29 protein-coding genes and 4 pseudogenes (2 of these 33 cut by a window edge) are annotated in these 57,671 nt (G+C 68.5%); 11 read left to right on the forward strand and 22 right to left on the reverse strand.

What is annotated here, in order from left to right; translation table 11 throughout:
• The 5 genes and pseudogenes from EDD90_RS57140 to EDD90_RS10775 form a co-directional block, all read right to left on the reverse strand.
• A protein-coding gene (locus tag EDD90_RS57140; RefSeq protein WP_260328712.1) for a group II intron maturase-specific domain-containing protein crosses the window boundary here: on the reverse strand, positions 1-202 show its 5' portion. The gene continues 89 nt to the left of window position 1, outside the view; 202 of the gene's 291 nt are visible here — the first part of the coding sequence; it begins with the start codon at positions 200-202; its stop codon lies off the left edge, out of view.
• 93 nt (positions 203-295) lie between these two features.
• Positions 296-466: pseudogene (locus tag EDD90_RS57145) on the reverse strand (group II intron reverse transcriptase/maturase); the annotation flags it as partial.
• 156 nt (positions 467-622) lie between these two features.
• On the reverse strand, positions 623-1,987 hold the full coding sequence (ltrA, locus tag EDD90_RS10765; RefSeq protein ID WP_123972815.1) for a group II intron reverse transcriptase/maturase: 1,365 nt from the start codon (positions 1,985-1,987) through the stop codon (positions 623-625).
• Between the two features lie 528 nt (positions 1,988-2,515).
• Positions 2,516-4,162: a recombinase family protein gene (locus EDD90_RS10770; RefSeq protein WP_123972816.1), complete on the reverse strand. Its 1,647-nt coding sequence runs from the start codon at positions 4,160-4,162 to the stop codon at positions 2,516-2,518.
• 278 nt (positions 4,163-4,440) lie between these two features.
• The gene (locus EDD90_RS10775) at positions 4,441-4,926 is read right to left on the reverse strand and encodes a hypothetical protein (protein ID WP_123972817.1); all 486 of its coding nucleotides are present in this window, start codon (positions 4,924-4,926) and stop codon (positions 4,441-4,443) included.
• Here EDD90_RS10775 and EDD90_RS10780 point away from each other — a divergent pair.
• Both EDD90_RS10780 and EDD90_RS10785 read left to right on the forward strand, forming a co-directional pair.
• Positions 4,844-5,146: pseudogene (locus EDD90_RS10780) on the forward strand (IS30 family transposase); the annotation flags it as partial. The gene EDD90_RS10775 and the pseudogene EDD90_RS10780 sit on opposite strands and share 83 nt — an antisense overlap.
• Before the next feature lie 4 nt (positions 5,147-5,150).
• Positions 5,151-5,471, forward strand: a complete 321-nt coding sequence (locus tag EDD90_RS10785; protein WP_123972818.1) for an integrase core domain-containing protein — start codon at positions 5,151-5,153, stop codon at positions 5,469-5,471.
• Positions 5,472-5,642: 171 nt separating this feature from the next.
• Here EDD90_RS10785 and EDD90_RS10790 read toward each other — a convergent pair whose 3' ends face one another.
• Both EDD90_RS10790 and EDD90_RS10795 read right to left on the reverse strand, forming a co-directional pair.
• Entirely contained in the window at positions 5,643-6,209 is a 567-nt protein-coding gene (locus EDD90_RS10790) for a transposase (RefSeq protein ID WP_123981126.1), read from the reverse strand.
• Positions 6,125-6,628 (reverse strand): winged helix-turn-helix domain-containing protein, encoded by a 504-nt coding sequence (locus EDD90_RS10795; RefSeq protein ID WP_260328714.1) that lies wholly within the window; start codon positions 6,626-6,628, stop codon positions 6,125-6,127. The genes EDD90_RS10790 and EDD90_RS10795 overlap by 85 nt, the downstream gene beginning before the upstream one ends.
• A gap of 580 nt (positions 6,629-7,208) precedes the next feature.
• Between EDD90_RS10795 and EDD90_RS55280 the strand changes: the two genes are divergently transcribed.
• Positions 7,209-7,412, forward strand: coding sequence for a hypothetical protein (locus tag EDD90_RS55280; RefSeq protein WP_185149033.1), 204 nt, complete (start codon positions 7,209-7,211; stop codon positions 7,410-7,412).
• Here the strand turns inward: EDD90_RS55280 and EDD90_RS10805 are convergent.
• The 7 genes from EDD90_RS10805 to EDD90_RS10840 all read right to left on the reverse strand — a co-directional run bounded on the left by EDD90_RS10805 (position 7,399) and on the right by EDD90_RS10840 (position 15,058).
• Complete coding sequence (locus EDD90_RS10805; protein WP_185149034.1) at positions 7,399-8,970, reverse strand: ISL3 family transposase; 1,572 nt, start codon at positions 8,968-8,970, stop codon at positions 7,399-7,401. The genes EDD90_RS55280 and EDD90_RS10805 overlap by 14 nt on opposite strands.
• A gap of 495 nt (positions 8,971-9,465) precedes the next feature.
• Positions 9,466-10,458: a LuxR C-terminal-related transcriptional regulator gene (locus tag EDD90_RS10810; protein ID WP_123972820.1), complete on the reverse strand. Its 993-nt coding sequence runs from the start codon at positions 10,456-10,458 to the stop codon at positions 9,466-9,468.
• Positions 10,451-11,527, reverse strand: a complete 1,077-nt coding sequence (locus EDD90_RS10815) for a hypothetical protein (RefSeq protein ID WP_123972821.1) — start codon at positions 11,525-11,527, stop codon at positions 10,451-10,453. Before EDD90_RS10815 ends, EDD90_RS10810 begins: the two co-directional genes overlap by 8 nt.
• A gap of 357 nt (positions 11,528-11,884) precedes the next feature.
• Positions 11,885-13,096, reverse strand: a complete 1,212-nt coding sequence (locus EDD90_RS10825) for a beta-ketoacyl synthase (protein ID WP_123972822.1) — start codon at positions 13,094-13,096, stop codon at positions 11,885-11,887.
• Positions 13,096-13,326, reverse strand: coding sequence for an acyl carrier protein (locus EDD90_RS10830; RefSeq protein ID WP_123972823.1), 231 nt, complete (start codon positions 13,324-13,326; stop codon positions 13,096-13,098). Before EDD90_RS10830 ends, EDD90_RS10825 begins: the two co-directional genes overlap by 1 nt.
• A gap of 44 nt (positions 13,327-13,370) precedes the next feature.
• Complete coding sequence (locus EDD90_RS10835) at positions 13,371-14,387, reverse strand: beta-ketoacyl-ACP synthase III (RefSeq protein ID WP_123972824.1); 1,017 nt, start codon at positions 14,385-14,387, stop codon at positions 13,371-13,373.
• A gap of 356 nt (positions 14,388-14,743) precedes the next feature.
• Complete coding sequence (locus EDD90_RS10840) at positions 14,744-15,058, reverse strand: hypothetical protein (RefSeq protein ID WP_123972825.1); 315 nt, start codon at positions 15,056-15,058, stop codon at positions 14,744-14,746.
• Positions 15,059-15,791: 733 nt separating this feature from the next.
• Here EDD90_RS10840 and EDD90_RS10845 point away from each other — a divergent pair.
• From EDD90_RS10845 to EDD90_RS57155, 6 genes and pseudogenes are all read left to right on the forward strand, one after another.
• A protein-coding gene (locus EDD90_RS10845; protein ID WP_260328716.1) for an IS5 family transposase occupies positions 15,792-16,597 on the forward strand; the annotation gives its coding sequence in 2 pieces (ribosomal slippage) (positions 15,792-16,122 and positions 16,122-16,597; 807 coding nt in all).
• Positions 16,598-16,629: 32 nt separating this feature from the next.
• A complete protein-coding gene (locus EDD90_RS10850; RefSeq protein ID WP_123972827.1) occupies positions 16,630-16,851 on the forward strand; it encodes an MbtH family NRPS accessory protein in 222 nt (73 codons plus the stop codon).
• 199 nt (positions 16,852-17,050) lie between these two features.
• A pseudogene (locus EDD90_RS10855) lies at positions 17,051-17,774 on the forward strand (transposase family protein).
• A 435-nt stretch (positions 17,775-18,209) separates the two neighbouring features.
• Positions 18,210-34,529: a non-ribosomal peptide synthetase gene (locus EDD90_RS10860; protein ID WP_185149035.1), complete on the forward strand. Its 16,320-nt coding sequence runs from the start codon at positions 18,210-18,212 to the stop codon at positions 34,527-34,529.
• A 10-nt stretch (positions 34,530-34,539) separates the two neighbouring features.
• Entirely contained in the window at positions 34,540-44,259 is a 9,720-nt protein-coding gene (locus EDD90_RS10865) for a non-ribosomal peptide synthetase (RefSeq protein WP_185149036.1), read from the forward strand.
• Positions 44,260-44,568: 309 nt separating this feature from the next.
• Positions 44,569-44,928, forward strand: coding sequence for a transposase (locus tag EDD90_RS57155; protein WP_260328717.1), 360 nt, complete (start codon positions 44,569-44,571; stop codon positions 44,926-44,928).
• 982 nt (positions 44,929-45,910) lie between these two features.
• Here the strand turns inward: EDD90_RS57155 and EDD90_RS10875 are convergent.
• Positions 45,911-47,146 carry an IS701 family transposase gene (locus tag EDD90_RS10875; protein WP_221305094.1) on the reverse strand — a complete coding sequence of 412 codons (1,236 nt, stop codon included), beginning with the start codon at positions 47,144-47,146 and terminating at the stop codon, positions 45,911-45,913.
• Positions 47,147-47,229: 83 nt separating this feature from the next.
• Here EDD90_RS10875 and EDD90_RS58545 point away from each other — a divergent pair.
• Positions 47,230-47,295: pseudogene (locus tag EDD90_RS58545) on the forward strand (hypothetical protein); the annotation flags it as partial.
• 61 nt (positions 47,296-47,356) lie between these two features.
• Positions 47,357-47,488: a hypothetical protein gene (locus tag EDD90_RS58550; protein WP_311737284.1), complete on the forward strand. Its 132-nt coding sequence runs from the start codon at positions 47,357-47,359 to the stop codon at positions 47,486-47,488.
• Positions 47,489-48,063: 575 nt separating this feature from the next.
• On the opposite strand, the gene EDD90_RS10885 is transcribed toward EDD90_RS58550, so the two are convergent.
• From EDD90_RS10885 to EDD90_RS10915, 7 genes are all read right to left on the reverse strand, one after another.
• A complete protein-coding gene (locus EDD90_RS10885; RefSeq protein ID WP_123972830.1) occupies positions 48,064-49,707 on the reverse strand; it encodes a CdaR family transcriptional regulator in 1,644 nt (547 codons plus the stop codon).
• 120 nt (positions 49,708-49,827) lie between these two features.
• Positions 49,828-50,934 carry an o-succinylbenzoate synthase gene (gene menC / locus EDD90_RS10890; RefSeq protein ID WP_123972831.1) on the reverse strand — a complete coding sequence of 369 codons (1,107 nt, stop codon included), beginning with the start codon at positions 50,932-50,934 and terminating at the stop codon, positions 49,828-49,830.
• Complete coding sequence (locus tag EDD90_RS10895) at positions 50,931-51,842, reverse strand: GNAT family N-acetyltransferase (RefSeq protein WP_260327792.1); 912 nt, start codon at positions 51,840-51,842, stop codon at positions 50,931-50,933. Before EDD90_RS10895 ends, menC begins: the two co-directional genes overlap by 4 nt.
• 62 nt (positions 51,843-51,904) lie before the next feature.
• Positions 51,905-53,068 (reverse strand): M20 family metallopeptidase, encoded by a 1,164-nt coding sequence (locus tag EDD90_RS10900; protein WP_123972832.1) that lies wholly within the window; start codon positions 53,066-53,068, stop codon positions 51,905-51,907.
• A gap of 1 nt (position 53,069) precedes the next feature.
• Positions 53,070-55,046: a S9 family peptidase gene (locus EDD90_RS10905; protein ID WP_123972833.1), complete on the reverse strand. Its 1,977-nt coding sequence runs from the start codon at positions 55,044-55,046 to the stop codon at positions 53,070-53,072.
• Positions 55,043-56,071, reverse strand: a complete 1,029-nt coding sequence (locus EDD90_RS10910; RefSeq protein WP_123972834.1) for an ABC transporter ATP-binding protein — start codon at positions 56,069-56,071, stop codon at positions 55,043-55,045. The genes EDD90_RS10905 and EDD90_RS10910 overlap by 4 nt, the downstream gene beginning before the upstream one ends.
• Positions 56,068-57,671, reverse strand: partial view of a dipeptide/oligopeptide/nickel ABC transporter permease/ATP-binding protein gene (locus EDD90_RS10915; RefSeq protein ID WP_123972835.1) — the 3' portion only. 430 nt of this gene lie beyond the right edge of the window; the window shows 1,604 of its 2,034 coding nt (coding positions 431-2,034); its start codon lies off the right edge, out of view; the stop codon is at positions 56,068-56,070. The genes EDD90_RS10910 and EDD90_RS10915 overlap by 4 nt, the downstream gene beginning before the upstream one ends.

Here is a 57,671-nt window from a genome sequence, read left to right on the forward strand (position 1 = left end):
TCCTCAGCCGTCTGTACTTCTTCCTCATCCAGCGCACCAGGTAGACGTTGATGCGCCTGAGCAGCGGATACAGCTCCGACCGGTAGAAACGGCCGTAGTAGTTCATCCATCCCGACACGATCGGGTTGAGCCATCGTGCGAGTTCTTGCTCGGAGAGGGAGGTGTGGCGGTGCAGCCTCCAGGACCACACCGTCTGGCTCATCCTCCGGATGGCGGTCTTGGAGACCGCCGGACCGAAGCCCGTGAACACGGTCCCCTGCCTGTTGCGGACCGCCCGAGCCCGGAACGTGAACCCCAAGAAGTCGAACGCCGTGTGCCCGAAGGAGCCTTGACGCTTCCCGTCCTTGCAGTACACGATCCGGGTCTTGTCCCGGTGGAGCCGCAGCCCGACCTGCTCCATCCGCGCGCCGATCGCCGACACCAGCATCTGGGCCTGGCGCTCACTGCGGCAGTGCACCACCGCATCATCGACGTACCGCTAGAACGGCACCGCCGGGAATCGCCGGGCCATCCACTCGTCGAGTAGGGTCGGGGACTGGCGCGGTGGATGAGTCTCCGTTTCCAGTCCCCGCCGCTTCAAACCGGACATGCGGTTCTCCCGCATCCGGCTTTCCGACATCGTTCACCGCTGGGCATGCACGGTCGCCCCGTGCCACTTTCCGGACAGACGGAAGACCCCGAGCCGACTGATCCACCCGTAGTTGTAGCGGGCGGCCCAATTCCGGCCTGAGAGGCCATGTTTGCTGCTGGTGAAAATCGCCAGCCGCTCGTGGACGTACTGGTCTACCGCTACGAACTTCCGCGCAGAGTTTCCCTTACGGAAGTACCCGGCCCATCCCCGGAGTACGGGGTTGAGCTCGGCCACCACGGCAGCCACCGGCCGCTCGGTCCGAGAGCGCAAGGTAGCCACGCGGACCTTATCCCGCAGCACCTTCAACGCCCGTCGCGAGGGCCACCGGTACAGGTAGAACCTGCCCCGCCACTTCCACGACTCCACTTTCCGGTGGTGGAAGCCGAGGAACTCGAAGCCCTGCCCACCTCGGGTGAGGCAGGTGATGCCGGACTTCTCGGGGTGCAGTCGCATCCCGAGCTGCCCCAGCACTCTCGCCGCCAACTGCTGGGCCTGCTCGGCCCGTTGTCTGGTCGGCGACAGGACCACGAAGTCATCGCAGTACCTCACCAGCACTCCCAGCCGGCGGCCCTCGCCCTGCCACGCCTCATCGAGGACGTGCAAAGCGACATTCGCCAGCAACGGGGAGATCGGTGAGCCCTGCGGAGTTCCCGCCCCGGTCGGGGAAGTCACCCCGCCCTCCAGTACTCCCATCCGCAGCCACGACCGGACCAGCTTCAGCATCGACCGGTCCGCCACGCGCCTCGCCAACTGAGCGACGAGTGCGTCGTGCCCGATCGTCCCGAAACAGTCCCGGATATCGGCCTCGAACACCCACTCCCGACCTTTGTTCGCCGCAACGCGCACGGCATCGCACGCGTCGATCGCGGACCGTTTCGGCCGGAATCCGTAGCTCGCCTCGGTGAACCCGGCCTCGAAGACCGGTTCGAGAACCATCTTCGCGGCCGTCATCACCACCCGGTCCGCCACGGTGGGAATCGACAGAGGCCGGAACTCCCCCGGCCGCCCTGGCTTGGGAATCTGGACCCGCCGCAGCACCGACGGACGATACGTATACGTCCGCAGTCGTTCCGCCAGGTCCTGGAGGAATACATCCACCCCCGAGGCCGCCACCGCGTCGACGGTTACGCCGTCCACGCCAGGGGCTCCCCGGTTCGTGCACACGACCGACCATGCCCGCCACAAGACGTCCATGCGGTGGACGTGGCCATACAGGGCATGGAACTGCCGTTCGGGTTCTTGCTTGGCACAGCGGTAAAGCGTCCACTGCAAGGCTCGGACCTTGTCCAGAGGGCGGCCGTCCAGTCGTGCGACGCCTTCCTCCCGACGGATGGAACTAGCCGAAACGGCACTCATCCGGGCCCCTCCCTGTTCGCGAATCGCATCGATGAAGCAGGGGCCCTTCGCTCCCGGCGGGTTATGTTGTCCCGCCGATCAGCACTACTACGACCCCCTCCGACTGCCTCTCGACAACCCGCCACTTCCCGGTTCCGCCGGTTATAGGCGAGCCACGCTCCCGAGCCGCACACCCGGGGCCGAGTAGGCCCTCTCCAGTTCCCAGGACACCCTTCCGACCGTTCCACGCCCCTTACGCCGGGAGGTTCTTCAGCGCCCGCTCCAGGTTCCCGGACGCCTTCCATGGCCTTCGCCCTACGCATACGGGCTCGGCACCTCCTTGGCCCACCCCACCGGGCGGGGTCTACATGACGACGCTGCAGGCTTCACTTGATGTTGCGGACCGGTCGGTCGCACGCCCCCGAAGGACGCTTGTCACTCCGCTTCGACGCCGTCCTCTCGAACGACGCCGGGAGTCAGCTACCGGGGACCCTGGCGTCTCCCCGGACCGGACTTGCACCGGCTGGCTGCCCTGAGCTTGACGTCCGGTTACATCCCCTCCACCTCTTTCAAGTTGAGACGACGCCCGAACTCCTGGACGTACACGCGTAGTGCAAGAACAGGTTGGCCAGCACGGGCGAGCCCACGCCCCCAACACAATGGATAACTCGGGCGCATGTCACCCTCGGTGTCGGCGGCGTCGTAGTTCTGGTCACTCTGGGTGGTCTTCTTCCTGACCGGGATGCGGTGCCGGATGGTGATCTTTTCGGGGCCGATGAGGATGTCCTGGACCAGCAGGCGCAGCACGCGTTGGCGCTGGGACACCTCGGCCACGGCGGCGTTCCTGCGGAGCTGGGCGAGGAAGTCTTTGAGGCTCGGGGCGAGTTGGAGGTAGGCGTCGCGGTCGGCAAGCTGGGAGTCGAGTGCGTCGAGCTGGCCGCGCAGGCCGGCCTCGCGGGCGCGCAGGTCGGGCATCCGCGCACGGAGTTCGTCGATGGTGATCAGCTGTTCCTGGAAGGCTTCGATCATCCTGGTGATCGCCATGTTCGCCTTTGCCAGGGCGAGTTCGGTCCGGGCGCGTTGGCGGGTGGCCGGGTCCGAGGTACGGGCGCGTTCGAGGCGCTGGTCGATCTCGGTCCGGATCAGGTGCGGGTCGGCGAGCAGGGCGGTGATGTGGTCCCAGACGAGGGCGTCGAGGTAGTCGGCGCGGACCGGCTTGCTGGCGCAGATGCGGCCGCCTTCGTAGCGGTAATCGTCGGAGCCCAGGCACCGGTAGTAGTAGATCTTGTTGTTGGCACTCGTCGTGGTGTGGCTGCGGTAGTAGCCGTATCCGCAGGTCGTGCAGGCGATGATGCCCTGCAGCAGGGAGGGGACCTTGCTGTTGCGGGAGGCGAACTTCTTGTTGTCCGCCAGGCGCTGGGCGACGCGCTCGAAGGTGGCCTGGTCGATGATCGCGGGGATGGGGATGGTGATCCACTCCTCGCGGGGGCGGTCGACGGCCTTGACAGGGCGCGGGGTGGTGCGGCCCTGCAGACGCGCGACGCGGTTGAGGGCCGGGGGCTCGTGGACGAGTTGGGTCTTGCCGAAGACGGCGTGGCCCGCGTAGGCGGGGTTGCGGAGCATGCCCCAGACGACGCTGCGGTCCCAGCGCGTCTTGCCGGTACGGGTCAAGGTGCCGGACTCGCTCAGCCAGCGGGTCAGGTCGGCGAGGGAGGCGCCCTCGTCGGCGTAGCGGCGAAACGGCTCGGCCACCAGCGCGGCTTCGTGCTCGACGATCTCGTAAGCGGCTCCGCACTCGGGAGATTTGCGCAGGTAGCGGTAGCCGAACGGGGCGCCGGCCAGGACGTTGACGGACCCGGCCTTGGCCCGGTAGGTCTTGCCGCGCCGGTAGCGTTCCATGAGCTGGGCCTTCTCGTACTCGGCGAACATGCCCTGGAACTGGACGAGCAGCTGGTCCTCGGGGCTGTCGCCACGCGGCCCGCGGACGAACTCCACACGGGTGCCCGCGCGGGCGAACTCCTCGATCAGCAGGGCCTGGTAGGCGAACTTGCGGGCCAGCCGGTCCGGCGCGTAGCACAGCACCACATCCACGCCGACCTGCGCGACGAGGTCCCGCAGCCGCTCCAGACCAGGACGGATCAGGGTGGCGCCGGAGTGCCCTTCGTCCTCGATTGATATGAAGTGTCTACCACATATAACGAATACAGTTCAGGCAGGTCGACTTTCACCCAAACGGCACCGAACAGAGCTCAAGCACCTGCTGTTTCATGAATTGTGCGTGGATGGCGTGAACCGGCAGAAATCTCAGCGGATGAACTGCGCCCGCCCACGGGGGCACTTCGCCGCCTCGGCGAACTGCACGATGACTTCGGAACGCTCCAGACTGACACGTGATGGAACGGTTGGAGTGGTCGTCACGCCCCGGGGAGTCTCAATGCGTGAAGTCAAGCAGTGCGTTCCTGGAACGCTGTTTCTTATGGTGCTTCTGCACACGCACGCTGGAAGGAAGTAAAGGCCGCATCAGCGGAGCCAGCAGGGAACACCAGCGAGACGGTGACCCGGTTCGCCGTCGTGATGACGTAGTGCTGTGCCAGGTAGGAGAGATCACCCCAGCTTTCTCGGGCATGGGCTCGCATCAGGATCTGGCCGCATCTCGTGCAGGCTATCCAGGGAACGAGAACGAGACCGGCCAGATCTTGTTCGGCTACACCCGTTGCCTCGGGAACGATGGTTTCGTCGCCTTCGATCAGCTTCAGGGAGCCTGGTTTGCCTTCATCACGGCACTGAAGGATCTGGCGCGTGAGGGCCTCCCGCGCTGGGCAGCGAGGCGGTTCAGCCCCGATCAGCGCGCCAGGCGGCTGACCGCCCAGCTCGAAGCCCGAGCAACTATGGCGATCGCTCACCTGGGACCGCGGCAAGGAGCTGTCGGCGCACGCCCAGTTCACGATCGAGACCGGCATCCCGGTCTACGTCGCCGATCCGCACAGCCCCTGGCAGCGCGGCACCAACGAGAACACGAACGGCCTCCGCCAATACTTCCCGAAGGGAACTGACCTTTCTCGATGGGCGGCTGAGGATATCGAGGCGGTCGCTGCCACGCTCAACAGCCGGCCCCGGAAGAGTCTCGGTTGGAAGACGCCAGCCGAAGCCCTCAACGACCATCTACTATCGATCACATAAGCCGGTGTTGCATCCACTGGTTGAACCTGGTGAGTACACGAGTGACGAATTCCGCAGCGAAATAGGCAAGTTGCGCATGAGGCAGTCGATGGGGCGCGTCGGCTCTTGCTACGATAATGCCGCCGCGGAAAGCTGGTTCGCCATCCTGAAAGCAGAGATCGGGACGACCATGTGGGAGACCCGCGAGGCCGCCCGGGCCGACGTTTTCCGTTACGTCGAGGTCGAGTACAACCGCAGCCGGCTCCGTCGGCACCCCGACTACGGGTACGTCACCCCGCTCGAAACGAGATCCTTGCTCAGGCAGAACCTCGTCCCGGCAGCGTAAACACCCGCTGTCCACTTCGCGGGGGGAACTTCATTGTTCCTGTCGCTTAGCTGCATCTTGGCTCTGGATCGCCTGCTGTCACGTCCAACGTTCGGCTCGTCCTGAGTTGCCCGAAAGTCGTACGGGACTGCCTGGGAGTGCGGGCGCGGGTGCTCTACTGACTTCGGCTCGTCAGGGTGACTTTGGATCGTCGAGGGCCAGGCTGGTGCCGGCTATGAAGCCGTCGAGGGTTTCTAGCCGGTACTGGAGGCGCTTGAGCCGGTTGCGTACGAAGGTTTCGAGTCGGTCCAGGGCGACGGCGGCGAGGTTGGCCAGACTGCGCTTGACGTGCGCCCATACCCACTCGACGGGGTTGAGGTCGGGTGAGTAGGCGGGCAGCAGGAACACCGTCAGCCATGCACGCTCAGCGATCAGCTCGCCCATGGTGCGGGAGAGGTGGGTGTTCAGCCGGTCCCACACCAGCACGATCGGTGCCTTGACGAGGTGGTGGACGCCGTCGATCAGGGCGATGAAGTCCCGCTCGCCCATGCTGCGGCGCTTGTCCTTGCCCGCTCGGTGGGTGCGCAGGCGGTGGCACAGCCGGGTGCGGGAGCCGGGCCGCATGGCGATCAGTCCGGCCACCGACAGGCGCCCCGAACGGCGGCCGCTGACCGTCACGATCGGGGTGCGGCCGCGCCGGCCCCAGGTTCGTCCTTTGGGCGGCCGTCGGGTGAACCCGGCTTCGTCCTCGAAGCAGATGTAGCCTCCGCAGGCCGCCCGGGCTCTTTTACCTCGGCCCAGGTCGCCTCCTTCCACGCAGTCACGGCCTGCTCGTCGCGTTCGGCGACCCGCCGCGCGGGCACCTGCGGGCTGAAACCGAGGCGGTGCATCAGCCTCGTGGCCCCCGAGACGCTGTAGGAGATGTGGAACTTCCTGCCGATCAGCGTGGCCACCCTCGCCGCGGTCCACACCTGGTCCTCCACCCAGCCGTGCGCGGCAGGCCCCTGCTCGAGATACACGGCGAGTTTCTCCCGACAGCGCGGTGACAGACGGCATCGCGACCCGGCCGAGCCACGGGAGGCCAGAGCCTCACGACCGCCGTCCCGCCACAACTTGTGCCACTGGTAGGCCGTTTTCAGGCTCACCCGCAGGTGTCTTGCGACCTCCGACGGCTTGATCTCCTACTCGAACAGCTCGGCCGCCTGCATCCGTACCGTCTCCCGGCGTTGCCGCCCCGCAGCGGTCAGCCCGCCCCCATCCGCATACCTCACACACCACGGGATACAGCCACCGCTTCGAGCCCATCAGGGACTTCGCGAAGATTCACCCTGACGAGCCGAAGTCAGTAAATGTGGCGAAGTGCGCGCCCTCGATGGGGAATTGCTGACGACGGCGAGCTGTCACCTGGGGAAGGCCCGTGCCCCTTGGCCTCTGTGGACGGTCAGCGATTTTGGCTCTGTCCGCAGTTCCGTGAATGATCTTGCGGGTGCGGCTTCTGGTCGTGTGCAGGGTTTGTAGCGGCGTGTCAGGTCATGCGGGCGTCTGCGGATCTTCGCGTCCGAGCATGTCGGCGAGAGGAGTCCCGATTCGTGCTGCTGCGATTCGACGTGCTCGCAACTGGGCTCGGGTACGGGGGCGGAACTTGGGTTCCTTGCCGCAGCCGCAGGATTCGCGGCCCTCGTAACGCAGTCCGGCGTCCAGCACGGCAGCCACGACGGTCCACGCTTTGGTGTCTCGGCGCCGCGGTGCCGCAAAGTCATGGCCAGCACAGAGCATTGGCTCGGCGCATCGGGGACATCGGTGTCCGCCGGGCCCTGGGTGCTGCTTGAACGCGACGCGGCAGGGCACGCACACGTAATGCAGCTTGTAGGGCTTCTCGGCGTAGTAACACACGAGACGAACGTACCCGGCATGGTGGCGGCTGACGAGGCGTTTTTCATGGTGCAGTTCATGGCCGGGTGAGGATGCGGGTTCGCAGGAGTTCGAACGAGGCCCGGCCATACATTGCTCTCTTGAGTGTTTTGACCCGGTTCACGTTTCCTTCGACAGCACCGGAACTCCACGGCAGCGTGAGTCCGGCGGTGACAGCGTCGAGGTCCTGGCGGAGGAAGCCGGCGAAGCCCTGCATCGGCTTCGGTGCGTTTTGTTCGGCCTGGCGGATCCACTCCAGCAGCAGGAATCCGCGCCGGTGACGCACCAGATCTGCGAAGGCCCGGGCGAGGTCGCAGGCCCGGGTGATGTCCGGGCAGGCGAGCCGGACCTGAAGGAGGCGCTCGTCCTGGCTTTCGGTGAGCGTCTCCCGGGGCCGCATGATCCACGAGGTGATCTTGCGAGGGCTCGGGATGTCGGCCCGGATCGGTTCGGCGGTGCCCGTGCGGAGGGCGGCGAGGTGTTTGCGGACGACCTGGCGGCTGCCTCGGTAGCCGCGATCCTGGATCTCCAGGAACAGCTGTGTGCCGCTGACCTGGCCCTGCGCCTCGGTGAAGCGAGCGTTGAGGTATGCCTTGAAGGGCTCCAGGACGCCGTTGGGGCGGCGGTCGCGGGCGGAGGCCAGCAACTCGTCGAGGTCGGTGTCGCGAAAGCGGCGCACGGTCTTGCGGTCGAGGTTCAGCCGGCGGGCGATGGCGCTGATCGTCCAGCGTTTCTCCAGCAGGCGGTGGATGTCCTCGTGGCGGTGGCGGGTGCGTTCGATGATCTGGGTGCGGGGCAGTTCCGCGGGCGGTAACAGCATCGGCTCCACTTCGGGTACTTCGGTCGCCGTCTTCTCCTCGGCACGTTTGCGCAGGCAGTCGCGATGCTGGTGGCAGGTCTTCTCCACCGCGGCGGACAGGTTCTGAAGCAAATGCCAGCGATCGGCGACTTCCAGGGCATTGGGGGCGGCTTCCTTGACCGCCTTGGTGTAGGCGGTGGCGCGGTCCCGGCAGATGATCTCGGCTCCGGGATGCTCGGTGAGCCAGGCCGCGAACGTTTCGGAGGTGCGGTCGGGCAGTACGTCCACGACGTGGCCGGCCTCGACGTCGATCAGCACGGTGCCGTAGGTGCAGCCCTTGCGGAAGGCGAACTCGTCCACCCCCAGCACCCGCGGCGCACGGTCCGGCACCGCCGGCGCCGTCAGCAGCCTGAGCAGCCGGGTTCGGCCCGCGGTGAGCCGCAGGCGTCGGCACAGCCGTGCGGCGGGACGGCCGCCGAGCTCGATCGCGATCGACCGCAGCCAGCCCGCCAGCCCGGTACTGGAACGGCGGTAGCGCGTGGACAGACCCGGCACCTGCTCGACGAACGTCGCACGGGAACAGCTCCTGCGGTCGCAGAAGTACCGGCGCACCCGCAGCCGGACGACGACTCGGCGTGACCCCAACGGCCGCTCATCCAGGGTGCGTTGATACGTGCTGTGTACGCGGCGGGCCTGTTTACGGCAGTTCGGGCACCGGCCTGGACGGGCCGTCGACACCGCCTCCACCACCAGGATGCCGGAGGAGTCGCACACCCCCTCCACCCGCACATCGATCCCGGGAAACAGCACATCCTCAATCGTCTTGCTCGCCACAGCAGGAAATACGTTGCCGAAACGATCCCGCGTTCCTGCCGCTGACCTGGGGATTCACGGAACTGCGGACAGAGCCGCGATTTTTCCCCAGCTTCCGAGACTTCGTGGTCACCGATTGGGCCAGGCCGGCGGGTCGCGAGTCTCCAAGGGGAGGTTGACCGTGACGAGAGTCCCGCCCATCCCTGTATCAGGTGGTTTGGGCGATTGGTAGTCGTTCCATCTGAATCGTTTGGGTTCTCCTTGGGCATGTCCGTGCCGGGTTGAGGGGCCTGGCCGTCTCGGAGTCGCCGTCCCTCGACCGACGGGCCGAGGGGTCGATTGACACTCTGGATGGCAGGCGCGCCTGGACCCAAGCCCACGTCGAGGCCTTCCGCTTCAAGCGCTGATCGTTCACATCCGACTCTCCATCGGTCGCCGTAGCTCACACCACATCAGTTACACCAGTGGCTTTGCAGGCCCGGAAAGGGGTGGTCAGTCGTGGTCGATCGGTAGTAGGCCGAGCTGGACTGCCCGCTTGCCCGCTTCGAAGCGGCTCCGTGCCTGGAGCTTATCCAGGAGATCCGCCACGGTGCGCCGGATGGTCCGTGCGGAGAGTCCCATGCGTTTGGCGATGGCTTCGTCCGTCATCCCCTGGGCGAGTAGTTCGAGGGTCTGGGTGTGCTGCCGGCTCAGCTCCTCCACGGATCCGCGGGTAGGCTGGCCGAACGGGGTTGCGGCAGTCCACATGGCCTCGAAAAGTCCGCACAGAGCTGTGAGGATGCTGTCGCGTCTGACAATGAGGGCTCCCTGCCGGGCATCGTTGATGGTGGTGGGCAGGACTGCTATCTGGCGATCGGCGATGATCATGCGAATAGGGAGCGTGGGGATGGTTCGCACCGACGCGCCTTGTTCGGTGAGCCAGGTCAGGTGACTGCGAGTGCAGGCGTCATGCTTGATGCTGTCGAGGTAGATGGTCCGCATGCGGACGCCTTTGTCGAGGATGGTCTGATTGGCCGCGCGGCCGGCCGCCAGGTCCACTGCGGAGTGAGCACCACCTGGGGCGAACGTCATCACCTCGCTATGAGCCTGCTCACCGAGTTCCATCAGGAAGGAGTGGATTCCCTCGGCCGGGATAACTTCCTCGCCCGGTGCGTTGCCGGGCGCGAGGTGGGCGCATTCCGCGATCAGCTGGGCGGCTGCTGCTCTGGCCGCCTCAATGCGCTGATGATGGGCTGCCAGATCGGCCTGGTGCCGTTGGAGCAGCAGCGTCATGGCGCGTTCGGGGCTCACCGGGAAGAAACCGCTTACGCCCTGCGGATACGGACGGATGACTGTCAGCTTGGCGAGGTGGTCCAGGCATGTACGCACCTGCGCGGTCGGCACTCCCAGGCGATTGGCTATGTGATCGACGCCATCGCCTGGGTGGACCAGCATGATGCGGTAGACATCCTCGGACAGGGAATCGAGACCCAATGGCTCAAGCATCGGCCAACGCCGCGGTGAGTACGAGACCTTGGCCCACGACGACGTCTGGCTTGCCACCGCGTGCCTGCGTGAGGCTGATGGTTCTGCCGTGCTCGTCAAGAAGACTGTCGTCCGGTATGGGCGTCTCCGGCGTGGCCGTGCCCGTGGGAAGCTCCACGGCATCCAGGCCAGCTTGGTCGTCGCTGACAGCCTGCTGCGTGTCGGCCGGGACCTGCTTCACCGTGCCCGCGACGAGTACCCCGACCTGCTCGGCGATGGTGCTGCTTGGGGTCGCCACAGAGCTGAGACCTTTAAGTGACGAGGAACAGTGGGCACGGCCGTCGACGTGGTGAGTGGGTGCGCCCCTTAGAGATCCCGACACCACCCATAGTCGCTCCTCGTGTCGCGCGTGCCTGTGGAGCGGTGTGGCCGAGCCCGTGGCCTCGACGGCGTCGGTAACGTCATGGCGTCCTTCGGTCTTTGCTGCGGAGGTGAGGGTGACTCGCAGATCTTGCCCCAGGATGTACTGGCGGGCCCAAGCACCGCCGACCGCAGGTGTGAAGAGACTCATGGTGCACGGCTCCTTGCTTGCGGCGCCGATCCGACTGTCTGCGGCTTCCTGCTGGAACGACCGGCCGAACAGGTCCTGGGTGAGCTTCCAGCCCTGGGGGCCGGCGAGAGACGGCACTTGCTTGCCTGCCTTGTGCCAGCACACGTTGTGGTCCTCTACTTCTTGGCCGGTCCGGTCTTTGGACACAGGGGGCGTCGCTGCAACGTGGAAACCGATCCACTGCGCGGTCGCACTGCCGATGTAGCCCCGGGCGCCGGCCGGGTGGATCGCTTCCTTTTCCTCTTTAGTCTTCGCAGTGGTCTGAGTCGACTTTCGCCCCGAATAGCTTGTGTAGCCCCGACTTTGCACGCAGCTGGCGACCAGAGCCTCGTTCGTCCGGTACAGCAGGATGTCCTCGGAGGTGTCATAGGTGTCAGTCCGTCGTACCCCGTGACGGGCGCTGTCGCAGAAGCCGAGACGACCGGCGGGGCTCAGCGCCGCATCCGCCGCACCGCCGACCAGGCCCGCGGAGCATCGCATCCGCTGGTCAGGAGGCCAGTGGCGATTATCGTCGCACAGGCCGTGCTCGTGGCGTGCCGTACGCCTCGCTGTGCGAAACCCCGTTCGCCGGGCCGGAAGTTCCTCACAAGGGGTCACCCACGCGGTTCCTGTCGTTTGAAGGGCGTCGAGTCTGTGGCCGCTGCCCATGCTTACGGGGAGCTTAAGGAGATCGCCGCAGCGCAGTCTTGAACGGCAGCGACGTTCCGGTGGAACGTTTGCGACACGAGCGAGGCCTGGACAAGGAGAACCAGTCCACCTCGCACAGAACGGACATGATGGCCAGCCGGGTCGGATCCGAAAACAGACGGTTCAGGCCCGGCGGCTGGTGACGAGACGTCAGGGTGGTGCGATGGCGAGTACGGCGTTGTGTCCACCGAAACCGAAGGAGTTGCTGAGCGCGAGGGGCACCGGAGTGGAGACAGCCGTGGTCGGGACATTGAGGTGAATATCGGAGTCCAGCGTCTGCAGATTGGCCGTTGGAGGGGTGATCCCCTGCTCGACGGCGAGGACCGTGAAGGCGGCCTCGACAGCACCGGCGGCGCCGAGCAGGTGACCGGTTACGCCCTTCGTCGAGGTGACATAGGGATGGTGGGGGAAGTTGCGCTCCAGCATGACGGATTCGGCCAGGTCGTTCTGGCGGGTCGCCGTGCCATGCGCATTGATGTGTGCGACATCGCCCGGAGTCGCGCCGGCGTCGCGCAGCGCGGCAAGGACCGCGGATTGCGCGCCCGCGCCCTCGGGGTGTGGTGATGTGATGTGCAGGGCGTCAGAGGATGCCCCATAGCCCGTGATCAGGCCCCGGATACGAGCCTTCCGCGCTTGTGCGTCCGCGATCCGTTCGAGGATGAGGATGCCGGCCCCCTCCCCCGCGACGAAACCGTCCCGGTCGGCGTCGAAGGGGCGGGATGCGGCGGCCGGGTCGTCATGTCGACGGGAGAGGGCCTTCATCTGTGCGAAACCCGACATGTACAAGGGAGTCAACCTGCCCTCGCTGCCGCCGGCGACGGCGATGTCGCAGCGGTCGAGGATGAGCAGGTCGCGGGCCATGCCGATCGCCGTCGTCCCCGAGGCACACGCGGTTGCGGTCACGAGGCTCGGGCCGGCGGCGTTGAACTCGATGGAGACGACACCGGCGACCATGTTGATCAGGTGCTTGGGCAGCAGCAGTGGGGAGATAGCCTTGGCGCCTCGTTCAGCGAAGAGCGCGTACTGCTCATCTAGTGTGGTGATGCCGCCCTGACCGCTTCCAAGGACCACCGCCACCCGCGCTCCATCCCACGTGCGGGGATCGAGACCTGCATCCTGGAGCGCCTCATTGACTGCGGCGACGGCGAGTTGAGTGACGCGGTCCATGCGCAGTGCCCTGCGGGCCCCAAACAGCTCGTCGGCATCGAACCCGGGAACGAGACTGGAGATGCGCACCGGGCACCCGTCAAGTGACGGGTCGATGGCAGCTGTGGGCTTTCCGTTAGTTATGGCGTCCCAGCTCGCTTCCACACCGATACCGCCAGGTGTGACAAGACCGAGGCCGGTTACGGCGACATCCATCAGACGTTCCCGCTCTGCTGTTCCAGCAGACCGGCGAGGTCTCCGAGGCTGGTCCTGCCGAAAATCTCCTCGCTGCTGATGGAGATGCCCAGTTCGCTCTCCAGATACAAGGACAGCTCAACGATGGCCAACGAGTCGAGCTCGATGTCCTCCAGGGTCGCCGTCGGCCGGATCACCTCGCGATCTACCTTGAGGTTGGTGACGAGGACTTGCTTGAGCTCTTCATACATGGTGTTTCCTTCCCTTCTCTGGGTATGCAGTGTCGGCATTTCGGTCAGTGCGCTGGGAGATCGGGCCATATCAAGGTGGTTGCACCCCAGGTCAGACCCCCGCCGAAGGCGGTGAGCAGGACCTTGTGGCCCGCAGTCAGGAGACCGGAGTCCGCCGACTGGGCCAGCAGCAGGGCGAGGGAGGCGGCCCCGGTGTTACCCACGTGCTCGATGTTGGACAGGCACCGGTCCGGCGGGAACTCCAGGCGGGTGGCCAACGAGTTCAGGATGCGGGCGTTGGCCTGGTGGACGGCGAATCGGTCGATGTCGGTCATGCTCCATCCGGCAAGCCGGGCGGCCTGGGCGGATGCTTCAGTCATGCGTGTGACGGCGTGCCGGTAGGTTTCGCGTCCCTGCATGCGGAAGAAGAAGTCCTCCGCGCGCGGCTCCGTTCCGGATACGCGTTGCCGCGCACCGCCGGCGGGCACTTCGATCAGATCGCTGTGCGCGCCGTCGCTGTGCAGCACCATCGGCCCTATGGCGCCCGGTTCATCGACGTGACCGGCACGCAGCACCACGGCCCCCGCGCCGTCTCCGAAGATGACAGCGGTGGAGCGATCGGCGGGATTGATGAGGGTCGAGAACGCATCGGCCGTCACCAGGAGGACCCGATCGGCGGCATGGGAGGCGATCAGCCCCGCTGCCGTGGCCAGTCCATACAAGAAGCCGGAGCATACTGCGGCGATGTCGAAGGCCGGCACCTCGTGCAGACCGAGCCGGGCGGCCACGTCGGGCGCGGTTGCCGGACAAGGCCTGTCCGGCGTGGTGGTGGCCAGAACCACGGCGTCGACCTCGCCGGTCCCGGCGGATTCTAGCGCGCGCCAAGCCGCTTCGACGGCAAGGTCGGATGTTGCCACGCCTGGTTGCACGATGTGCCGGGTAGCGATGCCCGTGCGGGCACGGATCCATTCGTCGCTGGTGTCGAGACCGCCGGCGATGAGGTCCGCGTTGCTGATTCGAGTCGGCGGCACGTAGGCCCCGATGCCAATGAGCACTGCGTTTCGGTGGGATGGGCGTCTCATGCGTCTGTTCCTAGCGTTCTCAAGGCCTTGTCAGGAGAGTTGATGGGGTGTGATGTAGCGGCCGGGGGACGGGTTTGTGGACCAATCCGTCTGGGCGACGTCATCCGCGGCACCCCACGCGCCACCGGCTGGGCCAACACCGCCAGCGCCCGACAAGCCCACACCGACCCGACCGCCGTCCTCGGGCTCCATGGCATCACGTGATCAAACCGGACATCCTTCATCCAGGGAACCCTCCGGGGCCTTTGGGGCCTGCACATAACCGCATGCCCAGGCCGTACCGCAGGGATCACGATCCGCTGAGCCCCTCGGACACTACGAGTTCAACGTGAGCAACAGCTGTCCGCCTCCCTCCATCAGCTGTCACCAGCGGCGAAACGCCGCTCGTAGTACTGATCCACCATCGCCACCCCCTGATGCGTCCAGCCCATGCCGGCCAGCTCCTCCGAGGCATCCAGCGCTCGCTCCAAAAGGTCAAGAGCGCGGCCCTCGGCTTCCACTAATGAGGTTGCTAGGACGAAGAGCCCCAACACCATTTCCCCTTGCGGGTCTGAGGTCACGGAGACGTGCTCCACTCCGTCCGCGGCCCGGATCGCTGCAGCAAGTGCGGACACCTGGGATGGAATCCCTCCGCCTGAGCCTGACTTGAGTCGGATATTGACCAAGTACATACGTCTACCATAGACCTACGGATACGGCTCGTCTTGATCGACGGATTGCCGGTTTATGACGTGGCCTAATCCGGACAGCTCATCACCGCTCCCATCGGTCAGCGGGTCAGCGCCCCGCCAGTCCTAATTGGGACAGTGCAACTTGAGGACAGTGCGAACCCCTTGAGGCCTCTATCGCATCCGACAAGACTCACCTCATCGAGCAGTCCACAGGTCAGCTCCCTTAATTCGTCCTCACACCCGCAGGAGCGTCGGTGAATACTTACTCTGGTACGTACTCTTGGATCTCGCCCAGCGACCTCACCTGGGGCGGCTGATTCAGCCCCCACCCTGAATAGTCGCCCTGACTGAGCACGTCAGTGGCCTCGGAACCAGAGAACGTCGTCGTGTCTGATTTTGGGCCTGTAACAGCGCTGTCAAACCCCAGGTTCTATGGACTCCGTCAACCCACTTCTCCGCAGACTCGCAGGTGCGCGACATGCTGCGGCTGTCGTCCAGCAGCTGCGGCCGGAAGAGATCAAGGATGGACTGGACCGGCTCGCGGACTTCGTTCATGAGCAGTCCGAGCAGTCCGCCATCTGACGAATCAGACCTGGTGAGGAAATCCTCAGTTCCAAAGGAACCGCTGCGCAGCGTCCCGGGGAGCCGCGACGCAAGCAGACAACAAATACTAAGAGCTTGTCTCACGTGGCGTGAGATGGATGCAGCATGATGCCTTGTCATGGGTGTCGGTCTGTCGCAGCGGTTGGTTCCTGACGAACTCTGGTCGCTGGTCGCTCCGTTGCTTCCGTCATTCGCCTCCCGTCCGCAAGGCGGGGGCACGGCCCCGTGCGACGAGCGAGCCGTGTTCACCGCTGTGGTGTACGTGTTGACCAGCGGATGCGCATGGCGGCACCTCCCCGAGACCTTCGGGGTTTCTCCCGCCACCGCGCACCGCCGGTTCTCCGCTTGGACCGAGGCCGGACTTTGGAGGCGGTTACACCGAGCAGTCCTGGACGAGCTCGGTGCGCGCGGTGAAGTGGACTGGGCTTCAGTGATCGTGGACGCTGCCTCTGTCCACGCGAAAAGGGGGGATCGCTGACCGGGCGTAATCCGGTCGATCGGGGCAAGAAGGGCAGCAAGCTACACGTCCTGTCCGACGCTCAGGGCTTGCCCTTGGCGCTCGGTGTGTCTGGTGCGAACGTCCATGACAGTCAGGCTTTGCTGCCGCTGGTCCTGGGCATACCCGCGATCCGGTCGCGGCGCGGGCCGCGCCGGCGCCGTCCCGGCAAGCTCCGCGCGGACAAGGCCTACCACTCCGCCGAACACCTGAGGTGGCTGCGCAGCCGCGGCATCGTCCCCCGCATCGCCCGCCCGGGAATCGAATCCAGCGAGCGGCTCGGCCGACACCGCTGGAAGATCGAACGGTCGCTCTCCTGGCTATTCGGCTACCGCCGCCTCACCGTCCGTTACGAGCGGAAAGGCACGCACTTTCTCGGCTTCCTCGGTCTCGCGGCCGCACTGACCTGCTACAAGAAGCTGACCAACCTCACCACGTGAGACAAGCTCTAAATCGGAAAGAGGAACAAAAAGTGAATTCTTTTGATGCTCCGGACGGCCAGTTCCTGGTTCTCGTCAACGACGAGAACCAGCACTCGCTATGGCCCGCGTTCATCGAGGTCCCCAGGGGCTGGATGGTCGTCCACCCCGCCGACACCAGGCAGTCCTGTCTTGACTACATTGAGGCCCACTGGGATGACCTGCGCCCCAAGAGCCTCATTGAGAGCATGGAGCGACCCAGCTCCGTCTGCTGACCTCAAGCCGAATGGGCACGGGCACCCATGGTTCTACCAGTGCCCGGTTGACGGCCCCGTTGCCGGGCTGGCCTGCCTCCCGCACGCTGGGGCAACGACGGCCACCTCCATGACGAAAGGCTGCCTCGCAAGCCTGTGGGCTGGGCGGCATTGGTCTGAGCGTGCAGCTGCTGTCAGCGGAGCGTCATGAACGACAGGGCTGCGCCCGGCCCAGTTCGGGTGCCTGGTCCAGGCGGTGAAGTACCGCGGTGTGCGGGCACTGGACCCGGCCAGGCCCGGTCACCCATGGACCCTGTCCATGGAAGACAGGGTGCTGCTGGTAGCGGTGTGCTACCGGACGAACCTGACGACGCGACAGCTGGCCCCGCTATTCGGTGTCTCGCAGGCGGCCGCCCATCGGATCACCGACCGGCACAGCCTGTTCCTGACCCTGGCACGGACCCGCCTTTACCCCATAGCCGACGAGGTGGTCATTGTCGACGGCACCTTGGTTCCGACCCAGGACCGAAGGGTCGCCGCCCCCGTCGAAGAACTACCACCACTCGGCAAACCTGCAGATTCCCACCGAGGCGCGCACCCGCCGGGTCCTGGCCGTAGGTCGACCCGTGCCCGGCAAGCGCAACGACTGCCAGCATTCGCCAACTCAGGGGTCGACGCCGCCTAGCGGCGACCCGGTCGCGCTGGCCGACGGCGCCCACCGCGGCACCGGCACACTCTCCCGCACCGACGCAAGCCCGGCCAAGATCTGCCTGACTGGCAGAAGGACACCAACCGCTCCCACCGCTGGGTGAGAGCACGAGTCGAACACGCCATCTGCCGCATGAAGAACCGAAGATTCTCCCCGGCTGCCGACGCAGGGCCTGGGCTTCTACCGGGCAGCCGGCGGCATCGCCGGGACGCACTACCTCGCCCTCGCCGACTAAGGTCAGACCCCACGACCAGGCGTATGTCCTCGCACAGCCAGCCGAGTTACGAGACGACCTTAACCCCAATCGCTGCAGCCTGCGGTGATTCCGCACTTCGGGTAGAACTCCGCAGCGTAGTACCGACTTGGACATCTCTCCGCCCCTTCTTCCATTTTCAGCTCGATGCGCCTAATTGGTGCCGTCGTATTTCTGGCATCCAAGTCGGGGCGGCGGACGGACCATTCTCGCGTTCCCGCTGGAGTCGGTGCCGCCGTGCGCGTTCCGAACTCCATACGTGCTCACGGTCGTCCGATCGCGAGCGCGAGCTGCCTGTCAATCAACTCGAACTCAATCGGCTTAACCGCGCACCGGACCTAGGCACTGGGCCTGTTAGGCGCTCTTAGGCGTAATTCGACCATAGGCACACTCACATGAGGTCTGAAGATGTCACAAATGTCTACATCGTCCTGGTCGTTGTCCGGCCCCCAGATGGGTATCTGGTTCGCCCATCACCTGGATCCTTCCGCGGCTGTGTACAACATCAGTGAGTGCCTGGAGATCCACGGTCCGGTGGATGCCGACGTACTCGAGACTGCGGTGAGACGATGCGTGGCGGACAGTGATGTGCTGCGTATCCGACTGGGAGAGGATGCGGACGGTCCGTACCAGTGGCTCGCCGACCAAGCTGAGTTCACCCTCCCGGTGCTGGATTTCAGCGCCGAGGAGGACCCGGCTGCGACTGCCTGGGCATGGATGCGTGTGGACAGCTCCACGCCCGTGGACCTCGACAAGGATGACCTGTGGTGTTTCGTCCTGATCAAGCTGGCCGATCACCGGTTCTTCCTGTACGCCCGGCAGCACCACATTTTGATGGACGGTTTCGGCGGTGCGCTTCTGTGGCGCCGCATAGCGGACGAGTACACGGCGCTGACCGCAGAGGGCCCGGGAGCAGAGAACTCGTTCGGGCGGCTGCGGACGCTTCTCGAGGACGACTCGGCCTACCGGAGCTCGCCGGAGCACGAGCGTGACCGCCGGTTCTGGCAGGAGCGGCTGGCCGGTCTGGCTGACGTAGTCACCTTGGCCACGCGCTCCGAGTCCGGTTCGGCGAACGAACGCCTCCGCGTCACGGCACACCTCCCGCAGCCCACCTTCGACGCCCTGCAGCGCAATGCGCACCGGGCACGGACGGCCTGGCAGGCGCTGGTGGTCGCCGCAGCCGCGACTTACCTGCACCGAATGACTGCAGCCGACGATCTGACTCTGGGCATGACCGTCGCTGCCAGGCCGGCCGCCATGCGGAATACTCCCGCAGCGACTTCCAACCAGGTGCCGCTGCGGTTCGCGGTCGATCCGGGCATGTCTCTGTCCCAGCTGGCATGTGCTGCGTTGCAGGAGATGCGGCAGGCACTGAACCACCAGCGGTACCGATACGAGACCATGCGCCGGGATCTGAGGATGATCGACGACGGGCAGGAACTCTTCGGCCTGTCAGTCAACATCATGTCCTTCGACTACGACCTGTGTTTCGGGACGCAGTCCACCACCGCCCACAACATCTCCATGGGCCCGGTGGAGAACTTGGCCCTGGCTGTCCTGGAGCGGTCCGACGGCAGCGGTCTGACCATCGTTCTCGACGCGCACAGTGGCCGCTACACGCAGCAGGATGCAGCGGCTCACCTGGAACGTCTCGTTCGCATCCTGGAATTTTTCGCCTCAACCGACCCGCAGACGAAGCTTGGGAGCATCGACCTGATCGGAGCTGACGAACGGGCACGGCTGCTCTCCGAGTGGGCAGCCGGCCAGGAAGCCCCCACGAGTGCTCAGGCGACGTTGCCGGGTCTGTTCGCGGCGCAGGTGGCTTGTACTCCGGATGCGGTCGCGGTGGTGTTCGAGGGTGTCCGGTTGTCGTATCGGGAGGTGGATGAGCGTTCCAGTCGGCTGGCGCGGCTGCTGATCGGCCGGGGTGTGGGGCCGGAGTCGCTGGTCGGGGTGCTGATGGAACGCTCCCCGGACCTGGTCGTCGCCCTGCTGGCCGTCCTCAAGGCCGGCGGCGCATACGTGCCGATCGATCCGGACTATCCGGTTGAGCGGATCGCCGGGACCCTGCACGACGCCGCACCGATAGCCGTACTGACCACCGCACAGATCGCCGGCCAGGTCGCCGAGCAGGTCGGTGCCGGATTCGGTGTGGGGACATGGGTGGTGGTGGATGATCCGCAGGTCCGGGCGGAGCTGGCCGGTCTGGATGGCGGTGCGGTCACCGACGGGGACCGTCGGGGCGCGCTGCTGCCCGACCACCCGGCGTATGTGATCTACACCTCCGGCTCCACCGGCCGCCCCAAGGGCGTGGCTGTCCCGCATGCGGGGATCGTGAACCGCTTGGCGTGGATGCAGGAGTTGTCCCCGTTGGGTTCGGGGGATCGGGTGCTGCAGAAGACGCCGTTCGGGTTCGACGTCAGTGTGTGGGAGTTCTTCTGGCCGTTGTCGGAGGGTGCGGCGCTGGTGGTGGCGCGTCCGGGTGGGCATCGGGATCCGGGGTATCTGGCGGCGTTGATCCAGGGCGAGTCTGTGACGGTGGCGCATTTCGTGCCGTCGATGTTGCAGGCGTTCGTTGCGGAGCCGGCTGCTGGTGGGTGTGCGGGGTTGCGGGCGGTGTTCTGTAGTGGTGAGGCGTTGCCGGCGTCACTGCGGGATGAGTTCCTGGGTCTGCTGGATGTGCCGTTGTTCAATCTGTACGGTCCGACTGAGGCGTCGGTGGATGTGACGGCGGCGCGGTGTGTGGCGTCGGACGGCGCGGTGGTGCCGATCGGTGGGCCGGTGGCCAACACGCGTGTGTTCGTGCTGGATTCGGGGCTGTGCCCGGTTCCGGTGGGTGTGGCGGGTGAGCTGTATGTGGCGGGTTCGCAGCTTGCGCGGGGGTATCTGGGTCGTGCGGGGTTGACGGCTGAGCGGTTTGTGGCGTGTCCGTTCGGACAGCCGGGTGAGCGGATGTACCGGACCGGGGACCTGGTGCGCTGGACGGCCGACGGTGTGATGGAGTACGCCGGCCGGGTCGACGACCAGGTCAAGATCCGTGGGTTCCGGATCGAGCCGGGTGAGATCGAAGCCGTTCTGGCCGCGCACCGGCAGGTCGGGCAGGCCGCCGTGGTCGTGCGCGAGGACACCCCGGGCGACAAGCGCCTGGTCGCCTACCTCGTCCCCCAAAGGGATGCCGTGTCAGAAGGCCGGGACGTGGCTGCGGATGTGCGGGCGTTTGTGGCGGAGCGGTTGCCGCAGTACATGGTGCCCTCCGCGGTGGTGGTGCTGGAGGCGCTGCCGCTGACCGTGAACGGGAAGCTGGACCGCAGGGCGCTGCCCGCCCCCGACTACGCCACGGCCGCGGGTGCGGGTGTGGGTGCGGGGCGGGGACCGGCCACTGTGCGTGAGGAGATCTTGTGCGCGGTGTTCGCCGACGTCCTCGGCCTGCCCTCGGTCGGGGTCGAGGACAACTTCTTCGACCTCGGCGGCCACTCACTGCTGGCAACCCGATTGGTGAGCCGGATCCGGTCGGTGCTGGGCGTGGAGATTGCGATCCGGGAGGTGTTCGCCGCTCCCACGGTGGCCGGGATCGCGCGGCGGCTGGAGAGTGGTGGTGCTGCGCGGCCGGCGGTGGTGGCCGGGGTGCGCCCACAGGTGGTGCCGTTGTCCTTCGCGCAGCAGCGGGTGTGGTTCCTGGGCGAGTTGGAGGGGCTGAGCGCGACCTACAACATTCCGGTGATGCTGCGGATCAGTGGTGAGCTGGACCTCGCGGCGCTGCGGTTGGCGCTGCGTGATGTGGTCGAGCGGCACGAGAGCCTGCGTACGGTGTTCACCGCGGTGGACGGTCAGCCGTATCAGCGGATCATTTCCGACCCGAGCGCATACCCGCAGTTGACGGTGGTGGAGGCTACTGCCGAGGACCTGGACGGCCTGGACGGGCTGGTGGCGCGGGCGGCGGGGTATGCGTTCGATCTGTCGGTGGATTTGCCGTTGCGGGCGACGCTGCTGACGGTGGGGCCGGATGAGTATGTGCTGGTGCTGGTGTTGCATCACATCGCTGCGGATGGCTGGTCGTTGGTGCCGCTGGGGCGGGATCTGTCGACGGCGTACGCGGCACGGTGTGCGGGACGGGAGCCTGCGTGGCGGGCGCTGCCGGTGCAGTACGCGGATTACACGCTGTGGCAGCGGGAGCTGCTGGGCGAGGCCGATGATCCGGACAGTGTGCTCGCGCGGCAGGTGACGTACTGGCGGGAGATGCTGGCGGGGGCACCGGAGGAACTGGCCCTGCCACTGGACCGGCCGCGTCCGGCGGTGGCCAGCCACCGCGGCGGCAGCGCCGACGTGCGTATTCCGGCCGAGCTGCATACCCGCATGGTCGAGTTGGCGCGTGAGCAGGGCGTGACGATGTTCATGCTGCTCCAAGCCGCAGTGGCGGTGCTGCTGTCGCGACTGGGGGCGGGCCAGGACATCCCGATCGGCAGCCCGGTCGCCGGGCGCACCGATGAGGCACTCGACGAACTCGTCGGGTTCTTCGTCAACACGCTGGTGCTGCGCACCGATGTGTCGGGGGATCCGTCGTTCGACGAACTGCTCGCCCGGGTTCGGGAGCGTGGCCTGGGTGCGTTGGAGCACCAGGACGTGCCGTTCGAGCGGCTGGTCGAAGAGCTGGCCCCCGCCCGCTCCACGGCCCGCCACCCGCTGTTCCAGGTCATGCTCGCTCTGCAGAACAACGCCGAGGCCCGTCTGGAGCTGCCCGGCCTGCACGTCGAGGAGTATCCGGGCGGCCGGCCGGCCGCGAAGTTCGATCTGGACTTCGAGTTCTTCGAAGAGTTCGCCACCGAGGGCGCACCGGCCGGCCTGGAAGGCGTGATCGTCTACGCGGCGGACCTGTTCGACCAGGCCAGTATGGACGTGATCGCCGAGCGGCTGGTGCGGGTGCTGGAAGCGGTCACCACCGACCCTGCCCGGCCGGTCAGCCGTATCCAGATCCTGGATGCCGGCGAGCAGCAGCGGATGCTGGTGGAGTGGAACGACACCACGCAGGACGTACCCGGGCTCACGGGTGCGACGTTGCCGGGTCTGTTCGCGGCGCAGGTGGCTTGTACTCCGGATGCGGTCGCGGTGGTGTTCGAGGGTGTCCGGTTGTCGTATCGGGAGGTGGATGAGCGTTCCAGTCGGCTGGCGCGGCTGCTGATCGGCCGGGGTGTGGGGCCGGAGTCGCTGGTCGGGGTGCTGATGGAACGCTCCCCGGACCTGGTCGTCGCCCTGCTGGCCGTCCTCAAGGCCGGCGGCGCATACGTGCCGATCGATCCGGACTATCCGGTTGAGCGGATCGCCGGGACCCTGCACGACGCCGCACCGATAGCCGTACTGACCACCGCACAGATCGCCGGCCAGGTCGCCGAGCAGGTCGGTGCCGGATTCGGTGTGGGGACATGGGTGGTGGTGGATGATCCGCAGGTCCGGGCGGAGCTGGCCGGTCTGGATGGCGGTGCGGTCACCGACGGGGACCGTCGGGGCGCGCTGCTGCCCGACCACCCGGCGTATGTGATCTACACCTCCGGCTCCACCGGCCGCCCCAAGGGAGTAGTGATCCAGCACGGGGCGCTGGCCAACTTGCTGGCCGCTATGGGTGATCACCTGGCCCTGAGCCCGGGGGACCGTCTGCTCGCCGTGACGACCGTGGCCTTCGACATCCATACCGTCGAGCTCTACGTGCCCTTGTTGTCTGGCGCAGCCGTGATCATTCCCGATCGGGACGCGATCCGGGACTCACTGGTCCTGGGCGCACTGATCGACCGCTCCGGCACCACGGTCATGCAGGCCACCCCGGCCTTGTGGCAGGCACTGGTTGCAGATGTGCCCGGGGCTTTGAGCGGACTTCGGGTACTCGTCGGAGGCGAGGCGCTGCCCGCCGCGCTGGCCGAGCGTCTGACCGAGCTGTCGGCGTCCGTCACCAACTTGTACGGTCCGACTGAGACCACAGTCTGGTCGACCATGGCCGAACTGCGTGCCGCTTCCGGCCGTTCGGTGCCGATCGGCCGATCGGTGTGGAACACGCGGACATACGTCCTGGATGACGGCCTGTTGCCGGTTCCGGTGGGTGTGGCGGGTGAGCTGTACGTGGCCGGTGCGGGGTTGGCGCGTGGCTACCTGAACCGTGCGGGGTTGACGGCTGAGCGGTTTGTGGCGTGTCCGTTCGGACAGCCGGGTGAGCGGATGTACCGGACCGGGGACCTGGTGCGCTGGACGGCCGACGGTGTGATGGAGTACGCCGGCCGGGTCGACGACCAGGTCAAGATCCGTGGGTTCCGGATCGAGCCGGGTGAGATCGAAGCCGTTCTGGCCGCGCACCGGCAGGTCGGGCAGGCCGCCGTGGTCGTGCGCGAGGACACCCCGGGCGACAAGCGCCTGGTCGCCTACCTCGTCCCCCAAAGGGATGCCGTGTCAGAAGGCCGGGACGTGGCTGCGGATGTGCGGGCGTTTGTGGCGGAGCGGTTGCCGCAGTACATGGTGCCCTCCGCGGTGGTGGTGCTGGAGGCGCTGCCGCTGACCGTGAACGGGAAGCTGGACCGCAGGGCGCTGCCCGCCCCCGACTACGCCACGGCCGCGGGTGCGGGTGTGGGTGCGGGGCGGGGACCGGCCACTGTGCGTGAGGAGATCTTGTGCGCGGTGTTCGCCGACGTCCTCGGCCTGCCCTCGGTCGGGGTCGAGGACAACTTCTTCGACCTCGGCGGCCACTCACTGCTGGCAACCCGATTGGTGAGCCGGATCCGGTCGGTGCTGGGCGTGGAGATTGCGATCCGGGAGGTGTTCGCCGCTCCCACGGTGGCCGGGATCGCGCGGCGGCTGGAGAGTGGTGGTGCTGCGCGGCCGGCGGTGGTGGCCGGGGTGCGCCCACAGGTGGTGCCGTTGTCCTTCGCGCAGCAGCGGGTGTGGTTCCTGGGCGAGTTGGAGGGGCTGAGCGCGACCTACAACATTCCGGTGATGCTGCGGATCAGTGGTGAGCTGGACCTCGCGGCGCTGCGGTTGGCGCTGCGTGATGTGGTCGAGCGGCACGAGAGCCTGCGTACGGTGTTCACCGCGGTGGACGGTCAGCCGTATCAGCGGATCATTTCCGACCCGAGCGCATACCCGCAGTTGACGGTGGTGGAGGCTACTGCCGAGGACCTGGACGGCCTGGACGGGCTGGTGGCGCGGGCGGCGGGGTATGCGTTCGATCTGTCGGTGGATTTGCCGTTGCGGGCGACGCTGCTGACGGTGGGGCCGGATGAGTATGTGCTGGTGCTGGTGTTGCATCACATCGCTGCGGATGGCTGGTCGTTGGTGCCGCTGGGGCGGGATCTGTCGACGGCGTACGCGGCACGGTGTGCGGGACGGGAGCCTGCGTGGCGGGCGCTGCCGGTGCAGTACGCGGATTACACGCTGTGGCAGCGGGAGCTGCTGGGCGAGGCCGATGATCCGGACAGTGTGCTCGCGCGGCAGGTGACGTACTGGCGGGAGATGCTGGCGGGGGCACCGGAGGAACTGGCCCTGCCACTGGACCGGCCGCGTCCGGCGGTGGCCAGCCACCGCGGCGGCAGCGCCGACGTGCGTATTCCGGCCGAGCTGCATACCCGCATGGTCGAGTTGGCGCGTGAGCAGGGCGTGACGATGTTCATGCTGCTCCAAGCCGCAGTGGCGGTGCTGCTGTCGCGACTGGGGGCGGGCCAGGACATCCCGATCGGCAGCCCGGTCGCCGGGCGCACCGATGAGGCACTCGACGAACTCGTCGGGTTCTTCGTCAACACGCTGGTGCTGCGCACCGATGTGTCGGGGGATCCGTCGTTCGACGAACTGCTCGCCCGGGTTCGGGAGCGTGGCCTGGGTGCGTTGGAGCACCAGGACGTGCCGTTCGAGCGGCTGGTCGAAGAGCTGGCCCCCGCCCGCTCCACGGCCCGCCACCCGCTGTTCCAGGTCATGCTCGCTCTGCAGAACAACGCCGAGGCCCGTCTGGAGCTGCCCGGCCTGCACGTCGAGGAGTATCCGGGCGGCCGGCCGGCCGCGAAGTTCGATCTGGACTTCGAGTTCTTCGAAGAGTTCGCCACCGAGGGCGCACCGGCCGGCCTGGAAGGCGTGATCGTCTACGCGGCGGACCTGTTCGACCAGGCCAGTATGGACGTGATCGCCGAGCGGCTGGTGCGGGTGCTGGAAGCGGTCACCACCGACCCTGCCCGGCCGGTCAGCCGTATCCAGATCCTGGATGCCGGCGAGCAGCAGCGGATGCTGGTGGAGTGGAACGACACCACGCAGGACGTACCCGGGCTCACGGGTGCGACGTTGCCGGGTCTGTTCGCGGCGCAGGTGGCTTGTACTCCGGATGCGGTCGCGGTGGTGTTCGAGGGTGTCCGGTTGTCGTATCGGGAGGTGGATGAGCGTTCCAGTCGGCTGGCGCGGCTGCTGATCGGCCGGGGTGTGGGGCCGGAGTCGCTGGTCGGGGTGCTGATGGAACGCTCCCCGGACCTGGTCGTCGCCCTGCTGGCCGTCCTCAAGGCCGGCGGCGCATACGTGCCGATCGATCCGGACTATCCGGTTGAGCGGATCGCCGGGACCCTGCACGACGCCGCACCGATAGCCGTACTGACCACCGCACAGATCGCCGGCCAGGTCGCCGAGCAGGTCGGTGCCGGATTCGGTGTGGGGACATGGGTGGTGGTGGATGATCCGCAGGTCCGGGCGGAGCTGGCCGGTCTGGATGGCGGTGCGGTCACCGACGGGGACCGTCGGGGCGCGCTGCTGCCCGACCACCCGGCGTATGTGATCTACACCTCCGGCTCCACCGGCCGCCCCAAGGGCGTGGCTGTCCCGCATGTGAATGTGGTGAGTCTGTTCGCGGGGACGGACGAGTGGTTCGGTTTTGGGGCCGATGATGTCTGGACGTGGTTCCACTCGTATGCGTTCGACTTCTCGGTGTGGGAGCTGTGGGGTGCGCTGCTGCACGGCGGGCGCCTGGTGGTGGTTCCCTTTGCAGTTTCCAGGGCGCCGCGGGAGTTCCTGGAGCTGCTGGTTCGGGAACGGGTGACCGTCCTCAACCAGACGCCGTCGGCGTTCTACCAGTTGATGCGGGCCGATGCGGAGCATCCGCGGCTGGGCGCGGAACTGGCCTTGCGGTCGGTGGTGTTCGGTGGTGAGGCGCTGGATCTTGGGCGGTTGCGGGGCTGGTACGAGCGCCATCGTGATGACGCTCCGGTTCTGGTGAACATGTACGGCATTACCGAAACCACGGTTCACGTCAGCTACCTGGCGCTGGATGCAGCGATGGCCGGGGCAGGGCGTGCCGCCAGCCTGATCGGCAGGGGTATCCCGGGTCTGCGTACCTACGTGCTGGATGACGGCCTGTTGCCGGTTCCGGTGGGTGTGGCGGGTGAGCTGTACGTGGCCGGTGCGGGGTTGGCGCGTGGCTACCTGAACCGTGCGGGGTTGACGGCTGAGCGGTTTGTGGCGTGTCCGTTCGGACAGCCGGGTGAGCGGATGTACCGGACCGGGGACCTGGTGCGCTGGACGGCCGACGGTGTGATGGAGTACGCCGGCCGGGTCGACGACCAGGTCAAGATCCGTGGGTTCCGGATCGAGCCGGGTGAGATCGAAGCCGTTCTGGCCGCGCACCGGCAGGTCGGGCAGGCCGCCGTGGTCGTGCGCGAGGACACCCCGGGCGACAAGCGCCTGGTCGCCTACCTCGTCCCCCAAAGGGATGCCGTGTCAGAAGGCCGGGACGTGGCTGCGGATGTGCGGGCGTTTGTGGCGGAGCGGTTGCCGCAGTACATGGTGCCCTCCGCGGTGGTGGTGCTGGAGGCGCTGCCGCTGACCGTGAACGGGAAGCTGGACCGCAGGGCGCTGCCCGCCCCCGACTACGCCACGGCCGCGGGTGCGGGTGTGGGTGCGGGGCGGGGACCGGCCACTGTGCGTGAGGAGATCTTGTGCGCGGTGTTCGCCGACGTCCTCGGCCTGCCCTCGGTCGGGGTCGAGGACAACTTCTTCGACCTCGGCGGCCACTCACTGCTGGCGGTGACGTTGGTGGAGCGGTTGCGGGCGCGGGGCGTGTCGGTGGATGTGCGCACGCTGTTCTCCTCGCCCACACCGGCGCGGCTGGCCGCGACCGCGGGTCGGGAGGAGGTGGTGGTGCCGCCGTGCCTGGTGCCCGAGGACGCGGACGCGATCCTGCCGGAGATGGTGCCGTTGTCCGGACTGTCCGAGCGGGAGCTGGCCCGGGTCGTGGCGGGTGTACCCGGCGGCGCGGCCGGCGTGCAGGACGTCTACCCGCTGGCACCGCTGCAGGAGGGCCTGTTCTTCCACCACCGGTTGGAGGCTGCGGACGGACAGGATCCGTATGTGCTGCGGATGCTGCTGCGGTTCGACTCGCGGGCGCGGTTGGATGCGTTCACGGGCGTGTTGCAGAACGTCATCGACCGCCACGACGTCCTGCGGACCTCGATCGCGTGGGAGGGGCTGGACCGGCCGGTACAGGTGGTCCACCGTCAGGCCGTGCTGCCGGTCACCGAGATCGACCTCGGCGCCGGGGTCGCTGGCGAGGACGCGGTTCGGGTGCTGCAGGCCGCGTGCGAGGGGCCGCTGGACCTGCGCCGGGCGCCGCTGATGGACGCCCACATCGCGGCCGAACCCGGTAACGGCCGGTGGCTGATGATGCTGCGGATGCACCACCTCATCGATGACAACACCTCGCTGAAGGTGGTGCTGGGTGAGGTGCTGGCCTTCATGGAGGGACGTGGGGAGCGGCTGCCGATCCCGTTGCCGTACCGGAACTTCGTCGGGCAGGCGCTGCTGGGCGTCTCGCGTGAGGAGCACGCGGCGTACTTCGCGGGGTTGCTCGGTGAGGTGACCGAGCCGACCGCGCCCTTCGGTCTGCTGGACGTGCACGGGGATGGCCGGGACGTGGGCGAGGCCCACGCGGTGGTGGACGCCGGGTTGGCGCTGCGGGTGCGGGAGCAGGCCCGCCGGTTCGGCGTGAGCCCCGCCACGGTGTTCCATGTGGTGTGGTCGCGGGTGCTGGCCGTGGTCTCGGGCCGTGAGGATGTGGTGTTCGGCACGGTGCTGTTCGGCCGGATGCAGGCCGGCGTCGGCGCGGACCGGCTGCCGGGGCTGTTCGTCAACACCCTGCCCGTGCGGGTGCGCACCGGTGGAGTCGGTGTGCTGGACGCCCTGCGGTCGATGCAGGCGCAACTGGCCGAGCTCATGGTGCACGAACACGCCACGCTGACGGTGGCGCAGCAGGCCAGTGGCGTAGCCGCGGCGACCCCACTGATCACCACGCTGTTCAACTACCGCCGGGCCGAGAACACCGAGGACCCGGCCGGCACCGGGCCCGAGGGAACTGAGCTCCTGCTCTTCGCGGAGCGGACCAACTACCCGCTCGGGCTGTCGGTGGACGACTTCGGCACCGGCTCCCGCGGCGGGTTCGGACTCTCGGTGCAAGCAGTGGCACCGATCAACCCAGAGCTGGTCGCCGGGCTGCTTCAGACGGCGACCGAAGGCGTGGTGGCAGCACTAGAGGAAGCCCCGGACCGCACACTGAACCGTATCCAGATCCTGGATGCCGGCGAGCAGCAGCGGATGCTGGTGGAGTGGAACGACACCACGCAGGACGTACCCGGGCTCACGGGTGCGACGTTGCCGGGTCTGTTCGCGGCGCAGGTGGCTTGTACTCCGGATGCGGTCGCGGTGGTGTTCGAGGGTGTCCGGTTGTCGTATCGGGAGGTGGATGAGCGTTCCAGTCGGCTGGCGCGGCTGCTGATCGGCCGGGGTGTGGGGCCGGAGTCGCTGGTCGGGGTGCTGATGGAACGCTCCCCGGACCTGGTCGTCGCCCTGCTGGCCGTCCTCAAGGCCGGCGGCGCATACGTGCCGATCGATCCGGACTATCCGGTTGAGCGGATCGCCGGGACCCTGCACGACGCCGCACCGATAGCCGTACTGACCACCGCACAGATCGCCGGCCAGGTCGCCGAGCAGGTCGGTGCCGGATTCGGTGTGGGGACATGGGTGGTGGTGGATGATCCGCAGGTCCGGGCGGAGCTGGCCGGTCTGGATGGCGGTGCGGTCACCGACGGGGACCGTCGGGGCGCGCTGCTGCCCGACCACCCGGCGTATGTGATCTACACCTCCGGCTCCACCGGCCGCCCCAAGGGAGTAGTGATCCAGCATCACGCGGTGACGCACTTTACCGCGAGCATCGCAGCGGCCTACACGATCAACGAGCACACGCGTCTGCTGGGCTTCGCAGCGTTCACCTTCGATGTGTCCGTCTTCGAACTGTTCACCGCCCTGACCACCGGCGCAACGCTCGTTCTCGCCTCAGCCAACGACCGGATCAGCGCCAGCCGACTGCAGGCACTCCTGGCAGAGCAGGAAGTGGCTGTGGCGGAACTGCCCCCGGCGCTGATGCCGATGCTACGCCCCGAGGAACTCCCTGCCTTGCGGCTGGTCTCCGTCGGAGGCGAGGCGCCGGCCGGAATTCTGGTCGATCAGTGGGCCACCGAGGAGCGCGAGTTCTGGAACGGCTACGGTCCCACCGAAGCCGCTGTAGCGGTCACCTTGATGCGCTGCCTTCCGCCGTCCGAAGGCCAGACACCGCCGATCGGTGGGCCGGTGGCCAACACGCGTGTGTTCGTGCTGGATTCGGGGCTGTGCCCGGTTCCGGTGGGTGTGGCGGGTGAGCTGTATGTGGCGGGTTCGCAGCTTGCGCGGGGGTATCTGGGTCGTGCGGGGTTGACGGCTGAGCGGTTTGTGGCGTGTCCGTTCGGACAGCCGGGTGAGCGGATGTACCGGACCGGGGACCTGGTGCGCTGGACGGCCGACGGTGTGATGGAGTACGCCGGCCGGGTCGACGACCAGGTCAAGATCCGTGGGTTCCGGATCGAGCCGGGTGAGATCGAAGCCGTTCTGGCCGCGCACCGGCAGGTCGGGCAGGCCGCCGTGGTCGTGCGCGAGGACACCCCGGGCGACAAGCGCCTGGTCGCCTACCTCGTCCCCCAAAGGGATGCCGTGTCAGAAGGCCGGGACGTGGCTGCGGATGTGCGGGCGTTTGTGGCGGAGCGGTTGCCGCAGTACATGGTGCCCTCCGCGGTGGTGGTGCTGGAGGCGCTGCCGCTGACCGTGAACGGGAAGCTGGACCGCAGGGCGCTGCCCGCCCCCGACTACGCCACGGCCGCGGGTGCGGGTGTGGGTGCGGGGCGGGGACCGGCCACTGTGCGTGAGGAGATCTTGTGCGCGGTGTTCGCCGACGTCCTCGGCCTGCCCTCGGTCGGGGTCGAGGACAACTTCTTCGACCTCGGCGGCCACTCACTGCTGGCAACCCGATTGGTGAGCCGGATCCGGTCGGTGCTGGGCGTGGAGATTGCGATCCGGGAGGTGTTCGCCGCTCCCACGGTGGCCGGGATCGCGCGGCGGCTGGAGAGTGGTGGTGCTGCGCGGCCGGCGGTGGTGGCCGGGGTGCGCCCACAGGTGGTGCCGTTGTCCTTCGCGCAGCAGCGGGTGTGGTTCCTGGGCGAGTTGGAGGGGCTGAGCGCGACCTACAACATTCCGGTGATGCTGCGGATCAGTGGTGAGCTGGACCTCGCGGCGCTGCGGTTGGCGCTGCGTGATGTGGTCGAGCGGCACGAGAGCCTGCGTACGGTGTTCACCGCGGTGGACGGTCAGCCGTATCAGCGGATCATTTCCGACCCGAGCGCATACCCGCAGTTGACGGTGGTGGAGGCTACTGCCGAGGACCTGGACGGCCTGGACGGGCTGGTGGCGCGGGCGGCGGGGTATGCGTTCGATCTGTCGGTGGATTTGCCGTTGCGGGCGACGCTGCTGACGGTGGGGCCGGATGAGTATGTGCTGGTGCTGGTGTTGCATCACATCGCTGCGGATGGCTGGTCGTTGGTGCCGCTGGGGCGGGATCTGTCGACGGCGTACGCGGCACGGTGTGCGGGACGGGAGCCTGCGTGGCGGGCGCTGCCGGTGCAGTACGCGGATTACACGCTGTGGCAGCGGGAGCTGCTGGGCGAGGCCGATGATCCGGACAGTGTGCTCGCGCGGCAGGTGACGTACTGGCGGGAGATGCTGGCGGGGGCACCGGAGGAACTGGCCCTGCCACTGGACCGGCCGCGTCCGGCGGTGGCCAGCCACCGCGGCGGCAGCGCCGACGTGCGTATTCCGGCCGAGCTGCATACCCGCATGGTCGAGTTGGCGCGTGAGCAGGGCGTGACGATGTTCATGCTGCTCCAAGCCGCAGTGGCGGTGCTGCTGTCGCGACTGGGGGCGGGCCAGGACATCCCGATCGGCAGCCCGGTCGCCGGGCGCACCGATGAGGCACTCGACGAACTCGTCGGGTTCTTCGTCAACACGCTGGTGCTGCGCACCGATGTGTCGGGGGATCCGTCGTTCGACGAACTGCTCGCCCGGGTTCGGGAGCGTGGCCTGGGTGCGTTGGAGCACCAGGACGTGCCGTTCGAGCGGCTGGTCGAAGAGCTGGCCCCCGCCCGCTCCACGGCCCGCCACCCGCTGTTCCAGGTCATGCTCGCTCTGCAGAACAACGCCGAGGCCCGTCTGGAGCTGCCCGGCCTGCACGTCGAGGAGTATCCGGGCGGCCGGCCGGCCGCGAAGTTCGATCTGGACTTCGAGTTCTTCGAAGAGTTCGCCACCGAGGGCGCACCGGCCGGCCTGGAAGGCGTGATCGTCTACGCGGCGGACCTGTTCGACCAGGCCAGTATGGACGTGATCGCCGAGCGGCTGGTGCGGGTGCTGGAAGCGGTCACCACCGACCCTGCCCGGCCGGTCAGCCGTATCCAGATCCTGGATGCCGGCGAGCAGCAGCGGATGCTGGTGGAGTGGAACGACACCACGCAGGACGTACCCGGGCTCACGGGTGCGACGTTGCCGGGTCTGTTCGCGGCGCAGGTGGCTTGTACTCCGGATGCGGTCGCGGTGGTGTTCGAGGGTGTCCGGTTGTCGTATCGGGAGGTGGATGAGCGTTCCAGTCGGCTGGCGCGGCTGCTGATCGGCCGGGGTGTGGGGCCGGAGTCGCTGGTCGGGGTGCTGATGGAACGCTCCCCGGACCTGGTCGTCGCCCTGCTGGCCGTCCTCAAGGCCGGCGGCGCATACGTGCCGATCGATCCGGACTATCCGGTTGAGCGGATCGCCGGGACCCTGCACGACGCCGCACCGATAGCCGTACTGACCACCGCACAGATCGCCGGCCAGGTCGCCGAGCAGGTCGGTGCCGGATTCGGTGTGGGGACATGGGTGGTGGTGGATGATCCGCAGGTCCGGGCGGAGCTGGCCGGTCTGGATGGCGGTGCGGTCACCGACGGGGACCGTCGGGGCGCGCTGCTGCCCGACCACCCGGCGTATGTGATCTACACCTCCGGCTCCACCGGCCGCCCCAAGGGCGTGGCTGTCCCGCATGCGGGGATCGTGAACCGCTTGGCGTGGATGCAGGAGTTGTCCCCGTTGGGTTCGGGGGATCGGGTGCTGCAGAAGACGCCGTTCGGGTTCGACGTCAGTGTGTGGGAGTTCTTCTGGCCGTTGTCGGAGGGTGCGGCGCTGGTGGTGGCGCGTCCGGGTGGGCATCGGGATCCGGGGTATCTGGCGGCGTTGATCCAGGGCGAGTCTGTGACGGTGGCGCATTTCGTGCCGTCGATGTTGCAGGCGTTCGTTGCGGAGCCGGCTGCTGGTGGGTGTGCGGGGTTGCGGGCGGTGTTCTGTAGTGGTGAGGCGTTGCCGGCGTCACTGCGGGATGAGTTCCTGGGTCTGCTGGATGTGCCGTTGTTCAATCTGTACGGGCCTACTGAGGCGTCGGTGGAGGTGACGGCGGCGCGGTGTGTGGTGTCGGACGGCGCGGTGGTGCCGATCGGTGGGCCGGTGGCCAACACGCGTGTGTTCGTGCTGGATTCGGGGCTGTGCCCGGTGCCGGTGGGTGTGGCGGGTGAGCTGTACATCGCTGGCGTCCAGTTGGCGCGTGGCTACCTGAACCGTGCGGGGTTGACGGCTGAGCGGTTTGTGGCGTGTCCGTTCGGACAGCCGGGTGAGCGGATGTACCGGACCGGGGACCTGGTGCGCTGGACGGCCGACGGTGTGATGGAGTACGCCGGCCGGGTCGACGACCAGGTCAAGATCCGTGGGTTCCGGATCGAGCCGGGTGAGATCGAAGCCGTTCTGGCCGCGCACCGGCAGGTCGGGCAGGCCGCCGTGGTCGTGCGCGAGGACACCCCGGGCGACAAGCGCCTGGTCGCCTACCTCGTCCCCCAAAGGGATGCCGTGTCAGAAGGCCGGGACGTGGCTGCGGATGTGCGGGCGTTTGTGGCGGAGCGGTTGCCGCAGTACATGGTGCCCTCCGCGGTGGTGGTGCTGGAGGCGCTGCCGCTGACCGTGAACGGGAAGCTGGACCGCAGGGCGCTGCCCGCCCCCGACTACGCCACGGCCGCGGGTGCGGGTGTGGGTGCGGGGCGGGGACCGGCCACTGTGCGTGAGGAGATCTTGTGCGCGGTGTTCGCCGACGTCCTCGGCCTGCCCTCGGTCGGGGTCGAGGACAACTTCTTCGACCTCGGCGGCCACTCACTGCTGGCAACCCGATTGGTCAGCCGGATCCGGTCGGTCCTCGGCGTGGAAGTGCCGATCCGCGAAGTGTTCACCGCACCGACCGTCGCCGGGATCGCTGGCCGTCTTGACTTCACACAGCGCGTTCGCCCCGCGCTTCGCCGTATATCGCACTCCGAGTAAGGATACTGTCGTGATCCCTGCGTCCTATACCCAGCGTGGCCTGTGGTTTCTGAACGAGGTCGATGGCGGAGCTACGTACAACATTCCGTTGGTCGTGCGTATGTTCGGTGCATTGAACCAGCGGGCGCTGCGGTTGGCGCTGCGTGATGTGGTCGAGCGGCACGAGAGCCTGCGTACGGTGTTCACCGCGGTGGACGGTCAGCCGTATCAGCGGATCATTTCCGACCCGAGCGCATACCCGCAGTTGACGGTGGTGGAGGCTACTGCCGAGGACCTGGACGGCCTGGACGGGCTGGTGGCGCGGGCGGCGGGGTATGCGTTCGATCTGTCGGTGGATTTGCCGTTGCGGGCGACGCTGCTGACGGTGGGGCCGGATGAGTATGTGCTGGTGCTGGTGTTGCATCACATCGCTGCGGATGGCTGGTCGTTGGTGCCGCTGGGGCGGGATCTGTCGACGGCGTACGCGGCACGGTGTGCGGGACGGGAGCCTGCGTGGCGGGCGCTGCCGGTGCAGTACGCGGATTACACGCTGTGGCAGCGGGAGCTGCTGGGCGAGGCCGATGATCCGGACAGTGTGCTCGCGCGGCAGGTGACGTACTGGCGGGAGATGCTGGCGGGGGCACCGGAGGAACTGGCCCTGCCACTGGACCGGCCGCGTCCGGCGGTGGCCAGCCACCGCGGCGGCAGCGCCGACGTGCGTATTCCGGCCGAGCTGCATACCCGCATGGTCGAGTTGGCGCGTGAGCAGGGCGTGACGATGTTCATGCTGCTCCAAGCCGCAGTGGCGGTGCTGCTGTCGCGACTGGGGGCGGGCCAGGACATCCCGATCGGCAGCCCGGTCGCCGGGCGCACCGATGAGGCACTCGACGAACTCGTCGGGTTCTTCGTCAACACGCTGGTGCTGCGCACCGATGTGTCGGGGGATCCGTCGTTCGACGAACTGCTCGCCCGGGTTCGGGAGCGTGGCCTGGGTGCGTTGGAGCACCAGGACGTGCCGTTCGAGCGGCTGGTCGAAGAGCTGGCCCCCGCCCGCTCCACGGCCCGCCACCCGCTGTTCCAGGTCATGCTCGCTCTGCAGAACAACGCCGAGGCCCGTCTGGAGCTGCCCGGCCTGCACGTCGAGGAGTATCCGGGCGGCCGGCCGGCCGCGAAGTTCGATCTGGACTTCGAGTTCTTCGAAGAGTTCGCCACCGAGGGCGCACCGGCCGGCCTGGAAGGCGTGATCGTCTACGCGGCGGACCTGTTCGACCAGGCCAGTATGGACGTGATCGCCGAGCGGCTGGTGCGGGTGCTGGAAGCGGTCACCACCGACCCTGCCCGGCCGGTCAGCCGTATCCAGATCCTGGATGCCGGCGAGCAGCAGCGGATGCTGGTGGAGTGGAACGACACCACGCACGAGCTGCCGCGCGGCACGCTGTCCGAGCTCTTCCGGGCCCAGGTCGCCCGGACCCCCGACGCGGTCGCGGTGGCCGGCGGTGACACCCGGCTGACCTACGCCGAGCTCGACGAGCGGGCCAACCGGCTGGCGCACCGGCTGGTCGCGCTGGGCGTGGGCCCCGAGGAGCCGGTGGCGTTGATGCTCTCGCGCTCGGCGGAGCTGATCGTGGCGGTGCTGGCCGTCGTCAAGGCCGGCGGGTTCTACGTGCCGATCCACGCCTCCTTCCCGCCGGAGCGCGCGGCGTGGGCCGTGGACGACTGCGGCGCCCGGATCGTGCTGACCGATGACGCCGGGCGCCTGACGGAGACGGGCTCAGGTGCGCGGCCGGTCGTGCTGGGTGAGCTGCACCTGTCCGACGAGCCGGCCGCCGACCCGGACCGGGTCGTCAGCGCCGACCAGCTGGCCTACGTCATGTTCACCTCCGGATCCACCGGGGTGCCCAAGGGCGTCGCGGCTCGGCACCGGGACGTGGCGGCGCTGGCCTTCGACCGGCGTTGGCAGGGCGGGGGGCACGAGCGGGTGCTGGTGCACTCGCCGCACGCCTTCGACGCCTCGACGTACGAGATGTGGGTGCCGCTGCTGTCCGGCGGTCGCCTGGTGATCGCGCCGCCGGGTGTTCTGGACGTCCAGGCCCTGCGCAAGGTGATCGCCGAGGAGCGGGTCACGGCGCTGTGGCTCACAGCGGGCCTGTTCGCGCTCATGGCGGAGGAGGCCCCGGAGTGCTTCGCGGGAGTGCGCGAGGTGTGGGCCGGCGGCGACGTCCTCTCGCCGGTGGCCGTGCGTCGCGTGCTGCGCGCTTGCCCCGGTCTCGAGGTGGTCAACGGCTATGGTCCGACTGAGACCACCACCTTCGCCACCAGCTGCCGGCTGCGTTCGGCGGACGAGCTCCCCGATCAGCTGCCGATCGGCAAGCCCTTGGACAACACCCGCGTCTACGTCCTGGATGACGGCCTGTTGCCGGTTCCGGTGGGTGTGGCGGGTGAGCTGTACGTGGCCGGTGCGGGGTTGGCGCGTGGCTACCTGAACCGTGCGGGGTTGACGGCTGAGCGGTTTGTGGCGTGTCCGTTCGGACAGCCGGGTGAGCGGATGTACCGGACCGGGGACCTGGTGCGCTGGACGGCCGACGGTGTGATGGAGTACGCCGGCCGGGTCGACGACCAGGTCAAGATCCGTGGGTTCCGGATCGAGCCGGGTGAGATCGAAGCCGTTCTGGCCGCGCACCGGCAGGTCGGGCAGGCCGCCGTGGTCGTGCGCGAGGACACCCCGGGCGACAAGCGCCTGGTCGCCTACCTCGTCCCCCAAAGGGATGCCGTGTCAGAAGGCCGGGACGTGGCTGCGGATGTGCGGGCGTTTGTGGCGGAGCGGTTGCCGCAGTACATGGTGCCCTCCGCGGTGGTGGTGCTGGAGGCGCTGCCGCTGACCGTGAACGGGAAGCTGGACCGCAGGGCGCTGCCCGCCCCCGACTACGCCACGGCCGCGGGTGCGGGTGTGGGTGCGGGGCGGGGACCGGCCACTGTGCGTGAGGAGATCTTGTGCGCGGTGTTCGCCGACGTCCTCGGCCTGCCCTCGGTCGGGGTCGAGGACAACTTCTTCGACCTCGGCGGCCACTCACTGCTGGCAACCCGATTGGTGAGCCGGATCCGGTCGGTGCTGGGCGTGGAGATTGCGATCCGGGAGGTGTTCGCCGCTCCCACGGTGGCCGGGATCGCGCGGCGGCTGGAGAGTGGTGGTGCTGCGCGGCCGGCGGTGGTGGCCGGGGTGCGCCCACAGGTGGTGCCGTTGTCCTTCGCGCAGCAGCGGGTGTGGTTCCTGGGCGAGTTGGAGGGGCTGAGCGCGACCTACAACATTCCGGTGATGCTGCGGATCAGTGGTGAGCTGGACCTCGCGGCGCTGCGGTTGGCGCTGCGTGATGTGGTCGAGCGGCACGAGAGCCTGCGTACGGTGTTCACCGCGGTGGACGGTCAGCCGTATCAGCGGATCATTTCCGACCCGAGCGCATACCCGCAGTTGACGGTGGTGGAGGCTACTGCCGAGGACCTGGACGGCCTGGACGGGCTGGTGGCGCGGGCGGCGGGGTATGCGTTCGATCTGTCGGTGGATTTGCCGTTGCGGGCGACGCTGCTGACGGTGGGGCCGGATGAGTATGTGCTGGTGCTGGTGTTGCATCACATCGCTGCGGATGGCTGGTCGTTGGTGCCGCTGGGGCGGGATCTGTCGACGGCGTACGCGGCACGGTGTGCGGGACGGGAGCCTGCGTGGCGGGCGCTGCCGGTGCAGTACGCGGATTACACGCTGTGGCAGCGGGAGCTGCTGGGCGAGGCCGATGATCCGGACAGTGTGCTCGCGCGGCAGGTGACGTACTGGCGGGAGATGCTGGCGGGGGCACCGGAGGAACTGGCCCTGCCACTGGACCGGCCGCGTCCGGCGGTGGCCAGCCACCGCGGCGGCAGCGCCGACGTGCGTATTCCGGCCGAGCTGCATACCCGCATGGTCGAGTTGGCGCGTGAGCAGGGCGTGACGATGTTCATGCTGCTCCAAGCCGCAGTGGCGGTGCTGCTGTCGCGACTGGGGGCGGGCCAGGACATCCCGATCGGCAGCCCGGTCGCCGGGCGCACCGATGAGGCACTCGACGAACTCGTCGGGTTCTTCGTCAACACGCTGGTGCTGCGCACCGATGTGTCGGGGGATCCGTCGTTCGACGAACTGCTCGCCCGGGTTCGGGAGCGTGGCCTGGGTGCGTTGGAGCACCAGGACGTGCCGTTCGAGCGGCTGGTCGAAGAGCTGGCCCCCGCCCGCTCCACGGCCCGCCACCCGCTGTTCCAGGTCATGCTCGCTCTGCAGAACAACGCCGAGGCCCGTCTGGAGCTGCCCGGCCTGCACGTCGAGGAGTATCCGGGCGGCCGGCCGGCCGCGAAGTTCGATCTGGACTTCGAGTTCTTCGAAGAGTTCGCCACCGAGGGCGCACCGGCCGGCCTGGAAGGCGTGATCGTCTACGCGGCGGACCTGTTCGACCAGGCCAGTATGGACGTGATCGCCGAGCGGCTGGTGCGGGTGCTGGAAGCGGTCACCACCGACCCTGCCCGGCCGGTCAGCCGTATCCAGATCCTGGATGCCGGCGAGCAGCAGCGGATGCTGGTGGAGTGGAACGACACCACGCACGAGCTGCCGCGCGGCACGCTGTCCGAGCTCTTCCGGGCCCAGGTCGCCCGGACCCCCGACGCGGTCGCGGTGGCCGGCGGTGACACCCGGCTGACCTACGCCGAGCTCGACGAGCGGGCCAACCGGCTGGCGCACCGGCTGGTCGCGCTGGGCGTGGGCCCCGAGGAGCCGGTGGCGTTGATGCTCTCGCGCTCGGCGGAGCTGATCGTGGCGGTGCTGGCCGTCGTCAAGGCCGGCGGGTTCTACGTGCCGATCCACGCCTCCTTCCCGCCGGAGCGCGCGGCGTGGGCCGTGGACGACTGCGGCGCCCGGATCGTGCTGACCGATGACGCCGGGCGCCTGACGGAGACGGGCTCAGGTGCGCGGCCGGTCGTGCTGGGTGAGCTGCACCTGTCCGACGAGCCGGCCGCCGACCCGGACCGGGTCGTCAGCGCCGACCAGCTGGCCTACGTCATGTTCACCTCCGGATCCACCGGGGTGCCCAAGGGCGTCGCGGCTCGGCACCGGGACGTGGCGGCGCTGGCCTTCGACCGGCGTTGGCAGGGCGGGGGGCACGAGCGGGTGCTGGTGCACTCGCCGCACGCCTTCGACGCCTCGACGTACGAGATGTGGGTGCCGCTGCTGTCCGGCGGTCGCCTGGTGATCGCGCCGCCGGGTGTTCTGGACGTCCAGGCCCTGCGCAAGGTGATCGCCGAGGAGCGGGTCACGGCGCTGTGGCTCACAGCGGGCCTGTTCGCGCTCATGGCGGAGGAGGCCCCGGAGTGCTTCGCGGGAGTGCGCGAGGTGTGGGCCGGCGGCGACGTCCTCTCGCCGGTGGCCGTGCGTCGCGTGCTGCGCGCTTGCCCCGGTCTCGAGGTGGTCAACGGCTATGGTCCGACTGAGACCACCACCTTCGCCACCAGCTGCCGGCTGCGTTCGGCGGACGAGCTCCCCGATCAGCTGCCGATCGGCAAGCCCTTGGACAACACCCGCGTCTACGTCCTGGATGACGGCCTGTTGCCGGTTCCGGTGGGTGTGGCGGGTGAGCTGTACGTGGCCGGTGCGGGGTTGGCGCGTGGCTACCTGAACCGTGCGGGGTTGACGGCTGAGCGGTTTGTGGCGTGTCCGTTCGGACAGCCGGGTGAGCGGATGTACCGGACCGGGGACCTGGTGCGCTGGACGGCCGACGGTGTGATGGAGTACGCCGGCCGGGTCGACGACCAGGTCAAGATCCGTGGGTTCCGGATCGAGCCGGGTGAGATCGAAGCCGTTCTGGCCGCGCACCGGCAGGTCGGGCAGGCCGCCGTGGTCGTGCGCGAGGACACCCCGGGCGACAAGCGCCTGGTCGCCTACCTCGTCCCCCAAAGGGATGCCGTGTCAGAAGGCCGGGACGTGGCTGCGGATGTGCGGGCGTTTGTGGCGGAGCGGTTGCCGCAGTACATGGTGCCCTCCGCGGTGGTGGTGCTGGAGGCGCTGCCGCTGACCGTGAACGGGAAGCTGGACCGCAGGGCGCTGCCCGCCCCCGACTACGCCACGGCCGCGGGTGCGGGTGTGGGTGCGGGGCGGGGACCGGCCACTGTGCGTGAGGAGATCTTGTGCGCGGTGTTCGCCGACGTCCTCGGCCTGCCCTCGGTCGGGGTCGAGGACAACTTCTTCGACCTCGGCGGCCACTCACTGCTGGCGGTGACGTTGGTGGAGCGGTTGCGGGCGCGGGGCGTGTCGGTGGATGTGCGCACGCTGTTCTCCTCGCCCACACCGGCGCGGCTGGCCGCGACCGCGGGTCGGGAGGAGGTGGTGGTGCCGCCGTGCCTGGTGCCCGAGGACGCGGACGCGATCCTGCCGGAGATGGTGCCGTTGTCCGGACTGTCCGAGCGGGAGCTGGCCCGGGTCGTGGCGGGTGTACCCGGCGGCGCGGCCGGCGTGCAGGACGTCTACCCGCTGGCACCGCTGCAGGAGGGCCTGTTCTTCCACCACCGGTTGGAGGCTGCGGACGGACAGGATCCGTATGTGCTGCGGATGCTGCTGCGGTTCGACTCGCGGGCGCGGTTGGATGCGTTCACGGGCGTGTTGCAGAACGTCATCGACCGCCACGACGTCCTGCGGACCTCGATCGCGTGGGAGGGGCTGGACCGGCCGGTACAGGTGGTCCACCGTCAGGCCGTGCTGCCGGTCACCGAGATCGACCTCGGCGCCGGGGTCGCTGGCGAGGACGCGGTTCGGGTGCTGCAGGCCGCGTGCGAGGGGCCGCTGGACCTGCGCCGGGCGCCGCTGATGGACGCCCACATCGCGGCCGAACCCGGTAACGGCCGGTGGCTGATGATGCTGCGGATGCACCACCTCACGCAGGACCACACCGGCCTGGACGTGGTGCTGGCCGAGGTCCGGGCGATCCTGGACGGACACGGCGAAGCATTGCCGACCCCCCTGCCCTACCGCGACTACGTCGGACAGACCCTGCTCGGGGTGTCCCGGGAGGAGCACCGGGCCCACTTCACACGCGTGCTCGGGGATGTGACGGAGCCCACCGTGCCGTTCGGGGTGACCGACGTCCACGGGGACGGCCGCGAGGTCATCGAGGTGCGGACGGTGCTGGAGCCGGGCCTGGCGGCGCGGGTGCGCGAGCAGGCACGCCGGTATGGGGCGAGTCCGGCCACCGTGTTCCACACGGTGTTCTCCCGTGTCCTGGCCGTGGTCTCGGGCCGCGAGGACGTGGTGTTCGGCACGGTGCTGTTCGGCCGCATGCAGGCAGGTGCCGGAGCGGACCGGGTGCCGGGCCTGTTCCTCAACACGCTCCCCGTCCATGCGCGGACCGCCGGCGGTGTGGGTGTGCTGGACGCCGTGCGCGCGATGCAGGCTCAGCTGGCCGACCTGATGGTCCACGAACACGCCCCGCTGACTCTGGCCCAGCAGGCCAGCGGCATCACCCCGCCCACCCCCCTGATCACCACCGTGTTCAACTTCCGCCACAGCCCCGCCGACGACACCCCCGACGACACCCTGTTCCAAGGGGTCGAGACTCTGGACTACTGGGAGCAGAGCAACTACCCGCTCGCGGTGTCGGTAGACGACCTTGGCACCGGTGCAAGCGGCGGGTTCACCTTCACGGTGCATGCGGTGGCACCGATCGACGCCGACCTGGTCGCCTCGCTGCTGGCCACCGCCACCGAGAACATCACCAACGCCCTCGAACACGAGCCCGCTACCCCGTTCAACCGTACTGACATCCTGGACGCGGACCAACGGCAGCGGGTACTGGTGGAGTGGAACAACACGGCACGAGGCCTGTCGGGGCTGCCGGATACGACGTTGCCGGGACTGTTCGCGGCGTCGGTGGCGTGGTCTCCGGACGCGGTTGCGGTCGTGTCCGAGGGCACCGAGTTGACCTACGCGGTGCTGGACGAGCGTTCCAACCGGCTCGCCCGGCTGCTGATCGACCGGGGGGTGGGACCGGAGTCGCTGGTCGCGGTCCTGATGCAACGCTCCCCGGAACTCATCGTCACCCTCCTCGCCGTCCTCAAAGCAGGCGGCGCGTATCTGCCCATCGACCCGTGTTACCCGGCCGAGCGGATCGCGTTCATGCTCGCCGATGCTGCCCCGGCGCTGGTGCTGACCACCGCAGGTCCCGGACCGGAGCTGGCCTTGGCCGTATCGCCGGTGTTGGTGCTGGACGATCGACACACGCTGGAGCTGCTGGAGGGATACTCGACCTGGCCGGTGTCCGACGATGACCGCCTTTCGCCGCTCCTCGTGCAGCATCCCGCGTATGTGATCTACACCTCCGGTTCCACCGGAAGCCCCAAGGGCGTGACGGTCACTCACGCAGGAGTGGCGAGCCTGGCCACCGCTCAGATACGGGCGTTCGCGGTCCACTCCGACAGTCGGGTGGCGCAGCTCGCCTCGCCCAGCTTCGATGCCGCCTTCGCTGAGTTCGCGATCGCGCTGCTGTCCGGCGCGGCGCTGGTCGTGCCGCCTCGGGGACTGCTGGCGGGTGCGATGCTGGTCCGGTTCCTGACCGACCACGCGGTGACCCATGCAACCATTCCGCCCACCGTGCTCGCCTCCCTGCCCGCCACCGCCGCACAGAGCCTCACGCGGCTGGAGACGCTCACGGTGGCCGGCGAGGCCTGTGCCCCGGGCCTGGTGGCACGATGGTGCGCGGGTCGGCGGGTGGTCAATGCCTACGGTCCCACCGAGGCCACGGTCTGCGCGACGATCAGCGAACCTCTGTCCGGCGGGGCGGCCGTGCCGATCGGCCGGCCCATCGACAACACCCGTACCTACGTCCTGGACACTGCGCTGCACCCGGTTCCCCCCGGCGTGGTGGGTGAGCTGTACCTCGCGGGCGAGGGCCTAGCCCGTGGCTACCTCGGTCGTCCGGGGTTGACGGGTGAGCGATTCGTGGCGTGTCCGTTCGGTGGGTCGGGGGAGCGGATGTACCGCACCGGTGACCTGGTGCGGTGGACCGCCCAGGGCACGCTTGAGTATGTGGGCCGGGCGGATGAGCAGGTCAAGATCCGCGGCTTCCGCATCGAACCCGACGAGATCGAGACCGTCCTGATGCGGCATGAGGGTGTGGCGCAGGGCGCGGTCGTGATGCATGAGGACACCTCGGGTGACAAGCGCCTGGTCGCCTACCTCGTCCCCACACTCGACGCCGATGGCGGTGCCGCTCGGGACGACAAGGTGGGCGCCTCCGGGGAACACCTCAGGACCGCTGGTGACTTGGAGAGGCACGCAGGGGCCGGAGTCAGAGTTCCCGATGCCGTTGGGGTGCGGGAGTTCGTGGCGAGGTGGTTGCCGCAGTACATGGTTCCGGCTGCGGTGGTCGTGTTGGATGCGCTGCCGTTGACCTCGAACGGGAAGCTGGACCGTAGGGCTCTGCCCGCCCCTGACTACTGTGTGGACGCAGGTGCGGGCCGGGCGCCAGCGAGCGTGCACGAGGAGATCCTGTGCGCCGTGTTCGCCGACGTCCTCGGCGTCACGTCGGTTGGGGCTGACGACAACTTCTTCGACTTGGGCGGACACTCACTGCAGGCGGTGACACTGATCGAGCGGATCCAGGCGCTTCTGGGCGTGGAAGTGACCCTCCGGGACCTCTTCGTCGCGCCCACGCCGGCTGACACCGCCGCACGGCTGACCTCGGATATTCAGTAGAGGAGGCTGATCTGATGCTGAATTAGAAATGGTGCGCCTGGCCTGCAGGGATGCGAGCGTCGAGTTCGTATCCCCCGGCGGGACAGGCGCACCAGTACAGATGCAAGCACACCACTGGTAAGCTTGACTCTGTCGGTGATCTTGGTGGGTTCGGGCTGACGAGCGTAGTCGGTGGGCAGCCTCGTGACGATGGTGCAGGCTGACCCACTGGCGAGGTGCACGTTGTCCGTCCGTCCCCGTTCCGGTGAACAGGTTCCCACTCTGACTGCGCGGGTGGCGCGGGCGAGTAATCCGACCGGGACGACGGTGATGTGGGTACGGGATCGCTTGGACGGCCTGTGGCATGACGAGGACTTCGCCGACTGGTATCCGCGCGACGGACGCCCAGGCCCGTCACCTGCCCAATTGGCCACGGTGAGTGTGCTGCAGTTCCTGCTGGGCTTGTCTGACCGTGACGCGGCGGAGGCGGTGCGGTGCCGTATCGACTTCAAGTGTGCGCCGTTTCACTCGGCGCTGGATCGCTCCCGCAAGGAGCCGGGGCTCGGAAGGAGGTGGCCTCGGGGCTGCCCGCCTTACCTGGACGCGAAAGCGCGAGGGGACCACAGCATGGCGGGAAAGCACGGAGGGTTGCGAAGGCATCGAAGACCCTGCCGTGCGAGGCCCGCGTGATAAGGCGAAGGCCATACTGCTTGAAGCCGAGTCTCCGGAGACGCAAGTCGTACGTCCTGCGACAGGATGCCTGTAGTCGCAGCCACCGGTATCGGACGGTCCTATTTGAGCCGTCTCAACCCTTCCGGCCGGTGGGCAGCGGGCAGCGAGCCCGCCCAAGGGGACGGACAGGCCGCCTACGTCACGCTCGATACGTCCAGCGCAAGGGGAATGCGGGATCGCCTACGGGGCGCGAGTCCTATGGCGACGGAGTGCCCGTAGTAGTCGGTGCGCCATGAGGTGCGCTGGTGTATCGCCCGCACAGCGGGCAGGGACGAGAGGAGTTGTCTCTGGATCTGATGGCTGACCCGGTCTCGAAAGGGTAACCGGGGAAAACAGCATGCCAGGAAACCGGCAGTTCACGCCCAGGCGTACGGGGTGGCGTGCCGGGAGATCCGCACGATATGGCGAAAGCTGGATTGCCTGAATCCCAGTCTCCAGAAGGTGAAATATGGCACCTACCGGAAAGACGCCTGAAACCGGTACCGGCCCCTGCGGCGGGTTAGCGACTTGCCCGCTGCAATCCTCTGGGGTGCAGGAGCGATGTCCTGTCAGGGCATTAAAGGAGACGAACGGGACGCCTACGTCGTGCTCGATACGTACAGCAGTCGTGAACATGGGATCGCCTAAGGGACGCGAGTCCTATGGCGACGGAGTGCCCGCAGTAGTCGTCGGGGTAACGTCCGGCCAATCTGGTACTACAGCCGGAGATCTTGAGGATCAGTGATCGGTGGGATCGGTCGGTGGCGTTCCCAGGGCAGCAGGTGCGGCGGTAGTGGGTCGCCGCGACGTCGGTAGTGGCTGACCATGGCCCGGGTCTGGTGCAGACGGCGCCACAACTCGCAGGTCAGGACGGTCTCGACGGGGTGGCGGTGGTTGAGGCGTGTGGAGGCCAGGCAGTGCCGGATGGTGTGGACGGAGGGCCGCAGGAGCGGGCCGGGGATCAGCCGGTGGCCCTGCTCTCGCTCGTGTCCTGGTCTTTTCCCTGGTCAGGAGCTGGGTCCTGGTCGGGTTCGGGGAGGGCGGCATGTTGGACGGCGAGGAACGCGGTGGCCAGCATGCAGGCAGTGACATGCCGGTGCCAGGGAGTCCACTTGCGCACCTGGTACTGGGCCAGGCCGACGAGCTGCTTGTTGATCTCGTTGTCGTCCTCGATCTGCCAGCGGCCGCCGGCCCGCGCGATGATCTGGGAGATTGTGGTGTCCGCCGGAGCGTGGACGAGGAAGTAGGCGATCTCACGGTGGAGTTGGCCGTCCTTCCCGCGCCGGTTGGGGTGTAGCGATCTGCGGAGCACGAGCCAGTGGGTGAAGTCCTCGGCCGGGGCCTCGTCCTTCACGCTCACGGCGAAGGCCGTCCAGTCGTAGAGCCGTTCGCCCTTGGACCCCTCGCCGCACGAGCGGCGTTCCCACTGGTTGCGGACCTTGGCGCAGTGGAGCAGGTCATCGGCGCGTTTCACCGCGGGGTGGCGGGGTTTGCCGGGCGGGCCGTCAAGGGGCAGGTCGACGGGGACGCCGAGTATGTAGGGCACTGCTTGTTCGTGACACCAGGCCCGCAGCTGCGGGTCGCGGCCGTAGCCGGCATCGGCCAGCACCCAGGTGAACGGGACACGGGCCGCGACAGCCTGCTCCAGCATGTCGATGGCCAGTTCGGGCTTGGTCGCGAAGGCGACCTCGTCGGGGACACCGGCCTGGCGGCACCGCTCGCGGTCGTCGGTCCACTCCTCCGGCAGGTACAGGCGGCGGTCGATGAAGGTGTGTCCGGCGGCGGTGGCGTAGGTGAGCATCACCATGGTCTGGCAGTTGCGGACATCACCGGTCAGCCCGCAGTGCTGGAAGGCCACCCCGACCGATTTCGTGCCCTTCTTCTGGGCCTGGGTGTCATCGATGACCAGGGAAGCGTCCGCATGCCCCAGATGTTCCACGACGTAGTCGCGGACTGCGTCACGCAGCCGGTCCGCCTCCCACACCGAGCCGTTGAGCAGCCACTGCATCCGGTCCGCGGTCACATGCCCGGCCCGCTCCGACAGCGTCCACCCGTTCTTCCTCGGCAGCTCCGCCAACAACCCCTCGATGAACTGCGCGAACACCAACCGCGGCTCCGGCCGGTTGAACAAGAACCCCAACGACCCAGTTAGCACGGACAGTTCAGCATCCCACTCGGCTATCTGCTCAGCCGTCACACCCAGCATCATGCCCGGTCAACGACGCGCTGCAGAACCCGTCACAAGATCTCCGGCTGTAGTACAAGGCGGGCGTCGCCGGCATGACGATCACAGCCGCCCGTGACCTCGCGCAATACGGTATCCGCGTGGTCGCGGTCGCGCCCGGGGTGGTCGACACCCCGATGATGGCTGGCTTCAGCCACGAGGTCCGCGCCGGGCTGGCGGCGGGTGTTCCCTTCCCGCAGCCGCCTGGCCGAGCCAACGGAGTACGCCAGGCTGATCGCCATGATTGTCGAGCACGACTACCTCAACGGGGAGGCGATCCGTATGGACGGCGCCCTGCGCATGGCGGCCCGCTGAAAAGCGGGCAGCCATTCCCCGCGCTGCACGTGGTGCAACCCCGCCCGGCGATCGACCGGACCTGGTGTGCCAGGTCTGCCTCAACGAGAACTTCTGCTGCCTGCACGGTCCTGAGCCGGGACACGTGCTCTGCTCAGTGGCCAGGATCATTCGGGACGGCCCGTGTGCGAGCTGACGTCATGACAGCAGCCGACGGAATGTCTCGCCGTCACGCCGGACTGCTCACGCGACTGCCGAGCACGGCGCACCGGCCCGCCGTCTCGGGTCGATTCATCTGCATGTGTGGTCGGCCTTGCCGGGTGCGCACGCGTGACCATCGCGTCACTCGCCGGGCCTCGTCGTCCCCTGCGAAGCACACCGCCAGCACCCCGATCTCGGCTCCACTGCCCACCTCTCCCATGCGGTATCCAGCCCCGTCCATGCGCGGCTCCGGCGACGTGCGACTGTGCCGGGGGGCGCTCGACCGGCCGTGTCGTGGTGCGCTCGCCATGCGACCGGACTCGTCCATCGGCATTCCGCACGGTTCGTGGTCGGCTACAACGGTAGGCAGTCGGATGCGTACCTGCCGTTGACCGCTACGACAGCGAATGGAGCCGAAGCTGAAGCATGGCCGCGAACCTGGCTTCCGGGTCGGCCAGGTCAATGCCGCCGACCTCACCTACTCGGCGCAGGCGGTAGCGGAAGGTGTTGGGATGGACGTGGATGGAGGCGGAGGCGGCGATGACGTCGCCGAAGGCGTCCAACCAGGCGCTCAGGGTCTGCACCAGGCTGGCGTGGTGACGCTCGTCGTAGGCGAGGAGCCGTGCCACGGTGCCGCTGGGGCGGTCGCCCCGGGCGGCCGCCATGTCCCGCAGTTCGAGCATCAGCGACTGCACGTGGACGTCGGGCAGCCGGGCGACCCGAGGGTTCCCGGGCTGGGACCGCAGGACACGCAGAGCCCGGTCGGCGCAGCTGCGCGCGTGTGCGAGATCGGCTACGGCGTCGGCGACGGCGCCCACACCGATCACAGCGGGGAGGTGGTCGCCAATACGGTCGACGAAATCGGAGGCGATCCGCAGCGCGCGTTCCTCGCCGTCCTCGACGTCCCGCCCTGCGGGGACGAGTGCGTAGGCCACATCGCCGACGAGGGCGGCAGTGCTACGCGGGTGAACGGCGCTCACATGCATCGCGAAGGCATCGGCGACCCGCTGGCGTTCGGCGGTCAGTACGGCGTCGGCGCCGATGGACGGTTCGTCGGCCGAGTCGGACAGGGCGAGCGCGAGGACGACGACGGGCTGGTCGGCCAGGCCGAGCCGGTTCAGTGCGTCGCGGGCGCCGGGGCCTCCTTCCAGTGCGGTGCCGACCAGTTCGGCGCGCAGTCTGCGTTCGACGTCGGCGCCGGCGCGGACGCGGAGCATGTGAAGGGCGACGAGTTTGGCCGCGTCCCGCAGGGCGTGTGCCCGTTCCGCTTCCAGCGGTTCCTTGACTGCGGCCCAGATCGAGCCGAGGATCTCGTCGCCCGCCCGCACGGCCGTGGCCACACGGGGCACTGAGAAGCCGGCCGCCTCGGCCGCACCGGTGGACGGGCTGATGAAGACGGGATCGTCGCCGCGGTAGATCTGTTGGAACACGCCGCGTTCGGCCAGCTCGCGTGAGTAGGGCTCGGGAACCTGCCGGCCGAGGATGGCCTCGACCCGCGCCCTGTCGGCCTCGTCCTGCCTGCCGGAGAAGGCCAGGACGCGGGAGCTGCGGTCCTCGATGGTCACTGGAGCGTCCAGCAGCGCGGCGATCGCGTTGGCGAGCGTGAACAGGTCGCCGGACGGCACACCCCCGAGCGTCGCCGGTTCGGGGTCTGCGACGTCGTCCTCGGCGAGCAGGGACCGCAGCATAGCCGCCAGTTGAGCCCAAGAGGCGCCGGGGGTGAGGCCGAGCACCGCGACGCCGGAGCGTTCGGCGGCCGCCCGTATCCCGCCGTCGACGGGTACGGGCGCGCGGAGCACCAGTCCGGCGGCGCCCTGACTGCCAAGGTCGTCCAGGAGTGCGACGATGTCATCGGTCCGGTGCACGCCGATCCCCAGCACCAGCGCCCGGGGCGGCAGCACGGGAGGGTCCACCGAATCGTGGATGGCCAGGCCACCGAGGTGCTTGCCGGGATCGGGGCCGCCGTGGACGAGGTGGAGCAGCGTGGTACCGAGGTCGTCCAGCAGACGGCCGAGGCTGGTGCGGGGTTGCCTTTTCATGGGAGGTAGTACCACCTGACTGACGTTAGCCGTCGGAACAGCGGCGTGATTCGTCAGGATAAACGACCACCACCGCAGATTTCGTTGTGGGCGACGAGTCAGGTGGTGACCGGTCGGGACTCAGGCAGGCAGCCACTCCGTCGAGGCGGTGACCTCCTCAAGCCGCTCGGGCAGCGGCTCTACTCCGATTCCAGGAGCGGTCGGCACGGCCAAGTGCCCGCCGTCAAGCAGGAACGGGTCGGTGACATCGGCCGCATAGTAACGGTCGGATGCCGAGGTGTCTCCTGGCAGGGTGAAGCCGGGCAGAGCGGCGAGCGCGACGTTAGCGGCCCGGCCGATGCCCGTTTCGAGCATGCCGCCACACCACACCGGTACGCCGTGTGCGACGCAGACGTCGTGGACGCGGCGTGCCTCCAGGTAGCCGCCGACCCGTCCGGGCTTGATGTTCACGATGGAGCAGGCGCCGAGCGCGATGGCGTCGGCGGCGGCCTGCGCGGAGACGATCGACTCGTCCAGGCAGATCGGCGTGGCCACGGCCTTGGCCAGGTCGGCGTGGCCCAGGATGTCCTCCTCCGGAAGAGGCTGTTCGATCAGGAGGAGGTCGAATGGGTCGAGGCGAGCCAGATGGCGCGCGTCGGCCCGGGTGTAGGCCGTGTTCGCGTCGACCTGCAGCAGGACGTCGTCTCCGAACCGCTCACGAACCGCCCGGACGGGTTCGATGTCCCAGCCATGCTGGATCTTCAGCTTGATCCGAACGTAGCCGTCGGCGAGATAGCCCCCGACGGTGTCCAGCAGTTCGGGGACGGAATCCATGATGCCGACCGAGACGCCGCACGGGACGCGGTCACGCGCGGCGCCCAGCTCCCGGGCGAACGATCGGCCCGCAGCACGCAGCTCGGCGTCGAGGACACCCATTTCCAGCGCGCCCTTCGCCATCCGGTGCCCACGGAAGGGCTCCAGGGCGGGGGCGACCGCCACGGCGTCGAGGTGATCAAGGCGTGCGAGGGCGGGCACCAGGTAGCGGCGCAGAACATCGGCCGCCCCGTCCACGTATTCGGAGGAGTACGTCGGTTCCTGGAGCGCCACGCACTCTCCCCAGCCCTCGGCGTCGGTGGTCACCACGCGCAGCAACAGGATGTCGCGGAGCGACTGGGTACCGAACGAGGTGCGCAGCGGCGCGACGAGCGGTATCCGAATACGGCGCAGTTCCACGCCCTTGAGTCTCATCGGTCAACCTCCTGGTGCTTGTGCTGGCTGTGGTCGCGGGTCAGCAGGTACCAGCCCGCGCGGTCGAAGCCGGTGACGCGTGCTCCGTCGTTGAGAAGTCCGCCGAGCACCTCACGCACGGCCAGCCGCCAGTCCTTGGCCGTCCGCCGGTCGCTGACGCGAAGGGCTTCGATGTCGCGCGGGACGGCCACGAGGAGGGTTCCGGCGTCCTGCCGTCCAGGCACCGGGCGGCCGTCCTCGGAAGTGTCGAGGGCGACGAGCGCGCCGGCGGCGCGTGCGGCGGCCACGTCGAAGAGTGCTCCGTGACCGGCTGATGCCGTGATGACCTTCGGCTCCTGCAGGTGCCACCGGATGAGCAGCCGGTCGCTCTCGTCGCCACCATTGATCGCGTCGTTCATCCCGCCGTAGAAGTCAGGCAGGTACTCGGCCGGTGAGGCGGCAAGCTTGGCGAGGTTGAAGTGGGCGTTGCGGCGGATCAGCGGGTCGAAGGTCCACTGGATGGTGGACGCTCCGTGCAGCAGTGCCCAGGCACGCTGGTGCAGTTTGAGGGCGAAGCCGACGTTGCGGCCGCGCATGCGGTCGGAGACTCCGGCGATGTGGCTGTAGAGCAAGCCGTCGGGGGGCGCGCCGAAGAACGCGACGCTGGCGCCGACCAGTTCTTGTCCGTCGTAGGCCCCGACCACGTAATTGCCCGACTTCGACAACGCGCGCAGCAGCTCCGTCGTCATCAGCGGGTTGGTCGGGTCCGGCCGCCAGATGGTGTCGTAGAGCCGGGACACGGCTTCCAGCTCGTCGTGGCCCGCGAGTTCGCGAACGGTCACGCCGGCTGCACATACGGCGGAGTCGGCGCGCAGCGCGGCCTCGGCCTGCCCGGCCACGGCGTCAGGTGCTTCCTGAAGATGGGTCATGGCTCCATGTTTTCGGCCAAGGCCGCGCGAGTCATGGTCGTGCGGCACGAGAGGACCACTGCTCATTCGTGAGCTCGTACGGGGAGGTCGGGCGCGGGTGTCGTGACCAGCAGGTCGGCCAGGAGCGCGGTGAGCAGCGCCGTGCGGCCGGGCAGTTCGTCGACCAGTACGTGCTCGTCGTCGGCGTGGGCGCCGCCTCCTACCGCGCCCAGGCCGTCCAGGGTGGGTGTTCCGACGCCTGCGGTGAAATTCCCGTCCGAGGCGCCGCCCACGGCGGCGCTCGTCAGGGCCTTGAGACCCAGCCGGTCGGCGAGCCGGGCGGCGCGGACGAACAGGTCCGCCGATGCCCCGGCCTCCAGAGGCGGGCGGTTGGGCCCGCCGGTGATCTCCAGGTCGGCACCGGGCAGGATTGGCTGCAGCGCCCGGATCAGGGTGTCGAGTCGCGTCTGCTCGTGCTCCGATCGCACGCGCACGTCGACATCGAACCGGCCGTACGCGGGCACGGTGTTGGCCGTGGTTCCGGCCGACAAGGCGGTCGGCACGACCGTTGTCCCACGCGTCGGGTCGGTCAACGCGTTTACCGCGAGGACCTGGTGGGCGAGTTCGGTACCGGCGTTCACACCGCGCTCAGGTTCCAGCCCGGCGTGCGCGGCATGCCCCCGCACGTGGACCTCGTACCGTGAGACGCCTTTGCGCTCGGTCTTCAGCGCCCCGCCGTCGGCCGACGCCTCCAGGACCAGTGCAGCGGCGCAGCCGGACGCCTCGGTCTCGATCAGCTCCCGCGAGGTGGGGGAGCCCACCTCCTCGTCTCCCGTGACGAGCAGGGTCACGCCGCCAGGGTCGGGCAGGGCGGCTATGGCGTGCATCGCCATGACGAGACCGGCCTTCATGTCGAAGCAACCAGGACCGCGTAGGACACCGCCGCTGACGTTGAAGGGGTGGGTGCTGAGGGAGCCGAGCGGCCACACCGTGTCGTGATGGCCGAGCAGCAGTACGCGCGTCGGGCCGGGGCCGAACCGCCAGCGCAGGTGCGTGACGCCGTCGAGAACGATCCGCTCAGGGGCGGCGCCGAGCCGGGCCGCGCCCAGTTCGGCCACACAGTCGGCGCTGCGGGCAACGGCGCCGAGGTCGCTCGACGGGGACTCGCAGGCCACGAGCCGTTTGATGTCGGCAAGGATGCCGGGCAGCGCCGCCCAGGCCCGTGCGGCCGGTACCGAGTGATCCATCTCAGTGCTCCTCGACGGTATGCACGTGCTGGCTCATCCAGTCGACGATGCGCCGGTTGAAGTCCAGCCGGTGTGAGGGGCGGCCATCCACGATGAACGTGTGTGACGCGTTCGGATACAGGACGAGCCGGCTGGGCACACCCCGTTCACGCAGGGCCGTGAACCACTGCTGCGCCTGCCCGACGGGGCAGCACAGGTCGGCCGTACCGTGCAGGATCAGCGTGGGCGTGTGCACCTGGCCGACCCGCGCCAGCGGCGACATGGCGGCGAGCCCGTCGCCGCTCGACCATGGTGGGCCACCGAACTCGTGGACGGCGAGGTGGTGCCCTTCGTCGGAGCTGCCGGCCATGCTGACCGGGTCGGTGACGGGACCACCCGCGACCGCCGCCGCGAACCGACTGTCCCGGCTGGTCAGATAGCAGGTCATGTAGCCGCCGTAGCTGTAACCGGCGACGGCCAGCCGGCGCGGGTCGGCCACGCCCTCGGTGACCAGGTCGTCGAGCGGTTCGAGGAAGTCGGCCGCATCGGCCTTCCCCCACGCGCCGACCACCGCGGTGTAGAACCGCTCACCGTAGCCGTCACTGCCGCGCGGGTTGAGCAACAGCACCGTCCAGCCGCGCGCGACGAGTTCCTGGTGGTAGAGGTGAACCTCGTCGGCGGCGGCGTTCCATGCATTGTGCGGTCCACCATGGATGTCCAGCAGCAGGGGCTGGGGGCCGCTCGCGCCAGGGTCCCGGATTAGCCAGCCCGCCACCCGGGTGCCGTCGGAGACGGTGAACTCCCGCTCGACGCGTGGGTACGGGGTCACCTCCGCCAGGGGCGCGCCGTGGCCGGTACGAACCCGAACGGGGCCGCCCGCCAGGTCCACGGTGACGATCTCGCCGTACGACGTCTGTGTGGTGAGGGCCACCGCAGCCATGCCAGCGGCTGCGGACAGCCCGAAGACGACGTCCCCCGTGCCGCCCAGTACACGGCGTAGACATCCGCCGGTGACATCCACGGCGTACAGGTGGGTGCAGCCGCGGTCGCGGGCGCAGAACAGTACGGTGCGGCCGTCGTCGGTCAACTGTGGTGCCGCGCCCGGGTATCCGGTGCCTCCTGGCATGACGTTGCGGTCCAGCGGCGCCGCGAGGTCGATCGGTGCGCCACCATCGAGCGGCACCCGCAGCAGCCTGGCATGCCCGCCCGGGCCGCCAGGCGTGCCGACCGTCAGCAACTGTCTGCCGTCGGCGGTCCAGGTCACCGGGCCGGCGCAGAGGTCGGCCGGGCCGACCTGGCGAATGCTCGCCTGCTCGTCGTCGGCGTCAACGACGTGGAGCGGCACGTGCAGGGTGAGGTCGGCGTCGGGATGGGTCGCGGCAGCGAAGGCGAGGCGGGTGCCGTCGGGCGACCAGGCGGGGACGCCGGCGTGCCAGTCGCCTCCGGTAGCCCGTCGGCATTGCCGGTCCGTGAGGTCGAGGACGTGGATGTGGCTGCGTACGGAGCGGAGGAACCCACTGCCGTCGGCCTGATAGTCGAGCCGGCTGGCCACGAAGGGCGCCGCTGCCCGCTGGCGCCGGGCGGCGTCGTCCTCGCCCTCGGCCGCGGCGAGGTCCACGCTCGCGGTGAACGCGATGCGCGCGCCGTCGGGACTCCACACCGGGGCCCCGGCCCCGAGCGGCAGCCGGGTGAGCTGCTCGGGTTCGCCGCCGTCGGCCAGCAGCAGCCACAACTGCGGCGCTCCAGCCTCGTCGGCGGGCGTGCGCAAGAACGCCAGCCGGGTGCCGTCCGGCGACCATGCAGGCGAGGAGTCCTGGTGGCCCGTGGTGAGCCGCTGTGGCGCTCCTCCGTCGCGGACCCGCCACAGGACGCGGTCGGTACGGTCCGCGTCCATGTCCAGCGTCCGCAGGACGTAGACCAGTTCGCCGTGGGCTGACAGGGCCGGTTGCTCGGGGACGGCCAGGCTGTGCAGGTCGTCGATTCGGGGCCGGCGGATCACGGTGCGGTGTCTCCTTGCTCATGGGTGCGCAGGGATGCCCCGGCGGGCGTGGGCAGAGCCACGGGTTCGCCGGGAAAGTGGCAGGCGGCGTGGTGCGGTCGTTGGCGACCGGGGTCGGTGGTGCGGCACACGTCGCGACCGGTCAGGATCAGCGGGCCGACGGGGCAGCGCGGGTGGTAGCGGCACCCGGTGGGCGGATGGTGCGGGTCGGCGGGTTCAGCGTCGTGTGCCGCGCGCACCGTCGGCTCATCTTCCTCGTCGGCGAGGGTGTGCCGGGCGTCGGGTACGGCAGCAAGCAGGTCGCGGGTGTAGGGGTGCTGCGGGTCGGCGAGCACCTGTTCGGTCGGGCCGTGCTCGACGATCCGGCCCAGGTACATCACTGCGATGCTGCTCGCCACGTACCGCACAGCGGCGAGGTTGTGCGAAATGAACAGCATCGACGTGCCCAGATCGCGTTGCAGGTCGCGTACCAGGTTGAGGACCGTGCCCTGGACGGACACGTCCAGGGCCGAGGTGATCTCGTCGGCGACGATCACCTCGGGCCCGGCGGCCAGCGCGCGGGCGATGGCAACACGCTGACGCTGGCCTCCGGAGAGCTGCGCCGGGTAAATCGCCGCACGGTCTGGGGCGAGCCCGACGCGTTCGAGGAGCGCGGAGACCTCCTGGCGTCGGTCGATCCGCCTCGTCCCACCCGCCCGCCGACGGGGCATCGTCTCGGCGACGGACGCGCCGATCGTCATCCGCGGGTCCAGTGACGCGTACGGGTCCTGGAACACCATCTGCACCGGCCGAGTTCCGCCGGTCCGCTGCCGCAGGGGTTTGCCGCCGAGCAGGATCCGCCCGCCGTGGAGGGGAAGGAGGCCGACCGCCGCGCGGGCCAGGGTCGACTTGCCGGACCCTGACTCGCCGACCAGCCCGACGATTTCGCCAGCGGGAACGGTCAGATGCACGCCGTCCACGGCGGTGAAGCCGCTCCGGCGGTTGCCGTAGCGCACGGTGACGTCCTCGAAGCGTAGTTCGGTCATGGCCGCTCTCCGGTCGGAGCCGCCGGTGCGTCGGCGGCGCTGTGGGTTCTCGCGTCGGTCTTGTGAGCGGATGGCGGAGTCACGTCCGCCCGGGAATCGAAGTCGGATCCACGGCGGGGTTCCGCGTCCGCCTGCCAGCAGGCCACCCTTCTGCCGTCGGCATCCGTCTCGAGGGGCGGTTCGTGCCGGTGACATCGGTCATCGGCCAGGGAACACCGTGGAGCGAAGGCGCACCCCACCGGCAGTTCCGACGGGTCCGGCAGCCGCCCGGGGATGACCGGCAGCGGACGGTGCGGGTCGCTGCGCATGTCGGGCACAGCCGCCACCAGCGCGCGGGTGTACGGGTGCCGTGCCTTGGTGGCCAGCTCGCTGGCGGGGAGTTCCTCGACGATCCGGCCGGCGTACATGACCAGGACCCGGTCGCAGACCTGGCCGACGACCGTGACGTCGTGGCTGATCAGCAGGGTGGCGACGGCGGCGGACCGCCGAACCGAGTCGATCAGTCGCAGGACCTGGCGCTGTACCGTGACATCGAGCGCGGTGGTGGGCTCGTCGGCCACGATGAGGGCCGGGGAGCCCATCATCCCCATCCCGATCATGGCGCGTTGCCGCATACCGCCCGAGAACTCGTGCGGGTACTGGTACGCCCGGCGCTCGGCGGCCGGGATGCGCACCGCGCGCAGCCGGTCCACCGCGCGGGCGGCAGCGTCGCGCCGGTTCAGCCCGCCGTGCCGCCGGGACACCTCGGCAAGCTGGGAGCCGACGCGCAGAGCGGGGTTGAAGGAGGTCATCGGGTCCTGGAACACCATCGCGAACGACGAGCCGAGCAGGCGCGCGTGGTCGCGGGGCGAACCGCTGAGCAGGTCGGTACCCAGGAATGTCAGCCGATCCGCGTCGACCTGAAGGCGTTCGTCGAGGAGCCCGGCGACGGCCAGGACCGTCATCGACTTGCCCGACCCGGACTCCCCCACGATGCCGACGGCCTCACCGCGAAGCAGCCGGAAGCCGACGCCTCGGACCGGCCGCACCGGACCGTCGGGACCGGTCACGGTAACGGTCAGGTCACGGACATCGAGGACGACATCCGTGCTGGCCTCCGCCGAGGTGCGGGCCGTCGGCGCGGCGCCAGGGCGTGCCGCCCGGCCGCGGGATGGGGGCTGCCCGGTGCCGGTCAGCCCGATGCGTTTGGCCACCGCCTCGCCGAACAGGTTGAAGGCCAGCCCCGCGACGATGACGGCGACGCCGGGGGCCAAGGCGGCCGCCGGGTGGACGTAGATGCCGTCCAAGCCTTCCCCCAGCAGTCGGCCCCAGTCGTACGACGCGCCCTGCACGCCCAGCCCGAGGAAGGACAGCGCGGCGAACGACAACAGCGCCGAACCGGCACCGATCGTGGCGTTCACCACGAGCGGCTCGGCGATGTTCGGCAGCACATGCCGCGTCAGCAGCCGGATCCGGCCCACCCCCGCGATGCGGGCGGCGGCGACATAGTCGCGGGCGACGACTCCGGCGACGAGAGTCTGCGTCAGCCTGGCGAATCCGGGAGCGGTGGCGCATCCGATCGCCAGCACGGCGCCGGTGGTGCCCACTCCGAAGATCACCG

This window comes from Streptomyces sp. Ag109_O5-1 (assembly GCF_003814875.1).
In the GTDB taxonomy this organism is placed as follows: Bacteria; Actinomycetota; Actinomycetes; order Streptomycetales; family Streptomycetaceae; genus Streptomyces; species Streptomyces sasae.

Coding starts and splice junctions, on each gene's coding strand:
- ltrA (WP_123972815.1), bottom strand. CDS start 1,987: ATGAGTGCCGTTTCGGCTAGTTCCATCCGTCGGGAGGAAGGCGTCGCA.
- EDD90_RS10775 (WP_123972817.1), bottom strand. CDS start 4,926: ATGCCGGTCTCGATCGTGAACTGGGCGTGCGCCGACAGCTCCTTGCCG.
- EDD90_RS55280 (WP_185149033.1), top strand. CDS start 7,209: ATGGCCAGCACAGAGCATTGGCTCGGCGCATCGGGGACATCGGTGTCC.
- EDD90_RS10810 (WP_123972820.1), bottom strand. CDS start 10,458: ATGCTTGAGCCATTGGGTCTCGATTCCCTGTCCGAGGATGTCTACCGC.
- EDD90_RS10815 (WP_123972821.1), bottom strand. CDS start 11,527: ATGCGATGCTCCGCGGGCCTGGTCGGCGGTGCGGCGGATGCGGCGCTG.
- EDD90_RS10825 (WP_123972822.1), bottom strand. CDS start 13,096: ATGGATGTCGCCGTAACCGGCCTCGGTCTTGTCACACCTGGCGGTATC.
- EDD90_RS10830 (WP_123972823.1), bottom strand. CDS start 13,326: ATGTATGAAGAGCTCAAGCAAGTCCTCGTCACCAACCTCAAGGTAGAT.
- EDD90_RS10835 (WP_123972824.1), bottom strand. CDS start 14,387: ATGAGACGCCCATCCCACCGAAACGCAGTGCTCATTGGCATCGGGGCC.
- EDD90_RS10840 (WP_123972825.1), bottom strand. CDS start 15,058: ATGTACTTGGTCAATATCCGACTCAAGTCAGGCTCAGGCGGAGGGATT.
- EDD90_RS10860 (WP_185149035.1), top strand. CDS start 18,210: ATGTCTACATCGTCCTGGTCGTTGTCCGGCCCCCAGATGGGTATCTGG.
- EDD90_RS57155 (WP_260328717.1), top strand. CDS start 44,569: ATGTGGGTACGGGATCGCTTGGACGGCCTGTGGCATGACGAGGACTTC.
- EDD90_RS10885 (WP_123972830.1), bottom strand. CDS start 49,707: ATGAAAAGGCAACCCCGCACCAGCCTCGGCCGTCTGCTGGACGACCTC.
- menC (WP_123972831.1), bottom strand. CDS start 50,934: ATGAGACTCAAGGGCGTGGAACTGCGCCGTATTCGGATACCGCTCGTC.
- EDD90_RS10895 (WP_260327792.1), bottom strand. CDS start 51,842: ATGACCCATCTTCAGGAAGCACCTGACGCCGTGGCCGGGCAGGCCGAG.
- EDD90_RS10900 (WP_123972832.1), bottom strand. CDS start 53,068: ATGGATCACTCGGTACCGGCCGCACGGGCCTGGGCGGCGCTGCCCGGC.
- EDD90_RS10910 (WP_123972834.1), bottom strand. CDS start 56,071: ATGACCGAACTACGCTTCGAGGACGTCACCGTGCGCTACGGCAACCGC.